Genomic DNA, 56995 nt, shown 5'->3' on the forward strand with positions numbered 1-56995 from the left:
CGATCAGGGCGGTTTTTCGTTGAATTTGCATGGGGTGGGGCGCCAGGGCAAAGGATTGGAAGTGTGAGAGGCCTTTATAGCCTGCCAACCCGGTCAGCAAGGTGACTGCTAACTGACAGCGCTGTCAGTAAAGGCCGACCATTCGTACCGGTGGTGGTTAAAGATCCGAGGCGGGCAGGTATACTGCGCGCCAGCGTGGCCCGCAAGCCGGCCCCGCGTCATTTTTTGCACGTTCCGGAGCTTCCATGACTTCCCCGACACAACCCCCTGTTGAAGCGGCCGACCTCGTCGATCCGGCCAGCGCCGAAGGCGTTGAAAAAGCCGAGATCCCGGCGTTCAAGTTTCCGTTCAAGCCGGGTGAACTGGCCGGGGCCAAGAATGCCGCCCAGCCCTGGTACAAAAACGGCGCCAAGAACGGCCACACCAAGACCCCAGGCATGGCGCCACCGGGCACTCGCCGTTCCATGGGTAAACGTTAAGATTGATCCGCTGTAATATTTGCGGGATGTTGCCTACAACTCCAGTCGCTATTTCTACTTGTAGGCCCGCGACCGTTTCTTGAAAGCTTGCGCAGCTTCCGCTGCCCCCCTGGTTTTTCCACAGGGAGCAGCGGAGGGCGCTCTTTCCGGAAAAGGACGTTTCCTGTGGCCCTGATACACCTTTGTGTAACGCTTGTACTGTTGCTTGCGGTGGATGCCGTTGCAGGCCTTGATCAACCTCGACGCGAAATCCGCTTCGCCGTTGCCGCGCAATTTCCCCCCTTCCAGAGCCGCAACCCGCAAGGACAGTTGGTCGGTTTGAATATCGAGTTGGGCAACGCGCTTTGCGAGCAGTTGAATGTGCGCTGTACCTGGGTCGACCAGGTGCTGGTCGAAAACTTCGAACGTCTTGAAGCGCGGCAATTCGATGCAATCATGGGCATCGCTCCGACACCACTACGCCGGCGCTGGGTCAGTTTCACCGAGAACCTCTACCCCTTCACCACGCGCCTGGTCGCACGTCGAAGCTCGGGCCTGATGCCGACGCCAGGCTCGCTCAAGGGCAAGCGAGTTGGCGTACTGCTGGGCAGTAATCGCGAAGCCTTTGTTCGTTCGCAATGGGCGCGCAAAGGCGTGATTATCAAGAGTTTCTGGCTCAACGACGAACTGGTCCGCAGCCTGGTGGCAGGCGATATCGATGCGACTCTGCAGGGCACTGTGGAAATTCGCGAGGCCCTGCTCGACACGGCTGCCGGCCAGGATTTCGACTTCCTGGGCCCCGCCGTTTGTGCTGAGCTGTTGGGCAATGGTGTTGCGATTGCGCTGCGCAATACCGACACGGCGCTGCGTGTCGAGCTTAACCGTGCGCTTGAGCAGCTCAAGCACAACGGCGAGTACCTGCGGATCGTCGAGCCTTATCGCCTGGACGCGCCGTGATGGCTAATTAATTGCGCGGAACATGAGCTGGATCAGTATTTACCCCATCGATGCGCTTAGAGTCGACGCCCTGCCGACCCCCCTAACAATCACGAGCGCGCTTCTCCATGAAGATCAATCTGCCGGTCACCGGTCGGAATGTGGACTTTGCCCCCGACGCCAACATCCTTTCGACCACCGACCTGACCAGCGCGATTACCTACGCCAACCAGGACTTCATCGACATCAGCGGCTACAGCCGTGACGAGCTGCTGGGTGCGTCGCACAACATCCTGCGGCATCCGGACATGCCGGCCGAGGCGTTCGCCCATATGTGGCAAACCCTCAAGAGCGGCCGGTCGTGGATGGGCATGGTGAAAAACCGCTGCAAAAACGGTGACCACTATTGGGTCAGCGCGTATGCCACACCGGTGACCCGAGAGGGCGCGACGGTCGAGTATCAATCGGTGCGTACCAAGCCGGATGCGCGCAGGATCGTCGTGGCGGAGCGGATGTATGCGCGCATGCGAGCGGGCAAGCGGCTGTCCTGGCCGATCGTCGGCATGGGGGTGAAATTATCGGCATGGGGTATCGCCACTTGCGCGGTGACCTGGGCCTTGGGCTTGGGCCTGACGGATTACGCGCTGGTCTGGCAGTTACTGGCGTTGGTGGCGGGGTGTGCGGTGGGGGCGGCTGGCGTGCGGCTGATGTTGCGGCCCTTGGTTGAACTGCAACAGCGGGCGCGCCGGGTGGCCGACAACCCGCTGAGCCAGGTGATCTACACCGGGCGCCGCGACGAGTGCGGGCAGATCGAGTTCGCCCTGCACATGCTCGAAGCCCAAGCCGGCGCGGTGGTCGGGCGTATCGGTGATGCCTCTCAGCGTCTTTCCGGCCACGCTGCACGGTTGGTGCAGCACCTCGACAGCAGTCACGCCAGCAGCCTGGGCCAGCAGACCCAGACCGACCAGGTGGCCGCAGCCATTCACCAGATGGCCGCCAGCGTGGCCGAAATGGCCAACCATGCCCAGCAGGCGTCCAAGGCGGCCGAGCAGGCCGGCAGCGAAACCCGTGAAGGCCACCTGCGTGTGGATGAAAGTCGTGATGCGGTGTTGCGCTTGTCCCAGGAGCTGGCGCGAGCCACGCAGGTGATCCACCAGTTGGAAAACCACAGCGGTGAAATCAGCGGCGTGCTGGAAGTGATCCGCACGATTGCCGAGCAGACCAACCTGCTGGCCCTGAACGCGGCTATCGAAGCGGCGCGGGCCGGTGAGCAAGGGCGCGGGTTTGCGGTGGTGGCCGATGAAGTGCGTGGTCTGGCCCAGCGCACCCAGCAATCGACCGACGAAATCCAGCGCATGATCAGCACCCTGCAAGGCGGCGCACGGGACGCGGTACAGGCCATGGCCCACAGTGGCGAGCATGTCGAAGCCAGCGTCAGACAGGCCCAGCAGGCCGCCGTCGCACTGGATGGCATCAGCCAGCGCGTCATGCAAATCACCGCCATGAGCCAGCAGATTGCAACCGCCGTGGAAGAGCAGAGCACGGTGAGCGAGGACATCAATCGCAACATCGTCGGCATCCGTGATGCCGGCGAGGCCACCGTCAGTGCCGGGCAACAGAGCCGGCTCAGTTCAAGCGATGTGGCCGCACTGGCGGAGGATCTACGGCAATTGGCGCGGGAGTTCTGGTCTAGGCCGCGCGCAACGAGATAAACGCATAGTTGGCCGGCACTTCGGTGGCAATCTGCGCCCCGGCATCCAGCACGTGCTCGGCGATGTCCATCCCCGACACATGGAACACCCATTCATTGGCCACGGACGGCTGACCCACCGCCAACTCGATCGCTTGGGCAAACGCGCCCATGTCCGGCAGGTAAGCGGTAAACCCATCCCCCTTGAGCGCTGTGGTGCGAATGCCGAGCAAGGCGCACACCGCTTCCTTGGTCTGCACATCATCACGGTCGGCCTGGCGTGAGCGCTGGATCAACTGCGCCAGTTCCGGGTCCATCAACTGGCCGCCCACGATCAGCTCCGGCCCCTGTTCCCAGGACTCCGGCGGGCAATCCTTGGCGGCGGGGTTCAGCGGGATATGCGGGTTGATCTCCATCGGATAGATGCGGCACACCAGCGGGCGGCGTTCATAGATGCGGCACAGGTTGTCTTCGTCAAGATTCCGGCAGCGTCCGGCGTTGTAGGCGGCAAAGGTGATTGCCACAAACGCCTCGGTATTGCCGCTGGGCACCACCACCGAACGACGCTCGGCATGTTCGCGTTGCTGCTGGGGCAGCCCCAGGCCATTGACTAGGAAACCTTCCGCCAGAACGATGACGTTACCGCCGTCCGCCGCCCACAGGCGGGCTTCTTCGAGGGTCAGGGGCACGTGGTGGTCGGAGCAGCATTTACCACAACCGACGCAGGAAAAATGAGTGTTCATGGCGGATCTGTCACCAGGCAAGGTCAGAGGGCACGCAGGAACAGTGACGGGTTTTTACCTCTGTTCACCGTTTTAGCTCTCTGGAAGCAAGTTACACGCCAGTGCCTGTCAGTCCTGTGGCACCACATCGCGCAGGACAAATCTCATGCCCGCGCTTTCGTACAGTTGGCGGGCACGCAGGTTGCTCTCCAGCACCTTGAGGTCCACATAGGGTTCACCGCGTTGCTTGAACGCATGGAAGCAGTGCAACAGCAATGCGCGGCCCAATCCCTGGCCCTGGGCGCAGGGGTGAACGGAGAGGTTCTTGATAAACGCGCTGGTCCAGCACTGCGCCACCGCGAGAATGCCGTCGTCGTTGCTGGCCACCAGGCACAGCGTGGGGTCGAACTCGGCATCGGTGGTGAACTGCTGCTGCCAGGTTTCCAGGTTGGGAACGCGACCGCCACCCTGGTCCTGGGTCAGGCGCAATACGGCGTGAATCGCCGGGGCCAGGTCGTTACGGTAATGATCCAACTGCGTGCCCGCCGGCCACTGCGGGGCGGGCAGGCTGCCGATAAGGTCGCGGCGCAGCAGTTGGAAGTATTCGCTCACAGGCCTTTTTGCGCCACGGTTTGAGCGGCCACCACCAGGCACTTGGTCAATTCGGGCGAGGAGAACTTGGTGAGCACCGCGTCGGCACCGGCCAGCCGGGCTTTTTCGCTGTTCATCGCGCTGTCCAGGGAGGTGTGCAGCAAGATATACAGATGCTGGAAATCCGGGGTTTCGCGCAGGGTGCGGGTGAGGGCGTAGCCGTCCATTTCCGACATCTCGATGTCCGACACCACCACATTGATCTGCTCCGCTGTGCCTTGCAGCTCCAGCAGCACATCGATGGCTTCCTTGGCGCTGCGCGCGGTGTGGCAAGTGAGGCCGAGGTTGCGCAGGGTGTGTACCGATTGCTGCAGCGCGACCTGGCTGTCGTCCACCACCAGGATGCGCGCATTGCCCAGCACTTCGGCCTCTTCCATGGTCAAGTCGGTGGGCGCCGCTTCGATTGGCGCCGGTGCGATGCCATGGATGACTTTTTCGATATCCAGCACCTGCACCAGGCCGCCTTCCACCTGGGTTACCCCGGTGATAAACGCACGGTTACCGCCGGAGCCGTAGGGTGGTGGGCGGATGTCGGTGGTCAGGCAATGCACGATCTTGCTCACCGCCTGCACATGCAGGCCCTGCTTGGAGCGGCTCACATCGGTAACGATCAGGCAGCCGCCGTCCGGGTCTGCCAGGGGCATTTCGCCGAGGGCGCGGCTCAGGTCGATCACCGCCAGCGAGTTGCCGCGCAGGGTGGCGATGCCTTTCACATGCGGGTGGGACTCCGGCAGCTTGGTCAGCGGCGGGCACGGGATGATTTCGCTGACTTTCAGCAGGTTGATCGCCATCAGCTTGCCGCTGCGCAAGGTAAAGAGCAGAAGCGAGAGTGAGTCTGCGCGGGCTTTGGTGGTGGACATAAAAACCTTCTGTGGATCAGGGATGATGATCTATAGAGAGTTATCGACTTCGGGGAGCCAGGCTTTAACCGGATTTTGTGTCGGGATGGATGCGTGTGGGAGCTGGCTTGCCTGCGATAGCATCACCCCGGGGCAAATGAAAGACCGAGGTGCTTGCATCGCAGGCAAGCCAGCTCCCACACAAGCCCCATTCCACATGGGCTATATGGGTCAGCCCTTCCACACCTGCGGGTTCACCAGGTCCTGCGGGCGCTGGCCCAGCAGGGCGCTGCGCAGGTTGTCGAGGGCGCGGTTGGCCATGGCCTCGCGGGTTTCATGGGTGGCCGAGCCGATATGCGGCAGGGTCACGGCATTGCTGAGTTGGAACAGCGGCGACTCGGCCAGTGGCTCCTGTTCATACACATCCAGCCCGGCGCCACGGATGCGCTGGCTTTGCAGGGCTTCGATCAGCGCCGGCTCGTCCACCACCGGGCCGCGGGAAATGTTGATCAGGATCGCGCTGGACTTCATCAGCCCCAGCTCACGCGTGCTGATCAGGTGACGGGTCTTGTCGCTCAACGGCACCACCAGGCAGACGAAATCCGCCTCGGCCAGCACCTCATCCAGGCTGCGAAATTGCGCGCCCAGTGCCTGCTCCAGCGCCGGCTTGCGGCTGTTGCCGCTGTACAGGATCGGCATGTTGAAACCCAGGCGTCCACGCCGAGCCACGGCCGCGCCGATATTGCCCATGCCCACGATGCCCAGGGTCTTGCCGTGCACATCGCAACCGAACAACGGCGCGCCGACGCTGGCTTTCCACTGGCCGGCCTTGGTCCAGGCGTCCAGCTCGGCCACGCGGCGGGCACTGCTCATCAGCAGGGCGAAGGCCAGGTCGGCGGTGCTTTCGGTGAGCACGTCGGGGGTGTTGGTGAGCATTATCCCGCGCTCGTTGAAGTACGCTACGTCATAGTTGTCGTAGCCCACCGACACGCTGGACACCACTTCCAGCTTGCTCGCGCCTTGCAACTGCTCGCGGCCCAGCTTGCGACCCACGCCGATCAGCCCGTGGGCGTGGGGCAGGGCTTCATTGAATTGAGCGTTGATATCCCCCTGCTTGGGGTTGGGCGCGATCACCTCGAAGTCCTGTTGCAGGCGTTCGATCATTTCCGGGGTGACACGGCTGAAAGCGAGGACAGTCTTTTTCATTGCAGGCGGGCTCATCGACTACGGAAGAATGCCAAGCACGCTAACATTCCTGGCCACAGTTGTCAGGAGACGGCACACCTAAAGTGGGCAGGGGCCAAATGTGGAAGCTGGTGTTGCCAGCTTGAAATCAGTTCGCCAGTCGCGCGCCGCTGAGGCTGCCACTCAACTCGTACGCCACCAGTTCCGCCTGGTGTGCCGCCAGAATCTCTGGCAGCGAGCCGCGCAGGTATTCCACCCAGGTCTTGATCTTCGCATCCAGGTATTGGCGTGACGGGTAGATGGCGTACAGGTTTAATTCCTGGGAGCGGTAGTTGGGCATCACCCTTACCAGGGTGCCGTTGCGCAGGCCTTCGATCGCCGCGTACACCGGCAGCAGGCCGATGCCCATGCCGCTGGTGATCGCGGTTTTCATCGCATCGGCCGAGTTCACCAGAAAGGGCGAGGTGTTGATTGCCACGCTTTCCTGGCCTTCGGGGCCGTTGAAGGTCCACTTGTCGAGCTGGATCACCGGGCTGACCAGGCGCAGGCAGGCGTGGTTGAGCAGGTCATTGGGGCGATGGGCGCAGCCCTTGGCCTTGACGTACTCCGGCGAGGCACAGGCGATGCTGTAGGTGATGCCCAGGCGCTGGGACACGAAGCCCGAGTCCGGCAGCTCGCTGGCCAGCACGATGGACACGTCATAGCCTTCGTCGAGCAGGTCCGGCACGCGATTGGCCAGGGTCAGGTCGAAGGTGACGTCCGGGTGGGTACGGCGATAGCGGGCAATGGCGTCGATGACGAAATGCTGGCCGATGCCGGTCATGGTGTGCACTTTCAACTGCCCGGCAGGGCGTGCATGGGCGTCGCTGGCTTCGGCCTCGGCTTCCTCGACGTAGGCCAGGATCTGTTCGCAGCGCAGTAAATAACGTTTGCCGGCCTCGGTCAGCGCAATGCGCCGGGTAGTGCGGTTGAGCAAGCGGGTTTGCAGATGGGCCTCAAGATTGGAGACCGCGCGCGACACATTGGCAGTGGTGGTATCCAGTTGCACGGCGGCGGCGGTGAAGCTGCCGGCTTCGGCCACGCAACTGAAGGCGCGCATGTTTTGCAAAGTGTCCATGGAGTGTTCTCAAGGGAGATGCCAAATTGTGACATGAAGTTGCGCGCAGGTGTGTATCCGCTGGGCGCTGTCCCCTCCCGACATGGGGGGCGAAGGGTCAGGACAAGGTCCAGGCCTCACTGACTTTCGCCCTGTAGTGCGGCATATATTCCTGGAGCAAGTGATTGAATGCCGCCTGTGCGCGGGCGCGGTTTTCACGGGTAGGCGCGTCGAGGCTTGCGTGGGCGTGCTGTATCAGGGTTTCGGCGGCCCGGGTGAGTGCCGGGCTGATGCGTTGGAGCGCGTCAATCTCTGCGGTCAGCGACGTGCCGTGGACCTGCCGGCCCAGGGTGTCGAGCAATGCATGAACGTCATCGGCGTGCCGTTCCACGTAATCGTCCCAGCCCGGCTGCTCATCGGGGTTTTCCAGGTAGCGGCGGGCGATTGGCAACAGGTGGTCCAGCGAGTCGCTGCCTAACCGTTCTTTGCGCAAGGTTTGCCGTGTGCGCAACGACTGCGCCTCGATGCCGCTGAACTGTTCAACCTGTTCCGGCAGCACCAGGTCGCGGTCTTTGTTCACGGTATGACGGGTATAGAGCACCACCGGTTGGCCGTGCTTTATCTTTACCAGCACTTGGGTGGAGGACGGTCTGGCGGGATCAAGCAGCGATTCGCTGATCGAGCGGACCAGGTGTTCCCAGTCGAATGTCTGCTCGCCAATGGTGCGAAGTGCTTGGTGCAGCATTTTCTTGACGACTTGCCGGGATTTAAAAGGGGCAATATCGATTGTCAGGTAATCACCGCTCAGGTGCGGGTCATCGAGCTTGCGGTGGCTGACTTCAATTGTCACGCCTTTGCCCGCCCCTGCCTGCGACGAGGCCGTTATCCCGGCAGAGAAACTCTGAATCTGGGCTATGGCGGTCAGCTTGTAGACTTTCAGCGCATCGGGGCGCAGCTGTGCACGGTTGCGCTGGATCAGCGTGTGCAGTTCATTATCCAGCGGCCTGTCGATACGCGATTGTGTCTTGAGCAGCACATAGCGCTCCAGCAATGATTGGGCCTGTTTGTTGCTGGCGTGGCGGGTGGCGTTCAGCTCGGACACGGGCACAGGTGTGCAGACCTGCTGGGTGAATTGTTTGCTGCTGGCGTCGATGTGGTTTTTCATGTCGGCCAACAGCGCCAAAGGGTCGTCGTTGTAGTACTTGTGCGAGGCCAGGCGGCGGTGTGCCAACTCCGGCGCTGTGTCATACAGGCTCAGGATGTCCAGGGTGATCTGGCGGTGAGTGCGTTGCAGGGTTGGCTTTATCGTGGTGTTCACCTGCAGAGCACTGAAGACGTTCACCGTCGCCTTGTTATGGGCCGTCAACGTGAAACCGTGTTCGATAATCACCGGTTGGGACGTGTTTCTCACGCTGGGCAGCTCAACATCGGTCAGGCCCGCGTCGGCCAGTGCAGCCCTGACATAGGGTTGGCTCAGCGCTGAGTAAGCCAGGTGTTTCTGTAGGTGGTGGCTATCACGCAACAAGCTGGGCAGGTTCTTCACGGTGCGGCGGATGCTCTCGCTAAGAGAGGTGCGAACGGAATGGCTGCGCGCATCGGCGTACTGTTCCAGGTTCGGGTATTCGCAAGACGAAACATAGCCGATACCGAGGTGGCTGCGGGTCTGGAACTGCTCCTCCATCGATGCCTTCAACTGTGCCTGCAGGCTGATGGCGCGCGTGCTTCTGATGCGTTGGTCGGCGGAGACCTCCAGGCGGGAGTCGGCTGCCAGCTGCGGCCCCGCGCGGGTCTGTAGCGTTGGCTCCAATGCAAAGCTGTAGCCGATATGACGGTGGTTGCTGCGTTCGCCGCCGTTGCGGACATAGGCGAGTGCCGGCAATAACTTTTGCGTCAGGCGCAGATGTTTGCCAGCGCTGACGGCTGCCCGAAACTGCCATTTGAGGGCGCGACACAGTGCATAGTCGGCTTCGATGTCCGGGTCCCTGGAGGTGCGGTGCCGGCGAAGCAGGTGTTCGGCCTTTTTGAAAAACGCGTAGAAGTCCGGTAACGCCTCTGCCGACACCTCAAGGCTCGGCTCTTGGCTGGACAGCTTGTGGTGAAGCGCCTCTATCGATGCTTGATCGCGATGATAGTCCGCAAGCGGAACCAGCTTTTCCAGGACCCGGTCCGCGATCCAGCACACATCACGTTTCAGGGGGCGCATGCCGGGTTGCAGTGGTTCGGGCGAGAGGTGTAGCTGCCTGCGCAGAACGTCAGCGGTCTCTTGTGCTGGGGCGGGTATGGACGCTCCGAAAGAGCATGCGTTGAGGACTGAAAACATTCGGGCACTCCAGAGGGTGGAATGCTCGTTATTCTGCTTGCTGGCAACGCACCGCGCTGTAGGGAGAATATCTCTGCACCGGGATTAATAGCCCGACATCCTTAGCGCCGGCCCGGATTATCGCCTGAACGGTAACAAAGATTCACAGGAATGCCAGCTTATCGTTCCCCATGCCACCCCCTAGAATTGCGCCACCTCTCCCCGCTACACCACCTCAGGAATACGCAGCAGTGCCGCGTCGCATCAGCAGAGAGCTGAAGACTCTCAGTGTTTGGGCTTTATCATTAGCAATCAGCGGCTGCATCGGAACCGGAGGAATCGCCCCCCAAGGCCAGTCCCTCAACGCCAATCACCTGGCCACCGACGAAGCGATCCAGAGCGCCGCCCAAGACGCCCACTGGCCCACCGCGCAATGGTGGCAAGCCTACGGCGACCCCCAGCTCAACCGCTGGGTCGACCTCGCCACCCAACACAGCCCAAGCATGGCCATGGCCGCCGCGCGGGTGCGTGAAGCACGGGCCATGGCCGGGATCGCCGAGTCGGCGCAGGCGTTGCAGATCAACAGCGACACTGCGCTCAAGCGCCACAACTGGCCGAAGGATCAGTTCTATGGTCCCGGCGAGCTGAGCGGTGCCAACACCTGGGACAACACTGCGTCCTTGGGCCTGAGCTATGCCCTCGACCTGTGGGGCCGCGAAAGCAACGCCACCGAACGTGCCGTAGACCTCGTCCACATGAACGTCGCCGAAGGCCGCCAGGCCCAGCTCGAATTGCAGAACAACGTGGTACGCGCCTATATCCAGCTGTCGTTGCATTACGCCAACCGCGATATCGTTGCGGCCACATTGGCCCAGCAACAGCAGATTCTCGACCTGGCCAATAAGCGCCTGGACGCCGGGATCGGCACCCACTTCGATGTAAGCCAGGCCGAAACCCCATTGCCCGAAACCCATCGCCAACTGGACGCCCTGGACGAAGAAATTGCCCTGACCCGTAACCAGTTGGCGGCATTGGCGGGCAAAGGGCCGGGGGAGGGCGCGACATTGCAGCGTCCCACCTTATCCCTCGCCGCGCCCTTGAAACTGCCGTCGAGGCTGCCCGCGCAATTGCTCGGGCAACGCCCTGACGTGGTCGCCAGTCGCTGGCAAGTCGCGGCCCAGGCCCGGGGCATCGATGTGGCCCACGCCGGGTTCTATCCCAACGTCGACTTGGTCGGCAGCCTCGGCTACATGGCCACCGGCGGCGGCATGCTGGCGTTCCTGGCGGGCAAGAAACTCAACTACACCGTGGGGCCTGCGATTACCTTGCCGATCTTCGACGGCGGCCGCTTGCGTGCAGAACTGGGCGAAGCCAGCGCCGGTTATGACATGGCTGTCGCCAGGTACAACCAGACCCTGGTCAATGCCCTCAAGGGCATCAGCGACCAGTTGATCCGCCGCGAATCCATGGATAAGCAATCCGCCTTCGCCGCGCAATCGGTGGCGTCGGCGCAGAAGACCTACGACATCGCGATGATCGCCTACCAGCGCGGCCTCACCGACTACCTCAATGTGCTGAATGCGCAGACGTTGCTGTTCCATCAGCAGCAGATCGAGCAACAGGTCCAGGCCGCGCGCCTGAGTGCCCATGCTGAATTGGTGACGGCCCTGGGCGGCGGCCTCGGCGCCGGCGACGATGTGCCGCAAGACGCCAAGACCCTCCCGAGCAAGACCCCGGCGGCGCTGGCCGTGTTCGATCACTGAGTAGAATTTGATGACTCCCTTGCCTGCACCGCTGCGCTGGCTGCATTCCCTTGAGTGGCGCCGTGGTTTTTTCGACTGGGCACGCAGCGATGGCGTGACCTGGGTGTACATCTTCAAGGTGCTGGTCGCTGCGTTCCTCACGCTGTGGTTGGCCATGCGCCTGGAACTGCCGCAACCACGCACCGCAATGATCACCGTGTTTATCGTGATGCAGCCCCAGAGCGGCCAGGTGTTTGCCAAGAGCTTCTATCGCTTCCTCGGCACCCTGGCGGGGTCGGCGGTGATGGTGCTGTTGATCGCCTTGTTCGCGCAGAACACCGAACTGTTTCTCGGCGCGCTGGCGATCTGGGTGGGCATCTGCACCGCTGGCGCGACGCGCAACCGTAACTTCCGCGCCTATGGGTTTGTGCTTGCCGGCTACACCGCGGCGATGGTCGGCCTGCCGGCCCTGGCGCATCCGGATGGGGCCTTTATGGCTGCGGTGTGGCGAGTGCTGGAAATCTCCCTGGGGATTCTGTGTTCCACCCTGGTCAGCGCCGCGATCCTGCCGCAAACCTCCAGCGCCGCCATGCGCAATGCGTTGTACCAGCGCTTTGGCGTGTTCGCGCTGTTCGTCACCGATGGCCTGCGCGGGCGCAGCCAGCGTGAAGGGTTCGAGGCCAGCAACGTGCGCTTTATCGCCGAAGCCGTGGGCCTGGAAGGGCTGCGCAGTGTCACGGTGTTTGAAGACCCGCATATGCGCCGGCGCAATGGCCGGCTCAGTCGCCTCAACAGCGAATTCATGAGCATCACCACGCGCTTCAACGCCTTGCACCAATTGCTCGAGCGGCTACGCACGGATGACGCGGATCATGTGGCGGCGGCGATCAAGCCCGGTCTGCAAGACCTTGCCGAAGTGCTCGATGGTTTTTCCGGTCGCGCGCTCACCAGCCCGGATGCGGCGCGCCTGGTGACTCAACTGAGTGCCTACAAGGACGACCTGCCCGCCAAGGTCCGCAGCCTGCGTGCGACGTTCCAGGAGGGAGACCCCAGCGAAGATGAACAGCTGGATTTCCACACCGCCTACGAGTTGCTGTACCGCTTCGTCGATGACCTGCACAACTACGCGCAAACCCATGCCTCCCTGGCCGACCACCGCCATGCGCGCGAGCAATGGGACGAAACCTTTATCCCGAAAACCAACTGGCTGGCCTGCGCCGCCTCGGGCATCCGCGCGTCATTCATCCTGATTGTGCTCGGCAGTTACTGGGTGGCCACCGCCTGGCCCAGCGGCGCCACCATGACCCTGATCGCCGCCGCGACTGTCGGCCTGTCCGCCGCCACGCCCAACCCCAAGCGCATGGCGTTCCAGATGGCCTGTGGCACGTTGATCGGCGCCGTGGTGGGCTTCGTCGAAATGTTCTTCGTGTTCCCCTGGATCGACGGCTTCCCGCTGCTGTGCGTGATGCTCGCCCCGGTGATCATCTTCGGTGCGTTCCTCGCCTCGCGCCCGCAGTACGCGGGTGTCGGCGTCGGCCTGCTGATCTTCTTCAGCACCGGCTCGGTGCCGGACAACCTCACCCTCTACAACCCCTACACCTTTATCAACGACTACATCGCCATGGTCATTGGCATGCTGGTGTGCGCGGCGGCGGGTGCGATCATCCTGCCGCCCAACAGCCGCTGGCTGTGGCGCCGGCTTGAGCAGGACCTGCGTGAGCAGGTGGTGTATGCGATCAGCGGCAAGCTCAAGGGCCTGGCATCGAGTTTCGAAAGCCGTACCCGCGACCTGCTGCACCAGGCCTACGGCCTTGCGGTCGGCCAGCCGCAGGTACAACGCGATTTGCTGCGCTGGATGTTCGTGGTGCTGGAAGTCGGTCACGCGATCATCGAACTGCGCAAGGAACAGGCGATCCTGCCGGTGCACCCGGCGTACGCCGAATCCCAGCCCTGGCGCCAGGCGATCCGCGTGATGGGCCGCTCGCTGGTGCGGCTGTTCCTGCAACCGAGCGCGAGCAACCTGGAGCGCGGCCTGATTGCCGTCGACCATGCGATCAGCCGTGTGCAGGCCACCGACGAACCGTTCGCTCCGCACTTCGACACCTCCGCGCTGCGCCGGGTGAAGAGCTACCTGCACTTTATCCGCACCTCGCTTTTGGACCCGCAATCACCGCTGGCAGCCCTCAAAGGCGCCACGCAAGGAGCCATGCATGCCCCGTGAAATCGCCTTCCACGGCGTCTACATGCCGACCATGACCCTGATGTTTTTGATCGCCGCCGTATTGGCCTGGGCGCTGGACCGCTTCCTGGCCGGCTTCGACCTGTACCGTTTTTTCTGGCACCCGGCGTTGCTGCGCCTGAGCCTGTTCGTTTGCTTGTTCGGCGCCCTGGCGCTGACCGTCTACCGTTGAGAATGCCCCGATGAAAAAATTTTTCAGCCTGCTCGCGACCTTGCTGGTATTGGCTTTGGCGATCTGGATTGGCCGTACGCTATGGGTGCATTACATGGAGACGCCCTGGACCCGCGACGGCCGTGTGCGCGCCGACATCATCAACGTGGCGGCTGATGTGACCGGCGAAGTGGTCGACGTCCCCGTGCGTGACAACCAACTGGTGAAAAAGGGCGACCTGCTGATGCAGATCGACCCCGAGCATTACCGCATTGCCGTCAAGCAGGCGCAGTCGCTGGTCGCATCGCGCAAAGCCACCTGGGAAATGCGCAAGGTCAACGCCCATCGCCGGGCTGACCTCGATGCGCTGGTGATCTCCAAGGAAAACCGCGACGACGCCAGCAACATCGCCGACTCGGCATTGGCGGATTACCAACATGCGCTGGCACAACTGGAGGCGGCCGAACTCAACCTGAAACGCACCCAGGTGGTGGCGGCGGTGGACGGCTACGTCACCAACCTCAACGTGCACCGTGGCGACTATGCACGCATCGGCGAAGCCAAGATGGCCGTGGTGGACATGAACTCGTTCTGGGTCTACGGCTTCTTCGAAGAAACCAAGCTGCCCCATGTGAAGGTCGGCGATAAAGCCGACATGCAACTGATGAGCGGCGAGACGCTGAAGGGCCACGTGGAAAGCATCTCGCGCGGCATCTACGACCGCGACAACCCCGAGAGCCGCGAACTGATTGCCGATGTGAACCCGACCTTCAACTGGGTGCGCCTGGCCCAGCGGGTGCCGGTGCGGATTCATATCGATGAGGTGCCGGAAGGCGTGTTGCTGGCGGCGGGCATTACTTGCACAGTGATTGTACGGGAGTTGCCGGGAAGTTGAGGTGGCTAGTGGGGGCGTGCTTTGGCCCTCACTTTGCGCCGCCGTCTGACCCGCAATATGCTGACGTATCGGCGGTGGTTTCGTGTATTGAGCATTAGCAGGCAGACCAGAGATTGGAACAAGGGAAACAGTGCAAACATAGAAACGGGGTGGCTCCCCAAGTAGTCTGCCGCAAGCCATGCATTCAGGGCCGCGGTGCACACAAGTAGTGGCGGTCCTGAGCATAATCCCTGTGCCACCAAGGCCAGTCCAATGCACATTGCCAGCACCAACATCAGGCTCGCTACTGTCGCGTATTCACTGGGGAGATAGTTGATTCGGGCGTAATACGACAGGCTATATGACAGGTTGCCTGAACTACTGACCAAATTCATGGACACCGCCGTTCCCACCGTGAACGCAAAACGCTTGGTGTCATTGCACCATGTTCGTGGTATGCGCTTGCGGCACACCGCTTTGCAGAAAACCCTAGGCATCCTTCACCTGTGAGTCGACAGAGGTGAAAGAGACTGGGGAATGTTTCCTTGTAATGATGTCAGGCCGTTCGCTGTTTTTTGTAGGACGCGACCTGAGTAGCTATGTCATTGCGCGATGAAGGTTTCATGTAGATGCCGCCACAACAGTGCGCCGCTGGCCTGCTTCTCGAACACCACGGTTGCGCGACGATCCGTCTGCGTGCCGCTGGCATCCACCTGATGCTCGCGGTAAGTCACCGTCGCCCCACGGGCATGCCGATCAATCCCGGCCATCTCGCTCAAGGTGATCTTCAATTCCGGGCGCATGCCGCCTAAACGCGTGAACAGTGCATTGACCCCGGCCGCATTCACCCGGGCGCCGGTAGCGGGGGCGATCATGCTGAACTCCGGCGAAAAGCGGGCGAGCAACGTCTGCAAGGTGCCCTCGGGTGCGACACCGGCAAACCATTGCTCGATCTCGACGTGGGTCTGGATCACTTCTTCAAAAAAATCGCTGTAGTCGATCATTTACAAGCTCCCATTCAAACCAAAGCGCTTCTTCAATACCTTCTCCAGCAACCCCTTGGGCAACAACGCCGCCATCAGCGGCAGCGCCCGGCTGCCGTTGCCCGAACGCAGCAGGCGCGGCGGTTGCGACTGCTGCACGGCCTTGAGCACATCCGCGGCAAATACGCTGGCGGGTGTCGGCTTGTCCTGGGAGGCCTGGCTGCGTGCACGGATACCGTCACGCAGCGGCCACCACGGCGACTTTTCGTTGATCAGCAGCTCGGCCTGGGCGCCAGCGTTTTTCGCAAAGCTCGTGTTGATCGCGCCGGGTTGCACTTCCATGACCCGCACGCCAAACGGTGCCAGTTCCATGCGCAGCGCATCGCTCAAGGCATGCACAGCGGCTTTGGACGCGCAGTAGGCTCCGGCGAACGGCGTCACCAGCACACCGGAAACGCTGCCGATATTCACCACCAGGCCTTTGCTGCGCCGCAGGGCCGGGAACAACGCCTGGGTCACGCCGACAATGGAGAACACATTGGTTTCGAATTGACGCTGCATCGCCTCGGTACCGCCGTCGAGCAGCGGGCCCATGGCGCCGTAGCCGGCGTTGTTGATCAGTACGTCCAGTTCGCCCCATTGCTCGGCCAGGTGCTGCAGGGCGGCGGCGTCGTTGACGTCCAGGTTCACGGCGTTGAAGCCGGCGGCGGCGAGGGTGGCGACATCTTCTTCGCGGCGGGCACTGGCCCACACGTCATAGCCTGCCGATTTGAACGCGTCCGCCAGGGCGCGGCCGATGCCACTGGAACAACCGGTGATGAGTACGTTGGGCATGGATCAATCCTTTGTCAGTCCGAGAAACTGCCTTGCAGGTGCTCGGCACGAAATTCCAGGGTTTGCGGTCGGTAGCCGGGGCGCAAGGGCGGCGTGGGCAGGCAATCGTCCCAGGTCGCGCCGGCCTGCAGCTCGCCGGGGCCGCGATAGCGGGGGGCTGCGTAGACGTTGTCGGCCAGGTTGACCGAGTCGCCCGGTGCATACGCGGCGACACGCCAACGCAATTCGGTGAGTGGCACGTCGTTACCATTATTGAGGGTCAATTTCAGTGGGCGATCCGCTGGGCATTCCTGTGGTGCATAGCTGATGCGCAGTTCCAGGCGTGCCAGTTGCGAGGCTTCGCGGTTATCCAGCCAGACCACCCAGATCGCCACAAAACCCAGGCCGACGGCGGCTGCCAGCGAAACCGGCAAGGCCTTGGCCGGGTAGCGCAGCAGCAGAATCAACCAGGTGATGATCAGGAGGACGCCGAAGAACATGATGACAGTCTCGTATGCGGATAAAACATCCTACTCGCGGGACGGCCTTGATGCCTATCGCTGGGATCAGTTTTGCTTTACGCGGGAACCTGAGCGCGCCTTTTCCCCACACAGCCAGCATAGGGAAATGCAGACTATCCAGGAGGGTACCCACCACGTTCTGATTATGTGAGACGAACTATGATTGCTTCAGCTCTTCTTGTGCCGGCCGCCACTTCCGCACTGGCGTCAGCGGTGACCTCTCTCGTCACTCCTCAGCCCGCGTCAACGCCGACCAACGCTGGAACTTCCGATCAAGCGAGCGCAGGGCGTGACGTTCACGCGCAGCCCCGTATGCAAAACCAGAAGCTGACCAGTCTGGCGCAAACGCTGCTGCAAGGGGCCGGTACGTTTTTCCCCACCGCGCGCTATAACAACGACACGAACAGTGAGAAAGCCAAGGGGTTCGTCTATACCGTTGGTGGTGCAGTCGCAGAGGGTATCGGGAAACGGCTCGGCGCTAGTGGCGGTATGGCCGCAAAACTGGTTGGCACGGTTTTGGTCGGTGGAGGCCGGGTTGCCCAGGAATATGGCAAGGACAAATGCGGCAGCGCGGCCAGCACCACGAACAATACCGGCGATTACAATGCTTATTCCCCATTGGCTTGGGGAGGCAAGTCAACGTCATAGCAGGTGCTGCTGTAATGAAAAAGCCCCCGCCCAACCGGCTGCGGATAGGGGACGCAGTCGGCTGGGCGAGGGCTTCTGGTACGACTGTTTTACTGCGCGATAGTTTTCACCGACACGCCGCGTTCAACCGGTGTCGAGCGCCCGTAGATATCTTCGAACCGCTCGATATCGTCTTCGCCCAGGTAGCTGCCCGATTGCACTTCGATGATCTCCAACGGGATCTTGCCCGGGTTGCGCAGACGGTGCACCGAGGCGATCGGGATGTAGGTGGACTGGTTCTCGGTGAGCAGGAACACGTTCTCGTCACAGGTGACTTCGGCGGTGCCGCTGACCACGATCCAGTGTTCGGCGCGGTGATGGTGCATCTGCAGCGACAGGCACGCGCCCGGCTTGACCGAGATGTGCTTGACCTGGAAACGCCCGCCCATGTCCACCGAGTCGTAGGAGCCCCACGGACGGTAGACTTCGCAGTGGTTCTGGGTTTCGCTGCGGCCCTGGTCGTTCAGGGTCGAGACCATCTGCTTGACGCCCTGGACCTTGTCCTTGTGGGCGATCATCATCGCGTCCTTGGTTTCCACCACCACGATGTTGTCCAGGCCGATCACCGACACCAGCTTGCCATTGCCGTGGATCATGCAGTTGCGGCTGTCCTGGATCACCACGTCGCCTTTGCTGACGTTACCGTGGATGTCTTTGTCGTTGACGGCCCACAGCGACGCCCAGCAACCCACGTCGCTCCAACCGGCACTCAGCGGCACCACACAGGCGCGCTGGGTTTTTTCCATCACGGCGTAGTCGATGGAGTTGTCCGGGCAGCAGGCGAACGTGGCTTCGTCGAAGGTCACGGTGTCGGCGGTCTGTTCGCTGCGTTCCAGGGTCAGCAGGCAGGTGTCGTAGATGTCCGGATCGTGCTTTTTCAGCTCTTCGAGGAAGCGGCTGGCGCGGAACAGGAACATGCCGCTGTTCCAGAAATAACCGCCGCTCTTGACGAACTCGACGGCGCGTTTTTCATTGGGTTTTTCCACGAACTGCTCGACGCGGCTCACGCCTTCCGGCAGCAGCGAATCGTTGGTGGACTTGATGTAGCCATAACCGGTTTCCGGGCGGGTGGCCGGCACACCGAACAACACCATCTCGCCACGTTCGGCGGCCACGGTGGCCAGGGCCAGGGCGCGTTGCAGGGCTTTCTGGTCATCGATCACGTGGTCGGCTGGCAGCACCAGCATCAGCTCGTCACGGCCTTCATTGACCAGCATCATCGCGGTAAGGGCCACGGCCGGCGCAGTGTTGCGGCCGAACGGTTCCATCAGGATGCGCTGGCTCTCCAACTTGCGAGCGGCCAGTTGCTCGTTGACGATAAAGCGGTGGTCCTTGTTGCAGACCACGATCGGGGAGTCCATGCCTTCGAACACCAGGCGCTCCAGGGTTTGCTGGAACAACGTGTGTTCACCGGTCAGGGCCAGGAATTGTTTAGGGAACTGTTTACGGGAAAGCGGCCAAAGACGTGAGCCGCTACCACCGGAAAGGATTACTGGGATCATGCTGTTTCTCCTTGAATCGATATGGGTCAGAGCTACGAAGGTTTGTCGTTTCACTCTTGTTTTTGTCTCGGTCCGACCGGACTCCTCGGTCCCTGTGGGAGCCGGGCTTGCCCGCGATGCAGACGACTCGGTTTGTCAGGTACACCGAGGTGATGCCATCGCAGGCAAGCCAGCTCCCACAGGGGAGCGGAGCCAGGTCGAAAATCTAATTAGCGGGTCGACACGGGGCGTTTCACCCACACTGGCGACAGGCTCGAACCGGAACCGGTGACGTACAGCACCGCTGCTTCACCGCGCTCCAGGGCAACCGGCTTCACGTCGCTGACTTTCTTGTCGCCGTCATACAGCGCCAGGCTGACTTTCACCGGGTTGATTTCGCGCTCGCCACGGCCTTTGGCCGCGACCGACTGGACCACATCAGTCTTGCCGTCAGCGGTTTTCAGGGTCAGGGCCTTGTCGCTGAGGTTCTGTACGCGCACCAGGGACTTCTGCTTGTTCTTGAACGGCGGTTCTTCGATCAGTTGTGGCTGGCCGCTGCCGCTGTTGACCAGGGTGTAGTAGTGGTCCGGTGCGAGTTTGACCGGTACGGTCTGGCTGCCGACCTTGGCGCTGTAGTCACCGCCGGGCATGAAGCTGAAGTCGCTGCTGGCCAGGGGGGCAACGTCGCTCAGGTTGGTCGCGCCGACGGTGGCGCTGACTTCCTGGTTGCTGGCGTTGTAGATGCGCACGAAGCTCGAGCCTTTTGGCGCGGTAGGGCCGTAGAGGGCGGCGTCGCCACCGGCGAAGGCGGACATCGACACGAAGCTCAGGCCGGCCGCGATAGCCAGGGTTTTAGCGAGACGACGAGGAGTTGTAGTGAAAGTCATGTGAGTTACCTCTCTTTCAGTTTTGCGCCCGGTCGGGCGTCTCGGATTTTTGAGTTTTAACTGGGGTGTTCAATGCCATGTTCTGTTGGCGCGAACCGGCTTGTTTAAGCTGCGCAACCCACGCGGGGTCGGCATCACCGATTTCGTTGTTCACGGGCAGATAACGTTCGGGAAACTCCCAGATCAGCACCTGTGGCGGGCTGTTCTTGAAGTCATCGCTTTTCAGGTAGCTGAGCATCGGCAGGATCGGGCCATGGCCGTCTTCGGCGTAGCTGACCACGTCGCTGCCCAGGGCTTGCTTGAGGGCGCCGACGAAGTTCCAGTTGGGGTTGGCGCTGTAGCTGGTGCCCACCAGTGCCACCGGCGTTTCGCTGTCGCTGAACAGTGCGTCGTCGCCTTTGGTTTCGGCCAGGTGCGTCACGCGCTTTTCCAGCGGCTCTTTCGGCGGCATCAGGTTTTCGAACAGCGGGTCCAGCGGCAGGAACAGACGCAGGTCGCCTTTGTGCGGCTCGGTCTTCTCGGCCTCGGTGACGAAGCGTTGTGGCTCACCGCTCAGCGGGGTCTTGTCGGCAATGGTCTTGGCCAACTGCTTGGCGGCGATTTCAGCACCGTCCGGAGTCCAGTGGGTGTCGGTGCGCAAGAACACTTGCTTGCCGCCGAGCTTGGCCTGTTGCAGCGGGCCGAGCAGGTCCGGGGCGATGATCTTGTCCGCAGCGACACGGGCATGGAAATCCTGATACAGGTTGGCGTGGATGCTGGCCGGTTTCACCTCACCCAGGTGTTCCGGGTACAGGCGCACCTTGGCCGGCACGATCGCCATCACCAGTTGAATGCCTTGCGCCTTGAGTTTCTGGCGCACGCCTTCGACCAGCGCGTAGTTGCCTTCAAGGTTCTGGTCTTCGTTGACGGCGGGGTTGAACTCCTCGTCGCTGTACAACCAGTGGTCGCGGCCCAGCACCACGCCGGGACGGCCTTCATTGAACAGCTTGTAGTCCAGCGCCGCCCACAGGTTGGTACCGATGCGCTTGATCGGGAACTGGTCGTCGTAGTGCGTCTCGACGGCCTTGGTCCAGCGGCCGTTGAGCACGGTGGCGTCGGCATTGGTGCTGAAGCCCAGGAAACTGCGCAGCGACCAGGCGCCGAGCGCCAGCAGCACCACCAGGAACAGGCCGATATAGAGGACGCGCAATGATCGGGTCATGGTCGGCTCCCTCAGAATTGGAAGTAAAGGAACGGCGAGAAACTCTGCGCCGACAGTTTGAGAATCGACGCCACGAACAGCAGCAGCACCGCAGCGCGCATGGCGTAGCGTGGCCAGTCAGCGGTCCAGTAGGCCGGTTGCACCGCGGCATCCTGGCCAACGGTGAAGCCTGGCTCGTGGATGCTGCCGGGGTTGTCGCCCGGTACGGCCTTGATCAGGCTCGGGTCGGCCGGCTTGGCTTTTTCCGCCGGGCGATTGGTGTAGAAATCGCGCAGGCCGAAGAACGCCAGCGTTGCATACGCCACCACCAGGGTTGCCACTTGCAGGCCGGTGAGGTTGGCGCGGTTGAGTTCCGACAGCGACCACTCGCCAAAGCTGAACATCGCACCGTACATACGGCCGGCGACGTGCAGGTTTTCGGCGCGGAAGATCACCCAGCCCATTACCACCAGCAGGAAGGTGAAGGCCCAACGCACCGGGTTGAAGCTGCGCGGCGAGGTGTTGAGGCCGATGGCTTTTTCAATCGCCAGCCACATGCCGTGCCACGCACCCCACACGATGTAAGTGATGTTCGCACCGTGCCACAGGCCACCGAGCAGCATGGTCAGGAACAGGTTGCGGTAGGTGGTCAGCGTGCCTTTGCGGTTGCCGCCCAGGGTGATGTACAGGTAGTCACGCAGCCAAGTGGAGAGGCTGATGTGCCAGCGACGCCAGAACTCGGTGATCGACTGGCTGATGTAGGGCTGCTTGAAGTTTTCCATGAAGCGGAAACCCATCATCAGGCCCAGGCCGATGGCCATGTCGCTGTAGCCGGAGAAGTCGAAGTACAGCTGCGCGGTGTACGCCAGCGCGCCGAGCCAGGCGTCGCCGGTGGTGGGGTTTTGCAGGGCGAAGCAGTGGTCGGCCACCACCGCCAGGGTGTCGGCGATGAAGACCTTCTTGATGAAACCCTGCATGAACCGCGTGCAGCCCTCGGAGAATTTATCGAGGGTGTGGGTGCGGTTGTTGAACTGGTCGGCCAGGTCGCGGAAACGCAACACCGGGCCGGCAATCAGGTGCGGGAAGATCGCCACGAACGCCGCAAAGTCGATCAGGTTGCGGGTCGCCGGGGTATCACCGCGGTACACGTCGATGATGTAGCTGATGGACTCGAAGATGTAGAACGAGATCCCGATCGGCAACAGCACGTGGGTGAGGATGAACGGCTCCAGGCCGGCCGACTTCATCATCACGTTGATGCTGTCGACGCCGAAGTTGGCGTACTTGAAGTAGCCGAGGATGCACAGGTCGACCGCCACGCCGAGCAACAGCCAGCGTTGGGCCGGCTTGGTGCGCACGCCGGCTGCCCCGACCTTGAGGCCGATCCAGTAATTCCATAGCGTCACAGCGGCGAACAGCGCCAGGAAGTCCACTCGCCACCAGGCGTAGAACACATAGCTGGCAATCAGCAGCAGCAGATTGCGATAGCGTTGCCCGCTCAAGTAGTACAAGCCGAGAAAGATCGGCAAGAACAGAAACAGGAACACATTGGACGAGAAAACCATCCCGATCTCTCCATGTTTAACCAACAGTCAAGGGCCAGAGCCCCCCCAAACCCCCCATGGTTTCCATGGACGGCGATGCAGCTTTTTGTGGTGAGCGGGCTTGCCCCGCGCTGGGCTGCGCAGCAGCCCCAATAGCCTCACCACATCTCTCCAGATAGAGCCCTGTGGCAGTGTTGGGGCCGCTTCGCGCCCCAGCGCGGGGCAAGCCCGCTCACCACAGAGTTTTACCCATTGGAGGGTTGTCCTTTCAGCTCAGGAACCTTTGTTGCCCTTTTCATGCGTCGGGTCGTAGACCTTGGTCAGGTCGCCCCCGAGCCGGAAAGTCTTGAACGGCTGCATCCCATGCTTGCGCTCGATCACATCCGGGGCGCAGGTGTAGAGGGTGCAGAAGGGTTCGAGCCAGGCAAACTTCATGTCTTCCTTCAGGTCTTTCATGTCCTGCTCTTTGCCGTTCTTCTGCTCGAAGATCTCCGGGTCTTTCACCCCGGCGAGCACTTTGTCGCCCAGGCGTTTGAGCGCGCCGTTGTTTTCCTGGCGCAGGTCCACACCGTTGACCAGGGCAAAACTGGCGATCATCGACAGTGGCGGCAGGGCGTAGTTGTGATACGACAAGGCGCGTTGCTGACGCTTCAGTTCGTTCGGCAGGAAGCCTTGGTCATCGACCTGGTTTGCGCCGACCTTGTATTCCTTCACCGCCCAATCAAACAGGTCGCGGCGGTTGGTGGCGACGGACGTTGCCATCACCGACCAGGCGGCCCAGTAGGAGTGGTTGTTGGTTTTTTCCAGCGGCAGGTTGTCCCAGTCGCTCACCACCTGATCGGCCAGTTTGTTGAACCAGGCTTCGATCAGTTGCGCTTCCTGCTGGTGGTTGGCCAGCGGGTGCGAGTCGGAGAACTTCAGGCGCACATAGGCCGAAGCCATGCTGCCCAGCGCCCATTTGCGCATCGACTTGCCGGTGTGGTTGAAGTCCTTGGACATCAATGCATCCGCCTTGGCCCAGCTGGTCAGCCAGTTGAGCGTGCATTCCAATTGCTCCGGACGACCGTCGCGCATGAACTGCATCACGCGCTTGCTGGTGTCTTTTTCCAGCTTGGTGATGTCGGCGGTGCTGTCGCGAAAGGCTTTTTCCGATTGCACATTCAGCGTGGAACGGGCCTTGTCCGAACCTTCGTACTTGCTGCGAAATTGCAGCGAGCCGGTGTACGGCGCCGGCATGGCGTCGCAGTCATTCTTGAAGTCGCCGGTCTTGAACGCTTCCACCGGGGCGAAGTAGCCCTGGGGTGGACGCAGTGGCGCGGCGGCGTTGACTGAGCCGGCGAACATCGCCAGGCCCAGCAGCGTTGGAATCAATAACTTCTGCATAGGTAACCTCATTGCCCAGTTGACGCGGTCTGTTGACCACTGGCTGGGAATACGTTGCGTGTGCAAATTTTCGCTTCGACTTTCTGCGCGGCAGCGCCCGCTTCCGGACCCTGCACTTCCACGGCCAGCAAGTTCTGCGAGGCCCAGTCTTCATCGGTGCGCAGTTCAAAGGCGAAACGCCCGTCTGTATCGGATGTTTCGGGTTTCTCGATCTTGATGTCCTCGTGGCGCCCGTTCATGTACCAGAGGGTGGCTTGCAGGGTTTTCACCGACGGGTCGGCGAAGCGGATATCAACCTGATGGTTGGCGTTGCGCAGGTCTTTGTTCGAACTGTTAACCAGCAATTCGTTCTTGCCGGGTTTCAATGTCGTGCTGGCCGTCATCTGCGCGGTCTTGCCTTCGCAGCCGTTGTCGAGCAGGGCCATCATCTGGCGGTAGATGGTTTCCTGGTCGAGGCGATACAGTGGCGAGAACTCCCAGATCAGGATCTTCGGCGGGGTCTTCTGGAATTCGTCGCTGCCCAGGTATTGGATCATCGAGCCTTCCAGGCCACCGCCGGGGAAGGCGACGTTGAGGATGTCGGCACCGATTTCCTGTTCCAGGAAACCGGCGAAGTTGTAGTTCTTGCCGCTGTGGCTGGTACCCACCAGGGTGATCTGCGGGTTGCCCGAGTCGCCGAACAGATCGCCGTCGCCCGCTTCGCCCTTGGGCTCGGTGGTGAACTGGTCCATGTACTGGATCGCGTAGCTGGTGCCGCACAGTTGCCCGGCCATGTTGTGCAGGGTGCCGGTCTTGCCCATGCGTCCGGAGCGCTTGGTCTCGAACTCGCGCTGCGGGATGCCGGCAAACTCCGGCATGGCACGCACTTTGGCACCGACGATTTTCGCCGTGCGCTGGGCGCCATACGGGGTCCAGTGCTGGTCGCCGCGGAAGTAGAAATCGTGGGCCGGCAGTTCATCCGGCAATTGCTCGTCTGTCAACGGCGACAGGTCCGGCACCACGTAGCCCATCTTGGCGAAACGGCCGAGCATGGTCTTGTAGTTACCCAGGGCCTTGTCGAAATCGAACTTGGCTTTCTCTTCCGGGTTGAGTTTGTTGCGGTTCACCAGGCCACGGGTCGGCTGGTAGACCACCACCAGTTCCACGCCCTTGGCCTTGAACGCGTCGTGCAGTTGTTGCATGCGTTTGTAGCCGGCGGGCGATGTGTCGAACTCGGTGCGCAGGTCTTCCTGGGTACGGAACAGCCAGTCGCCCTGGGCTTGTACCAGGGTGGTGAAGTTCTGCTGGTAGCGCGTGGTGTAGTTCTTCGCGTCGTGGGCGGCCGGGCACAGGCTGCAGCACGGCTCGGCGGTGAAGGTCGGCGCCTGCACTTCGTCGGCGCGTACGCCCTGGCTGGCCGCCAGCAGGCCGAGGGTCAGACCCGAGAGGCTCAGCAGTTTGATCATGTGTGGGTGCATAAGGGTCATCCTCAGTCCTGCAATTCGGTCTGGCGTTCGACAGGGTCGATCAGCACGGCTTTCTGCTGGCGCACCAGCAGGTCGAGAATCTCTTCCTGGCGATCGCCCAGCACGCCGTTGAAGCTGATGCCGCTGGACTTGGTCGGCGCCAGCATCGACACGCGGTACAGCTCGACGCTCAACGGCGAGTCGATGGACAGCGGCCCGCTGCCGTTACCCGCCAGTTCACCGCCGACCACGATCAGCGAGACCTTGGCGTCGAACGGGTCGAGGGCGATGTCACGGTCGGTGTCGGTCAGGTCCTTGATGTGGCCGTAGAGGCCGGTCAGGCCGTTGGCCATCGAGGTGTTTTCGTACAACTTGATGTTCACGCTGTTACGCACACGAATACCGTGGCGACGGTTGGCAATCACCTTGTTGCCCCACAACAGGTTGTCACCGCTCTCATAGAGGGTGATGCCGTCGGTGTGGTTGCGGTAGAACTCGTTGTCGGCCACGAAGTTGTTGACGCTGTTGCGGTCGAGCACCAGGCCCGAGAGCTTGTTGTCGTAGCTGCGGTTGTTGAAGATGAAGCTGTCGTTCACTTCCCGGGAAATGATGATGCCGTGCTTCTTCTTGGTGCCGTAGACGGTGTTGTCCGCGATGATCAGGCCGTGGGAACGGTCGTGGGGGTCAATGCCGTAGACGATGTTGTCCTTGTAGGTATTGCCCTTGATCACGAAGTTCGTGGTCTCGTAGCAGTAGAAGCCGTACCACATGTCCGAGAACTCCGAGTCGATGATCCAGCCTGTCGGCTCGGGACGCTTGAGCACCTTGGCCATGTTCGGCGTGTACTGGGAAATACTCACCCCGTACGACTTACTGTTGGCGTAGCCGAAGCTGGCCATCTTGGTCTTGGAGATATAAGTCTCGGTGCCGCCCCAGGCCAGCAGGAACGGGCGGAATTCCTTGGGCGACTTGAACAGCGCCGGGCCGTTGGCCTTTTCGCTCCAGCCGGTGACTTTGGTGTCACGCACAAACAGCTGGCCGTCGTTGATCAGGAACGAACCGGCTTCCTGGGACAGGCGCAGCTCCTGGGTTTTCTTGTCGATTTCCAGGATGCCCTTGCGCCCGACCACGATCGGCAACTTCGCCAGGAACACGCCCGGCGAGGTCTCGCTCAGGTACTGCTTGGGCACCTTGCCCAGCAGGTCCTTGAGGTTCATGTAGCCGTCGTCGACAAAGATCGCCTGGGGAATGCCGTGTTGGCGCACCACCCATTCGGCCATCTTGTTGTCACCGCCAATGAAGTCCTTGAGGGCGTCTTCCTGCATCATGCGGCGGATGCTGATCTTGCCCGGCTTGGCGCGCACGATCTTCTTTTCCATCGCAGCGTCGGTGTAGCCCGACAGGTCCGGCAGGGCCGGCTTGGCCATTTCCAGCGGCGCGGTCGGCGGGCTGGAGATGGTGTAGGTCTTGGCCTGCTGCAGCTCTTTGGCGATGGTCGGCGCTTTAGCCTGCGGCGCGACCTCGGCCAGGGCAGCGCCGCTTGCCAGCAGCACCGCTGCCGCCAGCAGGGCCGAGCCTTTGAGGGCTTGAGGGTTCATTGCGCAGGCTCCCATCAGAACTTCCAAATCACGTCGACAAACGCGCGATGCATGTACGAGTCAACCTGGCTGCCATAGGCGTCGCCCGGCTTGAACACGCCTGCACGGAAACGCACCAGGGCCGATGGTTCGTCGATCGACTGGCTGAGTGCGGCCGGAAGCAAACCGGTCTTGAAGTACTTGGTGACCACCAGGTCCATCTCCTGGCCCAGGTCTTTCTTGCCGTCTTCAAGCGGCAGGGAAGTGCTGGACAGGATCGCGCCGGTCACGTCATCGGTGTTGTTCTGCACAGCGTCGATGCCGTTGCTGCCCACCGGCTTGTTGCCGTCGACACGCCAGAACTTGTGGTACACCAGGCTGGCGTCGTAGTCCTCGCGCAGCTGCCAGGAACCGAACAGGCTCATCGACTGCATGTTGTTCATCTCGCCACGGAAGGCTTCGCCGAAGCGGTGCACGCGGGACTGGGTGCCGGTCCAGTTCGAACGGTTGCTTTGCAGGCCGTTCTGTTCGTACTCGGCGCTGGCGCGGGAGTAGGCCGCACCTACTTGCCACTGTGGGTCCAGACGCAGGCGGATACCCAGGTCGGTGGCCCAGCCATTCACGTCATCGCTGCGCTTGGCCGTGGTCGGGCGGGTGCCGTCGGCGTTCAAGGCGTTGACCGTGTCGCGGTCGCCCTGCATGCCGGTGATGCTCGCCCAGTAGTTGACGGTGTTGGTGTTGCGCCAGTTGTAGGCATCGCTGTTGGCTTCGATGCCGAGCCAGGTCAGGTCGCCGTTTTCGCGCTTGTCCAACGAGTCGGTCGGTACGCCGGGTTCCGGGTAGTCGAGCTTGCCGTTGTCATGGGTGTGGTGACCGCGCAGGCCGATCCACTGGCCTGGCGTCCATTGGTAGGCGGCGTCGGCGTAGAGGTGCTGACGGTCCTTGTCCTTGGGCGACAGTTCCTTGAGGTCGGTGCGGTATTCGCTGAAGCGTTCAGCAACGCCGACGTTGGCCTTGAGCAGGGTGGTGTCGAAGGTCCAGTTCAGCGCTTCGATGTTGGTGTCGCGCCATTGGCCGTCGTCATTGCGCAGGCGTTGGCGACCCAGCTTGAGGAGTTCGCCTGGGTAAGGCGTGAAGCCGCTGTAGCCGATCCAGAACTCGCGCATGCCCAAGTAGTTTTTCTTGGCCTTGCGGTCGTTGTTGGTGGTCTGCTGGTTTTCGTCATCCGCCGACTGTTGCAGGGGGTCGGTCTCGATGATGTCGCTCGACACCACCGCCTGGCCCATGGCGTAGGCGCTCCAGTTGCCGCTTTCACCATAGATCCACGGGCGCAGGTCGAGGGCGATACCGTTGACGTCGCCGCCTTTCTGCGTGCCGAGGTCGCGGTCATCTTCGGACTGGGCGGTGGCTTTCACTTCCAGGCCGAAGTTCTTGGCTTCGGTCAGCGCGGCCAGGGTCGGGCACGACCACAGCAGGGCGAAGGTCAGGCCGATACCGGCCTTGACGAATGGGTTGAGCTTCATAGGGATTCCTCGCCGTCTTCTTCTTCCAGGGCGTGCAGTTGCAGCGTGCTCTGGGCCAGGGTGCCGCGGACGGCCAGTTCCTGTTGCACCAGGCGTTGGCCTTGGGCGCGTTGCTCCGGAGTGAGCGGGGTTTCGAGCTGCGCGGCCAAGTCATTGGCCTCTGGCGTGTCCTGGGCTTTAGCCAGTTGGCTGAAGACATAGGCATTCAACGGGTCGGGCTTGGTGCCCTTGCCTTGGGAAAACAATTGGGCGATGGCGAAGTCGGCGCTGTTCTGGCCGTTGCGCGCAGCGGTCAGCAAATGGTCCAGGGCTTTTTGCGGGTAGACCTTGCCCAAGTAGCCACGGCGGTAGATCTGGCCGAGGTAGTAATCGGCGGCCACTTCCTTGCCCACGGCTTTTTCGAAGTGCGCTTCGGCGGCCTTGGCGTCGGCTGGCACCCACTTGCCTTCGTAGTAGAGCTTGCCCAGCAACAGCTCGGCGCGTGGCTGGTCGGCGGCGCGGCCGTTGTCCAGGTACTTCATCATCTGGTCGACGTCGCCCAGTTCGGGGAAGTCGTAGAGCAGTTGCGCCAGGCTGACCCACGATGCCGGGTAGCCGGGGGCGATTTTTTCCAGCAGCGTCTGGGCGGTTTTTTCGTCGGTCTTGCCAAGCGATGCATCACCCAATACACGGGCTACGCTGTCGACGCGTTGTGCGGTGACGGTGCCACGGCTGTAGCCGGCTTCCATCTGCTTGAGCAGCTCGGCCTGTTTTTCCGGCTCGGCTTTTTTCTGGTAGACCGTGGCCAGTTCGACGTAGCAGATATCGGTGGTGTTCAGCGCGGCTTTACAGGTGCGCTCCACGTCATCCAGATGCTGGTCGTAGGTGTCCTGGGTACGATACAGCAGCACCTGGGCGAGGCCGGCTTCCGGGTAACCGGCGGCCTGCCACTTGCTGATCTGCTGCTGGGCATTCACGTTCGGGAAGCTGTGTGGGTATTGCAGGTACAGCATCGCCAGTGGGATCAGGGTGTTGCCTTCGCCATTGGCAAAGGCTTTTTTCAGCAGGCCTTCGGCTTCATGGTGTTCGGCTTCGGTGCTGCCAGGCTTGGCCACCAGCAGGCGACCGAGACGGGCCTGGGCGCGTGGCGAGGTGTCCGCCGCCGCACGGTAGGTGGCTTCGGCCTGTTTGATTTGCGCCGGATCGCGGGTGCCTACCTGGATGTCGGCCAGGCCCACCTGGGCCTCGCTGTAACCCAGGTCTGCCAGTTGCTGGTAATTCTGCTGGGCGGTGACGGTGTCGCCACGCTTGAGCGCTTCATTGGCCAGGCGCTGGTCGGGCAGGCCGGCGCAACCGGCGAGGCTGACCGCAACAGCCAGCAACGCCGCAGTTCCCATGTGGGAGCGGGCTTGCTCGCGAAGGGGCCCTGTCAGTTGATGCATGTGTTGGCTGACACACTGCTTTCGCGAGCAAGCCCGCTCCCACAGGGATTGCGGTGTTTTTGAGAGAGTCATCACAGGCATGTCCTCTGCTTACAGACCGTTGGCCATGGCTTTGTCGATCAGCCAGTTCAGGGACGGGCCACGGTCGCTGGTCACTTCCACCGGGCGACCGGCGTAGGTGGTGTCCAGCGGCGCATCAGGCTTGATCTGCACGCGAATGTCGGAAGACAGGTCGGCGCTGTTCAGGCTGGTGCTGCTGACGATGGTGCCGGTGCGGACTTGTTCTTCGTCGGCCACCTGGAAGTTCACCGGTGTCCCCTGGCGAACATCACCGAACTGGCGATAGGTGAAGCGCGCTTCAACATTGGCCAGGCTGCCGCGCGGTACCAGTTGGAAGATCACATCGCCTTTATTGGCGTACTGGCCGTCGGCGACCATTTGCTGGGCAACCACGCAATCGCAGGGCGACGTCAGGGTGCCGGTCATTTGCTTGCCGAACAGCTCTTCGACCTTGGCCGGTTGCAGTTGGTCTTCGTCCAGGTGGCCCTTGAGTACATCGAGCATGCTGGTGCTGAAGGTCGCCAACGGCGCGCCTTTGGCGGCAATCGCGTCTCCTTTGAGCAGGCTCTGCACGGTGCCGTCACGCGGCATGGTCACGTTCATGCCCGGTACGCTGACGATGCCCGCCTGGGCGTGGCTGACGAAGTACATGCCGTAGATCGACTTGAAGACAAAACCGAACGCGGCGAGGCCGACCAGGAAGATCGCCAGGCTGAACGTCACGGCGCGCAGGCGGCCGAATGCGCTCATGTTGCTGCCGCCGTCCTTGACCTTGCGCGCCTTGGTGAAGTTGTCGCGCTGCAGGGTCGCCAGTACGTCGCCCATGGTCACGATGTCACCGGACAGGTGCGAGGTGATCAGGTGGCGCAGGGTCGAGATGTCCTGAGCGTCGAGGTTCTGGAACTGGCAACCGGTGCGACCCGTCTGGCGGTCGTAGGAGCGAATTTGCAGCTCTACATCCATGGCCAGGCCAAGGTTGTCGATGACGAACTGCAGGCGGCCCTTGTGCACTTCACCCACGGTCAGTGGCTGGGTGGCGGTGAACGCCAGGCCGCCGGCGGAGAGGTCGATCACCCGTGCTTCGGTCTGGGTGCGGTCGGTGTTGAAGAAGCGCAGCTTGGCCGGGATTTTGACCCGGGCATGTTGGCGCTGGGCTTCGGACTCGTGGACAACGTTGGCGTTTACTTGGCTATTCATGGTGTTCTGACTCATAGGTGTAGTTCCTAGTTAATTCAGGCTTGGCTGTCAGACCATCATCAGCAACACGGCGACGAAAATGCTGCCGGCGGAGAAGGTCATGGTCCGAGACGACCAGGTGTTGAACCAACGTTGAAAGCTGGCCAAATCGCGGGTCAGTTTGGTGTCCTGGCGGGTCCAGGACTGTTGATCAAGGCGGAAGAACACGTAGATCTTCACCAACGCGCCCATGATCTGGTTGTAATAGAGAATCGCCGGGTACGCCGGGCCGATCTTGTGGCCGGAGCACGACAGCAGCAGGGTCAGAATCAGGCGGGTGATGCCGATCCACAGCAGGTACGCGAGGATGAACGCACCGCCGTACTTGAAGGTGGCGATGATCGCCACCGTCAGGCCGAGCAGGGAGGTCCACATCGACACGCGCTGGTCGAACAACACGATGCTGGTGAACAGGCCCAGCCGGCGTACACCCAGGCCCAGGGCGCGGGAGTTCTGGCGCAGGTTGTTGCCGTACCAGCGGAACATCAGCTTGCGGCTGGCCTTGATGAAGCTCTTTTCCGGCGGGTGTTCCACGGTGTGGATCGCCGCGTCCGGCACGTAGAAGGTGTCGTAGCCCAGGCGCATCAGGCTGAACCAGCTGGACTTGTCATCACCGGTAAGGAACTTGAAGCGGCCCAGGCGCCAGTGTTGCAGCGAGTCGCTTTCCACGTCGGCGATAAAGCCCGGGTCGGTCACGACATTGGCGCGGAACACCGACATACGACCGGTCATGGTCAGTACGCGTTTGGACAGGGCCATGGAGCACATGTTGATGTGGCGTTGGGCGAAGCGCAGTTTGTGCCACTCGCTCATGATGTAGCCGCCGCGCACTTCGCAGAACTCGTTGGTGGTCAGGCCGCCGACATTGCCGAACAGCTGGAACCACGGCACGGTCTTGCGGACCACGCCTTCGGCGAGCACGGTGTCGCCATCGATCACCGCGACCACCGCGCGTTCATCCGGCAGGTGGCGGGAGATGGCGCGGAAACCGAAGGCCAGGCCGTCGCGCTTGCCGGTACCGGCGATGCGCACGAAGTCGAGCTTGACGTGGTCCGGCGGGTTCATGCGTTCCCACAGGCTTTTCACCAGCAGCTCATCGGACATTTCCACCAGCGAACAGACCACGGTGGTGGGGAAGCCGCATTCGATGGCTTCGCGGATTACCGAGCTGTAGACCTGCGCGGTGGTCAGCGCATCGATACGGAAACTGGTGACCATCAGGAACACATGGGACGGGTCGGCAGCCTTGCCCAGCTTGCGCACTTTGCGGCGCAGATGCGGGTAGACCACGTACAGGAACAGCATGCCGCGAAAGAAATGCGTCGCACCCATCGAGTAGCGCCAGATGCCGACGGCGCCAATCAGGAAAATAAAATTCTTCGACTCGGAGTCGAACGTACTCGCCGGCAAGAGCAGGGCGAGTCCCATCAGCAGGCTCAGAAAGAACAGCCAGCCGGCGGATTGGAGCAGTACGTGTTTTAACTTGGACATAAGCGTCATCCGAAGGTGAAGAAGGCTCCAGGCTGCAAGCGCTGGGGATGGGTACGCTTGCAACCCGGAACTTGCCGTTGCTGTTACCAGCAAATGCCTTCGGTGCGGCCGCTGACGCTGGTGGCCTTGGACATGAAGCCCACCAGGTCGACGACTTGCTTGCCGTGCGGAGCGTTATGCGCCAGGGCACGGAACTTCTCATCGCGGTTGCCCAGGATGATCACGTCGGAGTTGTTGATCACGTCGTCGAAGTTCGAGTTGAGCAGGGACGACACGTGCGGGATCTTGCCTTCGATGTAGTCTTTGTTCGCGCCGTGGACACGGGCGTACTCGACGTTGCTGTCGTAGATGCTCAGGTCGTAGCCTTTGCCGATCAGCATTTCGGCCAGTTCGACCAATGGGCTTTCGCGCAGGTCATCGGTACCGGCCTTGAAGCTCAGGCCCAGCAGCGCGACTTTGCGTTTGTCGTGGCTGGACACGATGTCGAAGGCGTTCTGTACCTGGGATTCGTTGCTGCGCATCAGCGAGTTGAGCAACGGCGCTTCCACGTCCAGGGAGCTGGCGCGGTAGGTGAGGGCGCGCACGTCTTTGGGCAGGCACGAACCACCGAAGGCGAAGCCAGGGCGCATGTAGTACTGGGACAGGTTGAGCGTCTTGTCCTGGCAGACCACTTCCATCACTTCGCGACCGTCGACGCCGACAGCCTTGGCAATGTTGCCGATCTCGTTGGCGAAGGTCACTTTGGTGGCGTGCCACACGTTGCAGGTGTACTTGATCATCTCGGCAACGGCGATGTCCTTGCGGATGATCGGGGCGTCGAGTTCTTCGTACAGCGACTGCAGGACATCGCCGGAGGCTTTGTCGAATTCGCCGATGACGGTCATCGGTGGCAGGTCGTAGTCGGCGATGGCGGTGGATTCACGCAGGAATTCCGGGTTGACCGCAACGCCGAAGTCGACGCCGGCTTTCTTGCCGGAGCAGTCTTCGAGGATCGGGATCACTACGTTGGCCACGGTGCCTGGCAGCACGGTGCTGCGCACGACCACGGTGTGGCGAGTGGCCTTGTCACGCAGGACCAGGCCGATCTCGCGGCATACCGCTTCGATGTAGTCCAGTTCCAGGTCGCCGTTTTTCTTGCTCGGCGTACCGACGCAAATCATCGACAGGTCGGTGTCGCGGATGGCTTCGGCGAAGTTGGTGGTGCCACGCAGTCGGCCGGTTTCGATACCCTGGCTCAACAGCTCGCCCAGACCCGGTTCAACGATTGGCGATTTGCCCGCATTGATCAGGTCAATCTTGTCCTTGGAGATGTCTACGCCAACCACTTCGTGGCCACGGGCAGACAGGCAACCGGCACATACTGCGCCAACGTAACCGAGACCAAATATGCTGATGCGCATCGCATTTACCTCTTTGTCATTCAAGACTGTGTTAATCATGCCAATTAATGGCCGGAGTTCATGTTTGCAAGCGTCACTGATGCCGCGAAAGTTAGGCGAATAGACGCCGACTTACCGCGTACAGACATGTTAAATAGTGAGTGACTAACTATTGCACTCAAGTTGTGCGCAACTTGGCCTTGTTATTGGGGCTTGCCCTGAAATGCAGCCGGCCTTCCTGGGAGAAGGGCTCGGCGCCAGTGCCGCAGGGCTTTGATAGGGGCTTTAAGCCTTAAATATCAATGCCTTGGGTTGTCTCACTGACCCATTAGGGTAAGCACAGCCTTGGCCTTATAGTTCGTGGCAATTGATCCTTATCGCCGCTCTCAACTAATCGGTTGGTAATCTGACCACTGAGTCGAAGTTGATTGTGACAACTTCGCTACTTCCGTTGGTCTGCCGTGTAAGTCATCTCCTACAGAAACAGAGAATTTCGTTACCGGTGGTATGAGCGGTGCTTTAGGACGAAGTTCCAGCCCGCTCATCCTGTTTCCTGAAATTTCTTGAAATATTAGCAAAGATGGCACTGGTACTATATTGATAGCACTTGCTATTTGGACCAGTACTTATAGGGAGTTGGCGCGAGAGGATAGTTTTGTGCCACTAGTGTTTTAAAAAAGTGGTGCCACTACGAAAAAAAACGACGAATGTCGAGTGAAAGAATTGTTAGAGAGGTGTCAGAATATTTTTTGACGCCAAAATAATGACAGTTTCATGATTGAAATGCGTAAAAAAATGTGGGAGCTGGCTTGCCTGCGATGGCGGTGTATCAGTCAGAAATGAATCGACTGATGCAACGCCATCGCAGGCAAGCCAGCTCCCACAGTTGAGATTCAGTGCAGCGAAAGGAGCGGCCGCTTTATTCCGGTGCGTGATCGCGCAAGAACACCAAATTGTCCGGCTTCGACTGCTCGGCATTGAAGCGATAGCCCTGCACGTCAAACTGCTTGAGCTTCGCCGGGTCATTGATGCGCTCTTCGATCACGAAGCGGCTCATCATGCCCCGGGCCTTCTTGGCGTAGAAACTGATGATCTTGTACTGGCCGTTCTTCAGGTCCTTGAACTCGGTATTGATGATCCGCGCCTTGAGGGCGGTGCGCTTGACCGCCGAGAAGTACTCGTTGGAGGCCAGGTTGAGCAGCACGTCATCCCCTTGTTCGGCCAGCGCTTCGTTGAGCCATTCGCTGATACGCGTGCCCCAGAAGGCGTACAGGTCCTTGCCACGGGCGTTGGGCAGCTTGGTGCCCATCTCCAGTCGGTACGGCATCATCAGGTCCAGGGGGCGCAGCAGGCCGTACAGGCCCGAGAGCATGCGCAGGTGGTCCTGGGCGTAGCTGAAGTCGGCATCGCTGAAGGTTTCGGCATTCAGGCCGGTGTAGACGTCACCTTTGAACGCCAGCAGCGCCTGCTTGGCATTGGCTTGGGTGAACGCCGGGGTCCAACTGCCGAAGCGGGCGGCATTGAGGCCGCCGATCTTGTCGGATACGTGCATCAATTCGCTGATTTGCGCCGGGCTGAGGGTGCGCAGTTGCTCGATCAGCTCCTGGGAGTGGTCCAGGTACTGCGGCTGGGTAAAGCGCTGGGTCGCCGGCGCGGTCTCGAAATCGAGGGTCTTGGCGGGGGAAATCACCATCAGCATGAAGTCGTCTCCTGTAAACGTGGAGGGATTCTAGGGGGTTGGACGGTTTGACTCCACCTATGATGGCGATAGGTGCGATCCGCTATGATGGCCGGTGACTCTGGAGAGGGAGACCCCGTGTGCGAATAGCGCTTTTGTTATCGGCTTGCTTGTTGTGCCTGAATGCCCACGCGGCACCGGTGGATGTGGCCAGCCTGGACCGTGGTACCTGGCCGGAAAAACTCGGCAGCCCGGCGCTGTTCGATGTGGCCTCGCGCGCGGAAATCCTGATGTTCGCCCACAGCCTGCTGGCCAGCGAGAACCAGGATGAGGCCGCGCTCAAGCAACGCCTGGGCTTGAAGATCATCAACCTGGCCGCCATCGATGACCTGCGCCGCCAGCTCTGGCAGCGTCTGCTGGAGAACTACACCTTTGCCCAGCAGAGCTGCGAGGAGGACGCCTCGTTCTGTTACCTGGTGGAAAGCATGGACGACCTGCGCGAGCAAGCCGGCAAGTTCGAAGTCAGCGAAAATTCCTTCTATATAGGCTGGGCGGGTCCGAGCCATGCATTCCATGAGCGCTACCTGGACGAGTTGCTGCGCAAGGCCGCGCTGTTTCCGCAGATCAGCAGCGAAATCGCGCGTTTCGGTGACCACGAGCGTAATGGTGACGAGTTCAACGACCGGCTGTTCCTGCTGACGTTCGATGGCGGCCCGGCGCCGGTCAGCGGTAATACCGACTGGCTCACCGACTACCTGCGCAAGCAGAAGATGAACGCGACCTTCTTCGCCCTCGGCAGCAGCTTGCAAACCCGTGTGGAGCGCAGCTCTGTTGTCGATGTGCAGGCGCTTTATCAAGACCAGTGCGTCGGCACCCAGGGCTGGCAGTATCGCTCCCACAGCCATTGGGTGGACTGGCAGAGTTCCATCACCCGCAGTGCCTCGCTGGCGCAGAACCTGATGCCGGAAAATTACGTGCCGCTGTTCCGTCCGCCCTATGGCCAGCGCCGCGCGGACAGCCAGGGTTTCTTTCAAGCCCAGGGCTTGCAGGTGGCGTTGTGGGATATCGACTCCCAGGACGAACCGGGCAAGCTCAAGGCCGATGAGTCGGCGCAACGGGTGTTGACGTTGATGCTGCTGTGGCGCAAAGGCGTGATTGTGTTTCACGACACCCAGGACAAGGCGCGGGTCGCCCTGCCGATCTTGTTGCAGGCAACGGCACAGAGTGGTCTGGGGTGGCAGGACTGCCGAGAGGCGTTTCGCTGAAGTGCCCGGCCCTGTTGGGTATGGGGCAGTTTTGGGGCGATTTTTTACGACATTTCGATGCAGGCGGACTTCCGACTTTAACGGGGTACCCGGCACTCGGCTAGTGCTATTCGTCATCCTGAAAAATAAACTTCAAAAAAGCGTCAAAGTGCTTTTTCCTGTCATGGGTTTTGCGGTATTACGAAGTCAGATCGCCGAAACCTGCAGCACAGGTGGCGTCTTCCAAGACTCCTCATGTGGGCACTGCGCTTGACGTCACTCAGGTGCAGTCGGTGGTCGAATCGAGGCGCAGCACTGTTGTGGTATTGCGTCGACTGGCTCCCACAAAGGTGACCGAGTATGGATGATCATGGACGTAACCCTTCTTCCGACCAGCCAATCCTTTATGTGCTTGATACCAACGTACTGATTCACGATCCAAACGCACTGCTCAACTTCGAAGAACACCACGTCGCCATCCCGATGATCGTGCTTGAGGAGCTCGACAAACTCAAAAGCGGGCACCACAGCGTTGCCGCCGAATGTCGCCAGGCGATCCGCCTGATCGACAAGACATTGGGCGAAGCGTCGCCGGAGGACGTCGAAGTCGGCGTACCGATCCAGCGGGGCAAGAGCGGGCCCAAGGGCTTGCTGTCGATTCTGATGAGCAAGCGCAGCGAGCCCAACAGCCTGCTGCCGGAAAATCTGAACGACAACAAAATCATCAACCAATTGATCGACCTGCACGCTCGCGACAAGGACCTGCGCGTGGTGCTGGTGACCAAAGACATCAATATGCGCCTCAAGGCACGAGCGTGTGGGATCGCTGCCGAGGACTACAGTACCGACCAACTGGTCGACGACGTGTCGATGCTTTCCCGGGGTTATCACATGATGACCGGCTCGTTCTGGGACCGTGTCAGCAAGGTCGAAACCCGTCAGGACCACGGCCGCACTTGGCACCAGGTACAGCTGATCGACAACCTGCCGGCGGTGCATATCAATGAGTTCATTGTCGACGAACAGGGCTTTGTGGGCTGGATCAAAGAGATCCAGGTCGACAAGCTGCTGATTCTCGACCTGCATCAGGAACCCCTGTTGCACCAGGAAGCCTGGGGCCTGAAACCGCGTGATATCTACCAGAGCCTGGCGCTGTATGCGCTGCTCGATCCGGACATCCACCTGGTCAACCTGACCGGCGCCGCGGGCTCGGGGAAAACCATCCTCGCCCTGGCGGCCGCCATCGAGCAGACCATGGTGACCAAGCGCTATCGCCGCATCATCGCCACCCGCAGCGTGCAGGGCCTGGACCAGGAAATCGGCTTCCTGCCCGGCACCGAGGCGGAAAAAATGGAGCCGTGGCTGGGGGCGATCACCGACAACCTCGAAGCCTTGCACATGGATGACGAAAACACCCATGGCAGCGTCGACTACATCCTCAGCAAAGTGCCGTTGCAGTTCAAATCCCTCAACTACATCCGAGGTCGCAGCTTCCAGCAGAGCCTGATTCTGATCGACGAATGCCAGAACCTGACCCCGCACCAGATGAAAACCATCATCACCCGTGCCGGCGCCGGTTCCAAAGTGGTGTGCCTGGGCAACCTGGCACAGATCGACACCCCTTACCTGTCCGCGACCAGCTCCGGGCTGACGTACCTGACTGAACGCTTCAAGGATTTCCCGAACGGCGTGCATATCGCGCTGCAAGGGGTGCCTCGTTCGATTCTGGCCGAATACGCCGAATCTCACTTGTAAAACACAGCCAGTGCAGGAGCTGGCTTTTGTGGGAGCTGGCTTGCCTGCGATAGCATCACCGCGATGTGACTGACACACCGAGGTGCCTGCATCGCAGGCAAGCCAGCTCCCACATTTGATCGGCGTTGGGTTTACAATCGAGGCTCCTGATCAGGAGTATCCCTGTGCTGACTCATCTCGATTCCCAAGGTCGCGCCCACATGGTCGACGTCACCGACAAGTCCGTGACGTTCCGTGAGGCGGTGGCTGAAGCGCGTGTGCGCATGCTGCCAGAGACCTTGAAAATGATTGTCGACGGTGCCCACCCCAAGGGCGACGTATTTGCCGTGGCCCGCATTGCCGGGATCCAGGCAGCGAAAAAAACCAGCGACCTGATCCCCCTGTGCCACCCGCTGATGCTCACGGGCGTCAAGGTCGACCTCAGCGCTGACGGCGAAGATGCAGTGCATATCGTCGCCCGTTGCAAACTCTCCGGCCAGACCGGCGTGGAGATGGAAGCCCTCACCGCGGCGAGCGTCGCGGCCTTGACGATCTACGACATGTGCAAGGCCGTGGACCGTGGCATGACCATCGAAAGTATTCGCCTGCTGGAAAAGCTCGGCGGCAAAAGCGGGCACTTCAAGGCGGACCAGGCATGAGCATCAACGTATTGTTTTTCGCGCGTTACGCCGAAGCGGTGGGCTTTGACTCGCTGGAGATGGAAGGCGATTTCGCCACTGTCGAGGCTGTGCGCCTGGCGCTGGCCAGTGACCCGGAGTTTGCGGTACTCAACGAGACCAGCCTGATGTGCGCCCGTAACGAAGAACTGTGCGGGCTCGACGAGCCGCTACTACCCGGCGACGAAGTCGCATTTTTCCCCCCCGTGACCGGAGGCTGAACATGGCCATTCGTGTGCAGCCCCAGGCATTCGATCCAGGCGCAGAGGTGAACGCCATGCATGCGGCCAATGTCGGCGTGGGCGCGGTGGTGAGTTTTGTCGGCTATGTACGCGACTTCAATGACGGCCGCGACGTGTCGGGAATGTTCCTGGAGCACTACCCGGGCATGACCGAGAAGGCCCTGGCCAAGATCGCCGTGGAAGCGGAGCAGCGCTGGCCGTTGCTCAAGCTGGAAGTGCTGCACCGCATTGGCGCGCTGGAGCCCGGTGAGCCGATTGTGTTCGTGGCGGCTGCCAGCGCCCATCGCCAGGCTGCATTTGATGCCTGTGCATTTGTGATGGATTACTTGAAGACGCGGGCGCCGTTTTGGAAGAAGGAAAATACCAGTGAGGGGCCGCGTTGGGTGGAGGGGCGGCACAGCGATCAGGCAGCAGCAGATCGCTGGAAATAAACATAGCTCTGTAGGAGCCGGCTTGCCGGCGATGACGACCGTGAGAACAGTGCAAGGCTTGAGGCCACATCGCCGGCAAGCCGGCTCCTACAGGGTTTGCGCATTCAGCTTGGGCGTTTGCGTTCTACCGGGCGCAACAGATGCGTCGGCGGCGTCTCACAGCTGATCTTGCGACCCAGCAGCGCCTCGATCGACGGCAGCTGGTACGAGTCATCTTCCCCGGCAAAGCTGATCGACACACCCGCCGCCCCGGCACGGCCGGTACGGCCGATGCGGTGCACGTAGTCGTCCGGCACTTCCGGCAGGGTGAAGTTGATCACGTGGCTGATGCCGTCGATGTGAATCCCGCGACCCGCCACGTCAGTGGCCACCAGCACACGAATCTTGCCTTCGCGGAAACCTTCCAGCGTCTTGATGCGCTTGTGTTGCGGCACATCGCCGGACAGTTGCGCGGCGTTCACGCCGTCACGCACCAGGCGCTCTTCGATGCGGCGCACTTCGTCCTTGCGGTTGGCGAACACCATCACGCGCTCCCAGCCGTTGTCGTTGACCAGGTTGTAGAGCAATTTGTATTTGTCGGCACCGGCCACGGCGTAGATGTGTTGCTCGACGTTTTCGCTGGCGACGTTTTCCGCTTCGATCTCGACGATGGACGGGTCGGTGGTCCATTGCTTGGCGAGGTTCATCACGTCTTCGGTGAAGGTCGCGGAGAACAGCAGGGTCTGGCGTTCGGATTTCGGCGGGGTCTGGCGGATGATCTGACGCACCTGCGGGATGAAACCCATGTCGAGCATGCGGTCGGCTTCGTCCAGCACCATCACTTCGACCATGTCCAGGTGCACGTCGCCGCGCTGGTTGAAGTCCAGCAGACGGCCAGGCGTAGCCACGAGGATGTCGCAGTGACGGGCTTCGAGGTGCTTGAGCTGCTTGTCGAAGTCCATGCCGCCCACGAACGTCATGACGTTGAGGCCGGTGTACTTGGTCAGGTCGGCGGCGTCCTTGGCGATCTGTACCACCAGCTCCCGGGTGGGGGCGATGATCAGTGCGCGCGGTTCACCCATGTAGCGTTCTTTGGGCGGCGGCGTCTGCAGCAGCTGGGTGATGATCGAGATCAGGAACGCGGCGGTCTTGCCGGTGCCGGTCTGGGCGCGGCCGATGGCATCTTTGCCCGCGAGGGTAAAGCCAAGCACCTGCGCCTGGATCGGCGTGCAGTACGGGAACCCCAGGTCCTGGATGGCATGCATCAGTTCCGGGGCCAGTTTGAAATCGTGGAAGCGGGTCTTGCCTTCCTGGGGCTCGACGACGAAGTCTTCGAGTTTCCATGGGATCACGGGCGGTTTTGGTGCACGTTCGCGGCGCGGCTTGGGTGCGACTGGCGCGGGAGCGGCCTCGGCCGGTTTTGCCTGTTCAGGCGGCGTTACGGTCGGCTTCTTCGGCTGGGCGACAGGTGCGGTCCGGCCGGGCTGTTTACCGTCGTTGCGGCTGCCGGGTGTCGGGACAGGAGCACTGGGAACAGGCGCGAGCGGCTCAGCCTCGCTTTTGCCGAACATCTTCTTGAGTGCTTTGAGCACGGTGATCTCATTAATTGGTTAAGGAATGTACGCCGGCCAGTGTAATGCAAGAATCGGGCGCGGCGTAGTGCGTCTGTCATACGGCTACATAAACGGTGGTTTTCAGCCCAGGCGAGCGGTCAACCAGGCACCGATGTCGCGTATCTCCTCGGGTAACACTTCGTGGCCCATTGGGTATTCCTGCCATGTCACGGTGACACCACGGGTCTTCAAATGCTCGTAGGCGCTGCGGCCCATGGCGTTCTGCACCACGTCGTCGTACTGGCCATGCAGGCACAGGGCGGGAATGCGCTGTTGGCTGGCGGATAATTCCAGTTCATCACTGAAAGTGGGGGCGTAGGTGGAGAGGGCGATCACGCCACCCAGAGGGCCTTCCCAATTCAGGAAGGCTGTGTGGAATACCACGGCGCCGCCTTGGGAAAAGCCCGCGAGGAAAATCCGCGAGGCGTCTATTCCGGTCCTCTTCTGCGCTTCGATCAAGTCCGTGACCATGTTGGCCGAGACCTCCAGCTCTTCCAGGCTGATCGATCGGGCCGGGCTCATGGCCTTGATGTCGTACCAACTGGGCATCTCGTAGCCGCCATTGATGGTCACCGGGCGGGTAGGGGCCTGGGGCAAAACGAAGCGCGTGGTCAGCAGGCTTTCCTGCAGCGCTTCGGCCACCGGCAGAAAGTCGTAGCGATCGGCACCCAGGCCATGCAACCAGATTACGCAGGCGTCTGCGGGCTTGGCGGGCTGAAGAATCAAGGGTTCGGTCATGTCTGCTCCATTAATGTGCGTGCGCTCCGATTGGGTGCGTCGGAACGGTGCGCGACGGGTTGATCTGTTAATAAGATGTCGCACCGTTGAATGTTTTTCTATTGACCGGGGCCTGAATCGACTCGGCCATCACTCTGGTACGGGCCTTGCTATGTGTTGAACGATGTCAGCGCTATCTCAGGACGGTAACACTATCAGTGACTGCCGCTTGTGGGATAGCAACTGGAATTACCGCGACAACTTCATGCCGCTTGACCCTAAAAAAAGCCAACACGGGTCGATATCGCCTCATAAGGGTGCGCTGAAGTTCGAGCTCCGACACAACAAGAGCAAACTGGAGGTTTGAATGAAGGTATTGAAATCCACCCTGGCCATCGTTTCCGCGGCGGCTGTACTGGGTGTCAGTGGTTTCGCCCAAGCTGGCGCCACGCTGGACGCCGTGCAGAAGAAAGGCTTTGTGCAATGTGGGGTGAGTGACGGCCTGCCGGGTTTCTCGGTACCGGATGCCAGCGGCAAGATCCTGGGGATCGATGCTGACGTTTGCCGCGCTGTGGCCGCTGCCGTTTTCGGCGACGCTACCAAGGTCAAGTTCAGCCAGTTGAATGCCAAGGAGCGTTTCACCGCGCTTCAATCGGGCGAAGTCGACATTCTGTCCCGTAACACCACCATGACCAGCTCCCGCGACGCCGGCATGGGCCTGAAATTCCCAGGCTTCATCACTTACTACGACGGCATCGGCTTCCTGGTAAACAACAAGCTGGGCGTGAAAAGTGCCAAGGAACTGGACGGTGCAACCATCTGCATCCAGGCCGGTACCACCACTGAGCTGAACGTTTCCGACTACTTCCGTGGCAACGGCCTCAAATACACCCCGATCACCTTCGACACTTCCGACGAAAGCGCCAAGTCGCTGGAATCCGGTCGTTGCGACGTGCTGACCTCCGACAAGTCCCAACTGTTCGCCCAGCGCAGCAAGCTGGCCGCACCGAAGGACTACGTAGTTCTGCCGGAAACCATTTCCAAGGAACCACTGGGCCCGGTCGTACGTAACGGCGACGACGAGTGGCTGGCCATCGTGCGCTGGGTTGGCTACGCCATGCTCAACGCTGAAGAAGCCGGTATCACCTCCAAAAACGTTGAAGCCGAAGCCAAGTCCACCAAGAACCCGGACGTTGCACGTCTGCTCGGTGCTGACGGCGAATACGGCAAAGACCTGAAAGTGAAGAAAGACTGGGTCGTACAGATCGTCAAGCAAGTCGGTAACTACGGTGAAGTGTTCGAGCGCAACCTGGGCAAGAGCACCCCGCTGGAAATCGACCGTGGCCTGAACGCACTGTGGAACGCTGGCGGCATTCAATACGCACCACCTGTGCGCTGATCGCTGATGGTTCTGTCACCCGGTGGGCCAACCGCCGGGTGATGTTCTGTTCCATTATTTCCGGGGCACTTCATGCAAAATCAAATCGGCGCACCAAAGCAGAAGCTCAGCTTCAGCGATCCCAAAGTGCGTGCGTGGCTCTTCCAGATCATCACGATTGTGGCGGTGGTCTCGCTGGGCTGGTACCTCTTCAACAATACCCAGACCAACCTTCAGCACCGGGGCATTACCTCGGGTTTCGACTTTCTTGAACGCAGTGCCGGCTTCGGCATCGCGCAGCACCTGATCGACTACACCGAATCGGACAGCTATGCCCGAGTGTTTGTGATCGGTTTGCTCAATACCCTGCTGGTGACCTTTATCGGGGTGATCCTGGCGACGCTGCTCGGGTTCATCATCGGCGTGGCCCGGCTGTCGCCGAACTGGATGATCAACAAGCTGGCGACCGTGTACGTGGAAGTGTTCCGCAACATTCCGCCGCTGCTGCAAATCCTGTTCTGGTACTTCGCCGTGTTCCTGACCATGCCGGGGCCGCGTAACAGCCATAACTTCGGTGATACCTTCTTTGTCAGCAGCCGTGGCCTGAACATGCCGGCAGCGATTGCCGCTGACGGTTTCTGGCCGTTTGTGGCCAGCATCGTGGTCGCCATCGTGGCAATCGTGCTGATGGCGCGTTGGGCCAACAAGCGTTTCGAAGCGACCGGCGTACCGTTCCACAAGTTCTGGGCCGGCCTGGCGCTGTTCATCGTGATCCCGGCCCTGTGTGCCTTGATCTTCGGTGCACCGCTGCACTGGGAAATGCCCAAGCTGCAGGGCTTCAACTTCGTCGGCGGCTGGGTCCTCATCCCTGAACTGCTGGCACTGACCCTGGCGCTTACCGTGTACACGGCAGCGTTCATCGCCGAGATCGTGCGTTCGGGCATCAAGTCCGTCAGCCACGGCCAGACCGAAGCCGCACGCTCCCTGGGCCTGCGCCCTGGGCCGACGCTGCGCAAGGTCATCATCCCGCAGGCGCTGCGAGTGATCATCCCGCCGCTGACCAGCCAATACCTGAACCTGGCGAAGAACTCGTCGCTGGCCGCCGGTATCGGTTACCCGGAAATGGTTTCGCTGTTTGCCGGCACGGTGCTCAACCAGACCGGGCAGGCCATCGAAGTCATTGCTATCACCATGAGCGTGTACCTGGCGATCAGCATCAGCATTTCCCTGCTGATGAACTGGTACAACAAGCGCATTGCGCTGATCGAGCGGTGAGGAAACACGCATGAGTACGCATACTTTCAAACCTGATATGCCGCCGCCGAACAAAGTGTTCGGGCCGATGGCATGGATGCGCGCCAACCTGTTTTCCAGCTGGCTCAATACCCTGCTGACGCTGTTGGCGTTTTACCTGATCTACCTGGTGGTGCCGCCGATCCTGCATTGGGCGATCCTGGATGCCAACTGGGTCGGCACCACGCGCGCCGACTGCACCAAGGAAGGCGCCTGCTGGGTGTTTATCCAACAGCGCTTCGGGCAGTTCATGTACGGCTACTACCCCGGCGACCTGCGCTGGCGTGTAGACCTGACCGTGTGGCTGGCCATCGTTGGCGTGGCGCCGTTGTTCATCTCGCGTTTCCAACGCAAGGCGATCTACGGCCTGAGCTTCCTGGTGCTGTACCCAGTCATTGCCTTCTTCCTGCTGCACGGCGGGATCTTCGGCCTGACCAACGTGGCGACCAGCCAATGGGGCGGCCTGATGCTGACCCTGGTGATCGCCACCGTCGGCATCGCCGGCGCCTTGCCGCTGGGCATCATGCTGGCGTTGGGGCGGCGGTCGAACATGCCGGCGATTCGAGTGGTCTGCGTGACCTTCATCGAATTCTGGCGCGGCGTGCCGTTGATCACCGTGCTGTTCATGTCTTCGGTGATGCTGCCGTTGTTCCTGCCCGAGGGCATGGGCATCGACAAATTGCTGCGGGCGTTGATCGGCGTGATCCTGTTCCAGTCGGCCTACGTGGCCGAAGTGGTGCGCGGTGGCCTGCAGGCGATTCCCAAGGGGCAGTACGAAGCCGCCGCGGCGATGGGCCTGGGTTACTGGCGCAGCATGGGCCTGGTGATTCTGCCGCAAGCCCTGAAGCTGGTGATCCCGGGCATCGTCAACACGTTTATCGCGCTGTTCAAGGACACCAGCCTGGTGATCATCATCGGCCTGTTCGACCTGCTCAACAGCGTCAAGCAAGCCGCCGCCGACCCTAAATGGTTGGGCATGGCCACCGAAGGCTACGTGTTCGCGGCCCTGGTGTTCTGGATTTTCTGTTTTGGTATGTCGCGCTATTCCATTCATTTGGAACACAAGCTCGACACAGGCCACAAGCGTTAGGAGTTGTTGTTATGAGCGAAGCGATCAAACAGCCTGTGAGCCCTGAAGGCATTATCCAGATGCAGGGCGTCAACAAGTGGTACGGCCAGTTCCACGTGTTGAAAGACATCAACCTCAACGTCAAGCAGGGCGAGCGTATCGTGCTGTGCGGCCCGTCGGGTTCGGGCAAGTCCACCACCATCCGTTGCCTCAACCGCCTGGAAGAACACCAGCAGGGCCGCATCGTGGTCGATGGCGTGGAACTGACCAACGACCTCAAGCAGATCGAAGCGATCCGCCGTGAAGTCGGCATGGTGTTCCAGCACTTCAACCTGTTCCCGCACCTGACCATCCTGCAGAACTGCACGCTGGCGCCGATGTGGGTACGCAAGATGCCCAAGCGCAAGGCCGAGGAAATCGCCATGCACTACCTGGAACGCGTGCGTATCCCGGAGCAGGCCCACAAGTTTCCGGGGCAACTGTCCGGCGGCCAGCAACAGCGCGTGGCGATTGCCCGTGCCCTGTGCATGAAACCGAAAATCATGCTGTTCGACGAGCCGACTTCGGCACTCGACCCGGAAATGGTCAAAGAGGTACTGGACACCATGATCGGCCTGGCCGAAGACGGCATGACCATGTTGTGCGTAACCCACGAAATGGGCTTTGCGCGCACCGTGGCCAACCGCGTGATCTTCATGGACAAGGGCGAGATCGTGGAACAGGCGGCGCCGAATGACTTCTTCGACAACCCGCAGAATGATCGGACCAAGTTGTTCTTGAGCCAGATCTTGCATTGATCGATGCTTGAAACGATAAACCCGGCCTGGTGCCGGGTTTATTTTTTGGGGGGCTAGGAGGCCTTGAGTGTTTCAGTGTCGTTGTGCACGGTGTAGGTAAAGGCGCCGCGCATATCCGCGCCTTCTGCCAGGACTTTTGCGTCAGCAAGCAGGTGCGGGTGACGATCCAGTAGCCGCATCAGCACCACCAAGGGTTTGGGAGCAAGCAACTCGCCACGTTCGTAGCGAGAGAATGCGTTGTGGCCGCCACCGGACAGCAATTCCACCGCTTCTTTTTGCGTAAGATGGAGTTTGCGACGGGTACGTTTTATTTCGGCGCCGATCATTTGCCGGGCGGCGAGGGCAAGTTCATTCTTTGCTGCGTCATAGCGGTCGGTACTGTCGTCTGGGTCCCAGAAACCATCTGCGCATACTTTGCACTCCCAGCCTGAAAGTTCGTCGACCCGGCGCTCCATACCTTTAATACTGATGGTTTCACTGCGGCCCTCGAAATAGGTCAATCCGCTGGGAGCGCCACAGATGTAGCAATCTTTCACCTTCATACATTTTTCTCCTTGAGGGAGATCACCGGAGGGGCACCGTCTGGGGAATCAATGACCTTGATGTAAATCTCCCGATCTTTCGCTTGCGTGTGGTAAGAACCCTAGTGCGTTGCCTTTGTAGTCAGGTCCGAATAGGCTGTAGAAAAATTCATCCTATGATTGGACGAAAGCGCTGAGCCCATGACAGACATCGCCCCCTTGATCAAACGCTCCCTGGTCGACCAAGCCTTGGAGCAGTTACGGCTACGAATCACCGAAGGCCGATGGGCCATCGGTGAGCGCCTGCCCACCGAGCCTGAGCTGTCCGCCGAGCTGGGTATCAGCCGCAATACCGTGCGCGAGGCCATGCGCGTATTGGCGTTTTCCGGGTTGATCGAGATCCGTCAGGGCGATGGCAGTTACCTGCGCTCGATGACCGATCCGCTTGGAGCGATGCGGGCGCTGTCCCATTGCACCCTGGAGCAGGCGCAGGAGACGCGGCAGATACTGGAGGTGGAGGCCATCGGGCTGGCTGCAGTGCGCCGCACCCAGCAAGACCTCAAAGCGTTGCGCAGCGCACTGGACGCCAGCGCCGAGCTGTATCACGGTGACCTGGAGGCCTATATCAGCGCTGACCTGGTGTTTCACAAACACTTGGTCGACGCCGCGCACAACCCTGCCTTGAGCGAGCTGTACCAGTATTTCTCCGCCATCGTTGGCGCACAGTTGCGCCAGACCCTGAATATCTCACCGCGCCGCCAGGCCGTGTTTGACTTGCACGTCGCCCTGCTCGACGCGGTGGAACACCAAGACCCCGAGCGCGCCAAATCCGTCTGCCGGCAGTTGATCAATGAACCATGAAGCCAAACGCACGACCGAACTCGAAGAACTCTTGATCGACGCCGAAGCCGACGACGAGGTGGTGCAGCACAGTCACCCGGTGGTCAGCCGCCCCTGGCTGTTGTTGCTGGGCCTGATCCTGGTGGCGTTGAACTTGCGCCCGGCACTGTCGAGCATGTCGCCGCTGCTGGCTGAGGTTTCACACAGCCTTGGGTTGTCAGCGGCAAAAGCCGGCTTGCTGACCACCTTGCCGGTGCTGTGCCTGGGCCTGTTCGCGCCGATGGCACCGATCCTGGCCCGGCGCTTCGGCGCCGAGCGCGTAGTGTTGGGGATTTTGCTGACGCTGGCTGCCGGGATCATCCTGCGCAGCTCGTTCGGTGAGGTTGGATTGTTTGCCGGCAGCCTGATCGCGGGTGCGAGCATTGGCATCATCGGCGTGCTGCTGCCGGGTATCGTCAAGCGTGATTTCGCCAGGCAGGCCGGCGCCATGACCGGCGTCTACACCATGGCGTTGTGCCTGGGGGCAGCGCTGGCGGCGGGCTCTACGGTGCCGTTGAGTGATTACTTTGGCGACAGCTGGAACATCGGCCTGGGGTTCTGGCTGGTGCCGGCGTTGGTGGCGGCGTTGTTCTGGTTGCCGCAAGTGGGGCACAAACACGGCGCGCATCAAGCCGCCTATCGGGTGAAGGGTTTGCTGCGTGACCCCTTGGCGTGGCAGGTCACGGTGTACATGGGCCTGCAATCGTCCCTGGCCTACATCGTCTTTGGCTGGCTGCCGTCGATCCTCATCGGTCGTGGCTTGAGTGCCACTGAAGCCGGGCTGGCGCTGTCCGGCTCGATCATCGTGCAATTGGCCAGTTCGCTTGCGGCACCGTGGCTGGCCACCCGCGGCAAGGACCAGCGCCTGGCCATCGTCGTGGTGATGCTGCTGACCCTGGGGGGGGTGTTCGGTTGCCTGTACGCACCGCTCGATGGGCTGTGGGGGTGGGCAATCCTGCTGGGCCTGGGCCAGGGCGGTACGTTCAGCCTGGCGCTGACCTTGATCGTGTTGCGTTCGCGTGACGCCCACGTTGCCGCCAACCTGTCGAGCATGGCCCAGGGGTTTGGCTATACGCTGGCTTCCCTTGGCCCGTTTGCGGTGGGCCTGATTCACGACTGGACCGGCAGTTGGTCGGCTGTGGGCTGGGTCTTCGCGGTGATTGGCCTGGGCGCGATCGTCGCCGGGCTGGGCGCAGGCCGTGCGTTGTACGTCGGGGTGTGCAGCGAGAAGGTCTAGAGGTAGACCACCTCCAGAGTGCCCGAGCCGTCCAAGGGGATATCGGTGCTCAGGTCCAGGTTCTGCTTGGCAGTGATCACCGCTTCGAGGGTCAGCGTGCTGGTCAGTGTCTGGATCGCAGAGGGGCCGGCCGTGCTGCCTTCAAGGTCGGTAAACCCCAGTAGGCTTCTGGCGCCGATGTCGATCGGGTTGCGGTTGGACGTGCGCCACGCTACGCCGCCGGTGGTGGACTCGGTGCCATAAAGGCCTGGCAGCGTGTCTGCCACGGTTTGCTTCGGATCGAAACTGACCGAGTACACACCGATCTTGTTGCCGCTGTTGTCCAGGCCCATCCCGTAATAGATCTCGCTGTTGACGTGGGCGGTGCCGTCACGGTTATCGCGCATGCGCAGGGCGTAGCGCACCGGGCCATTGCAATCGACGCTCAGGTTCAGGGATTTGGCCGGCAGCCGCGTACCTGTCGTGAGGTTGAGGTCTTGTTGGGAAATCTTGCCGAAGTCGACCAAGCCCCCGGCGGACAAGGTTGGGGTGCAGGCCACCGGGGTGATCAGGCCTTTGACGTTCAGCTCGACCGTGGAGTCGGCCATCGCCAGCGGGCTCAGGGCAAGGGTCAGGAACATCAGTGACGGTTTCATTGTGGGGCTCCGGTACGCGGGTTAGAGGTAAATGATTTCCAGGGTGGCGGAGCCGTCGAGTCTGATCTCGCTGCTCAGGTCCAACTGCTGGAGCGGGGCGATGACTGTCTTCAGCGTCAGCAGGGCGGATACCTTCTGCAACGCTGTGGGGCCAAGGATGCTGCCGGCACTGTCGGTAAAGCCCAGGTAGCTGCGGCCAGCCAGGGGCAGTGGGTTGGCATTGGCGCTGCTCCAGGCAGCGCCCGCCGTGGTGGACTCGGTGCGATACAGCTGTTGCAGGTTATCGGCGCTGGCCTGCGCCGGGTCGACGTTTACCGAGTAGCGGCCGATCTTTTGCGCGCGTGCGTCCAGGCCCAGCCCGTAGGCTGTCTCATCGGTGCCGCCGGTTGCCGAGCCCAGGCGATTGTCTTGCATGAGCAAGGCAAAATGAGTCGGTCCGTCGCAGTTCACTGTCAGGGCCAATTGCTTGTCCGGCAGATGCGTCTCCTTGTCGGGGTTCAGTGCCTTGGCCGACACCTTGCCAAAGTCCACCGTGCCGCCATTGGACAGGCTGGGCGTGCACGCCGCTGGAGCGAAACGCGCGAGCAATTGCAGCTCCCGGGAGCGACCGGAGGCGGGCGCATCGACCCACCCAGAGGCCTGCCAGGTCACGGCATCGCGAACGCGGGCGGCGCCGTCCTCGGCCCAGGCATTGGCCACCATCTGTACGGAAAAGCGGCGACCGAGCGCGGGCTGGCCGTTGTGCAACGGCACGATGCCATGGTCGGCTCGCCAGGTCAGGCTTGAACCGTGGGTACTCGGTGCTAGCCCGTGACCGGCAATCAAGCCCAGGTTCACGGCATGGCCATCCAGCACCGCGTCCTGGACCTGTAACTGGTAGCTGCCCTGGTCGGTGAAACGAAACCGTTCGGCACCGGCGGCCAGGCCTCGGTAAAACAGGCTCATCGCCACAGGTTGCGAGCAGGTGAGGGTCAGGCCAACACGTCGCTCGCCGAGTAAACGCTCGGGCGCAGGCGTCACCAGTACGGCGCGGTTCATCAGGCCGAAATCCAGGCGTGGCTCGCTGAGGTCCAGGCGGCATTCTTCCTGCGCCTGTGCAGGGCCGATGCCGATGCCGACCAGCACGAGCGCTATCGCGGGCAGCAGGTAATCAAGGTTCATGGCAGGTTTCCTCAAGGCAGTGGGCATCGGGCCGGGGCGGTTTCGAAATACACCTGCGGGTCGGCCTTCTTTGGCAATTCAAAGTGCAAGCGGCAGCGTGGCTGCCCTGGCGCCTTGATCCACAAGGGGGGCAGGTCAAGCACCGTGGGCAGGAACACGTGGTTGCTTTCTTGCACCAGCGTGACGAACTCGCCGTCGGCGGTGGTCACCGTGGCCCCACGCGGAACGGGCCTGTCCAGGGTCAGCAAGGCCCGACGCGTCAGCGCCACGCCAAACTCAAGCCGGTCTACCGCCCCACGGCCCGCCGAGACCACGGCCAGGCCATTGCTGATGTCGGCATTGCGCGGCAACGAGCCGGTTTGCACTTCCACCGGGCTACGGCCATAGGCGCTGACCTGCGGCACCACCGCCTGGCCTTGCCAGTCGGTCCACACAGGGCCGCTCGGCGTGCTGACCTTGACGCCGGCCATGTCCCCCACCGACAGCAACGCAAAGGTGTCGCGCACCGGGTACGGCGAGAAGGTCACGCCGTCGCCGTGCAATACCACCGCGCCACGCGCGCCCCCCTGATAGCTGGAACGCTCGTCGTCCGAGCGCGTGTAGTTGACGTCCAGCTGGGTGTAGAACGGCAGCGCCGTGAGCCCCAGCGACGATTCCACCTGGCGGTCACGGCTGTCATGTTCAACCCCGACCCGATAGGCCAGTTGATCGTTGATCTGTTCGTTGACGCCCGTCCCGATACGGTGCTCGCCGCCGGAATTACGCACCCACGCCCGGCCACGGCGGCGCTCGCCAAGGGGCACGCTGATATTCAGGTAAACGGCGTCGTCGTTGTATCGGCGGCCGCCCATGTGCCATTCGGCGGTGGCCGACAGGGACACGCCACCCACCTGTGTTCCCCACGAGGCCAGCGCGCGGCTGCTGCTGTCGCCGGCAAACGAGGAGGTGCGGGAAACCCCGGCGCTGAACGCGCCCAGCCGGGGATGGGACCATGAGGCCGTGGCACTCTGCTGGTCGCGGTAGCGTGAGCGCTGTTGTTCACGCGTGTCCGTGAGGTAGGTTGATTCGCTAAGGTCGCGGTAGTCCTCGGTTCGCCAGGAGTTGGCGGCGCTGATGGCCCAGCGTTCACCCAGTCGTTGGCTCCATGAGAGGTCGGTCTGCAGGCCGCGTTGCTGATCACGGCGCGTTGACTCGGCGGCGATGACTGCCAGTTGCCATTGGCTGTCCTGCGCGGGCAAGAAGCCCAGGTTCAGGCCAACCGACCGGTAATCCATCGCCGCCAGTACGCCGCTGCCCAGTGACACCAGAGGGTGAGGTGCACTCGTCCACCCCGCGCTGACCACCCAGGGTTGCGCGCCGTCGCCTCCGTCTGCATCGCGCACCCGGCCGGCGGCCACCGAATAGCCCGGCGCCGGCAAGCCCAGCCCGAGCATCGCAGCCGGGACGGTGAAGCGCCGTTCTTCGCCGGAGGTTTCCTTGACGGTCACCTCCACATCGGAGCGCCCGCTCAGGCGCGGCACATTGCTCAGGGAAAAGGGGCCGGCCGGCACCACGGTGGAGTGGATCAGCGCACCGTTCTGGCGTACTTCCACCTGGGCCGGCCCATTGGCGATGCCATCGATGGTCGCACCTTGATTCTGGTCTTGCAGGCCCTGCTCGGTCAGCACTTGTACGCCGGTGATCTGGGCCCCGGCCAGCACTGGGTTATAGAGATTGATCTGCCCCGCCTGCAACACCGCTTGTTGGCGGGCGAAGGTGCGTTGGGCGTAGGCGTCCAGGTGAGTGCTGCGCGAGACGCCGTCTTGCCAGGTCTGGACTTGGCGACTGCGCACGATCCAGTCGCCGGCATTGAAGCCGACTTCTGTATTGGCCGAGCCGAATCGGCTGGTGTCATCGCCGTACTGGTTATGCAGCCCCGTCACGTCGTAATTGAGCAGGCCGGCAAACCCGCCGGTGCTGTAGCCGGAAATATCCCGAGTCGCCGGACGCAGCGCCTGGGTGGGCACCACGAGGGACAGGCTCAGGCTGGCCGGGTCTGGCTCAATCATGGTTTGCGGGTACTGCTCGATAAACCCGTGACAGGCGCCCGTGCTGCGAGGCGGTGTTTCCAATTGCGCCGCGTCCAGCAATGCAGCGTCGAAGCACAGCGTGCCGTGGTCGTCGAAGGTGGCGTCGACACGCCCTCTGCGCAGGCCGTTGACCGACAGGTTGACGGCGTGGCGACCGCTGGCAAAGCGCGGTGCTTGCAGCAGCAAACTGGCCAGCTCCGGGTCGATGCCGCGTTGGTGCAGGGTCTGGTTGTCGAAGGTGCCCGTTGCCGGATCGGCCCAGGCGGGGCCAGCCAATAGGGCAGGGCCAAGGGCGGCCCAGGCAATGACGTGCAGCTGAGCGCGTGACAGGCGTGGTAAAGCGCCGGGCACGGCGTTGCCGTCACGGTAATTCATGACTGTGTTCACACAAATGCACTCTTGTGATGGAGGCCCGTGGCTAGACTTTCGTTGGCGCCAGGCTGTCTTCCCGGTGGCCTTCAGGGAGTGGCCACTTCGTTTTATAGAGGCGTCGCAGTGTCCATGGACGCCGTTGGATCAACGTGTGATCGGCGCATCATGAGGCGCGACGGCAAAGCCATACACCGTGGCCGGCTGCAGGCGTACCGCGGTTGCGGCAGGCCCTTTCGCCGGGACCGTCAAGGTCTCTCCCGGCAGCACATAGGTGCGTGGCAGCATGGCCGCGCCTTTGCCGGGTAGCAGTCGCAGTTCCTGGGCCAGGCGTACCACGTAAGGCGTGGGGTTGTGCACGCTGAGCCGGCCGTTTTTCAGCTTCCAGCTCAACCCCAGCCACGGCGTGCGGTTGGGCGGCAGGCCCTTGGGATTCAGGATCACCGGCAGGTTCTGCCGCACCGTGACGCCCACTTGGGCGCGCCCGGCCTCGGCGCCGGATCGTTTCTGGGGCATGCCCTCGAAAATCACCCGCTTGAGGCGTTGGGTCTTCAGCGGCTCCTTCGATTGCAGGATGAACCGCACCAACTGACTCTTGCCGGGCTCCACCCGTGCGAGAGGGGGCGTGACGAACAGCAGCGTGTCCTTGTCTTCGGGGATGTCTTCAAGGGTCACATGCAGCAGGGCCAGCTTGCCGTCGGTGTTGGTCACCGACACGGCAGCTTCGCCCTCCGCTTCGTGGACGATGACTACCGAGGTGTCGGGCACCATACCGTCGGCCAGCGCGCTGGTGGCGCAGCACCACAGGGCGAAGCCGGCACAACCGGCGCGTATCCAGGAAACTTGCATCATCTGAGCACTCATTCAATAAGGGTTACAGGTACTTGAGGTCCAGGGTGATCGAACCTTGCAAAGGCACTTCTTCCTTCAGCGTCAGGCCACTGGCCGGGCTGATGGCGGTTTCCACTCGCAGGCTGGCTACCAACTGCCTGATGGGCTCGGGCTGGAGGGCGTCCGAGCGCGCGAACCCAATGTATTGCGCCGGGTAGGCGTTGGCCTCGGGGTGCCAGGTGCCGCCGTTGTCGGGCGACGTCAGGACACGCAGCGCCGCGCCGTCGCCTACCGGCCCACGCAACGCCAAGCCCACTGACCCCAGGCGTTCCGACGGCGCGTGAATGTTCATGCCCAACCCGTAGAACACCAGCGGTGCCGGCGATGAGCCCGGGTGATTATCGATACCCACCAGGGCAAACAGGGTCGGGCCTTCGCAGCTGATACTCAGGCCCAGTTGCTGGCTGGGCAGTTGGGTGTATTCAGTTGGCTTCAAGGTCCGTACCGGGATCTTGCCGAAATCGACCAGGCCGCTGTCGGACAGCGACACGCTGCAGGCCTGGGGCGTGATTCGGCCGGTCACGCTCAAGTCCACGGTGGACCCTGCGAGGGCGGGCGTCAGGTTCACGGCGAGCAGCATGAGCGCGCAGGAGAGGATCGTTGTGTTCATCACGTAGGATCACTGTGGAAGAGTTCGGTATCAAAGACGTGCGCCAAGCAGCGCCAGGGTGTTACAGGTAGCGGGCTTCAAGGGTTACGTTGCCTTCGAGGGGGACTTCGCTCGTCAGCGTCAGGCTGTCGGTAGCCTCGATGGCGGCGATGACGCCTAACCTTGCCGAGAATCGAGTGCTGGGAATCGGCTGGCTGGCATCCGCCAGGGCGCTGGGCGCGTATAGCCCCGGTAGAGTATAGGTGTAGGCTTTTTTCCAGGTCGCTCCATGGTCTTGCGACTCACTCATTTGGACGGCGGTGTTATCCACCCTCGGATCTTGCAGGTACGGGGTAAGAAAGCCGATTTTCTCCCCGGCGGGGGTCAACCCCAACCCTGGGTAACTCGGGTTGGAGCTGGTCCCCGATCGGTTATCAACGAACTGCAAGGCCATCGCGGTGGGCGCCTCGCAATGGATGTCGAGTGACAAGTCCATGTGTTCGAGAAACGTGATATCGGTCTGTTTCAAGTCTTTTGCCGCTATCTTTCCGTAATCGATAACCCCTCCATCGGACAGTGTGGGAGCACAAGCACTCGGCGTGATCAACCCCCGTACAGTCAGGTCGGTAGTCGAGGCCGCAATGGCGCTGGTACTCGCGCCCAACAGCAGGGCGCAACTAAGGGTGCGGTGCAGGGTGTTCATGGCTCGGATCAATCCTGGGTTGTTGGGGGTAAAGCGCACGGTCGGGCTTACCAGTACTTCAATTGCAGGGTGGCATGACCGTCGATGGGCACCTCATCCACCAGGGTCAGGTCGGTGGCCTTGACCAGGGTGGTAAACGCGCTCAAGCGGGCGGTCAACACCTTCAGGGCGATCGGGGCGTTGAGGTCGTCAGCGCTGGCAAAGGCAGTCAGGCCTGCGTGCCCCAGGTAAGTGGAAGGGCGCCAGGAGGTCCCGCCGTTGCTGGACATGATGGTGCGCACCGGCACCGTGTCGGCCACTGCGTCCAGGACGCTGAACGCGACGCTGCCCAACATCTGGTCGTCATTGACCCTGCCCAGGCCCTGGCTGGCAGGGTGGATGGCCGAGGTGCCGGCGCGGTTGTCGATGGCAGTCAGCGTGAACAGCGTTTCTGCCTCGCAAGTCACCTCCAGTTGCAGGTTGGCGGTCTCCAGGCGAGTCGGCTGGTCGGGGGCCAGGTCCTTCACGGTCAGTTTGCCGTGGTCGACGATGCCGCCGCTGGACAGGCTGGGAACGCAGGAACTGGGTGTAATCACGCCGGTGACGCTCAAGTCGAT

Annotated in this window: 52 protein-coding genes (2 of these 52 cut by a window edge); 19 read left to right on the plus strand and 33 right to left on the minus strand. The window is 61.5% G+C overall.

Translation table 11 applies throughout. The annotated features are described in order from the left end of the window. Positions 1 to 31: the 5' end (the start) of an efflux RND transporter periplasmic adaptor subunit gene (locus tag BM70_RS0108420; RefSeq protein WP_025855590.1), read on the minus strand. 1136 nt of this gene lie to the left of the window's left edge; only the first 31 of its 1167 coding nucleotides appear in the window; its start codon is at positions 29 to 31; its stop codon lies off the left edge, out of view. A 214-nt stretch (positions 32 to 245) separates the two neighbouring features. Between BM70_RS0108420 and BM70_RS0108425 the strand changes: the two genes are divergently transcribed. The 3 genes from BM70_RS0108425 to BM70_RS0108435 all read left to right on the plus strand — a co-directional run bounded on the left by BM70_RS0108425 (position 246) and on the right by BM70_RS0108435 (position 3106). Beyond that, complete coding sequence (locus BM70_RS0108425) at positions 246 to 479, plus strand: hypothetical protein (RefSeq protein ID WP_010213018.1); 234 nt, start codon at positions 246 to 248, stop codon at positions 477 to 479. Positions 480 to 644: 165 nt separating this feature from the next. Further along, positions 645 to 1415 carry a transporter substrate-binding domain-containing protein gene (locus BM70_RS0108430; protein ID WP_025855591.1) on the plus strand — a complete coding sequence of 257 codons (771 nt, stop codon included), beginning with the start codon at positions 645 to 647 and terminating at the stop codon, positions 1413 to 1415. A gap of 107 nt (positions 1416 to 1522) precedes the next feature. Then, positions 1523 to 3106: a PAS domain-containing methyl-accepting chemotaxis protein gene (locus BM70_RS0108435; protein WP_025855592.1), complete on the plus strand. Its 1584-nt coding sequence runs from the start codon at positions 1523 to 1525 to the stop codon at positions 3104 to 3106. Here the strand turns inward: BM70_RS0108435 and BM70_RS0108440 are convergent. From BM70_RS0108440 to BM70_RS0108465, 6 genes are all read right to left on the minus strand, one after another. After that, entirely contained in the window at positions 3084 to 3827 is a 744-nt protein-coding gene (locus tag BM70_RS0108440; RefSeq protein ID WP_025855593.1) for a YkgJ family cysteine cluster protein, read from the minus strand. The genes BM70_RS0108435 and BM70_RS0108440 overlap by 23 nt on opposite strands. A 108-nt stretch (positions 3828 to 3935) precedes the next feature. Next, complete coding sequence (locus BM70_RS0108445; protein WP_025855594.1) at positions 3936 to 4418, minus strand: N-acetyltransferase; 483 nt, start codon at positions 4416 to 4418, stop codon at positions 3936 to 3938. After that, the gene (locus tag BM70_RS0108450) at positions 4415 to 5317 is read right to left on the minus strand and encodes a chemotaxis protein CheV (protein WP_025855595.1); all 903 of its coding nucleotides are present in this window, start codon (positions 5315 to 5317) and stop codon (positions 4415 to 4417) included. Before BM70_RS0108450 ends, BM70_RS0108445 begins: the two co-directional genes overlap by 4 nt. Before the next feature lie 210 nt (positions 5318 to 5527). Then, on the minus strand, positions 5528 to 6502 hold the full coding sequence (locus tag BM70_RS0108455; protein WP_025855596.1) for a D-glycerate dehydrogenase: 975 nt from the start codon (positions 6500 to 6502) through the stop codon (positions 5528 to 5530). Positions 6503 to 6629: 127 nt separating this feature from the next. Next, a complete protein-coding gene (locus tag BM70_RS0108460) occupies positions 6630 to 7598 on the minus strand; it encodes a LysR family transcriptional regulator (protein WP_025855597.1) in 969 nt (322 codons plus the stop codon). Between the two features lie 97 nt (positions 7599 to 7695). Beyond that, positions 7696 to 9780, minus strand: a complete 2085-nt coding sequence (locus tag BM70_RS0108465; RefSeq protein WP_025855598.1) for a hypothetical protein — start codon at positions 9778 to 9780, stop codon at positions 7696 to 7698. 347 nt (positions 9781 to 10127) lie between these two features. On the opposite strand from BM70_RS0108465, the gene BM70_RS0108470 reads away from it, so the two are divergent. The 4 genes from BM70_RS0108470 to BM70_RS0108485 are packed head-to-tail and all read left to right on the plus strand — an operon-like array spanning position 10128 to position 14903. Continuing rightward, a complete protein-coding gene (locus BM70_RS0108470; protein ID WP_025855599.1) occupies positions 10128 to 11639 on the plus strand; it encodes an efflux transporter outer membrane subunit in 1512 nt (503 codons plus the stop codon). A 10-nt stretch (positions 11640 to 11649) separates the two neighbouring features. Next, complete coding sequence (locus BM70_RS0108475; protein ID WP_025855600.1) at positions 11650 to 13839, plus strand: FUSC family protein; 2190 nt, start codon at positions 11650 to 11652, stop codon at positions 13837 to 13839. After that, positions 13829 to 14029, plus strand: coding sequence for a DUF1656 domain-containing protein (locus BM70_RS0108480; protein ID WP_012722318.1), 201 nt, complete (start codon positions 13829 to 13831; stop codon positions 14027 to 14029). The genes BM70_RS0108475 and BM70_RS0108480 overlap by 11 nt, the downstream gene beginning before the upstream one ends. Before the next feature lie 10 nt (positions 14030 to 14039). Next, complete coding sequence (locus BM70_RS0108485) at positions 14040 to 14903, plus strand: HlyD family secretion protein (protein WP_025855601.1); 864 nt, start codon at positions 14040 to 14042, stop codon at positions 14901 to 14903. Positions 14904 to 15484: 581 nt separating this feature from the next. Here the strand turns inward: BM70_RS0108485 and BM70_RS0108490 are convergent. The 3 genes from BM70_RS0108490 to BM70_RS0108500 are packed head-to-tail and all read right to left on the minus strand — an operon-like array spanning position 15485 to position 17178. Next, positions 15485 to 15886 (minus strand): hypothetical protein, encoded by a 402-nt coding sequence (locus tag BM70_RS0108490; RefSeq protein WP_025855602.1) that lies wholly within the window; start codon positions 15884 to 15886, stop codon positions 15485 to 15487. Beyond that, positions 15887 to 16699 (minus strand): SDR family oxidoreductase, encoded by an 813-nt coding sequence (locus tag BM70_RS0108495; RefSeq protein ID WP_025855603.1) that lies wholly within the window; start codon positions 16697 to 16699, stop codon positions 15887 to 15889. A gap of 14 nt (positions 16700 to 16713) precedes the next feature. Then, positions 16714 to 17178: a hypothetical protein gene (locus tag BM70_RS0108500; RefSeq protein ID WP_025855604.1), complete on the minus strand. Its 465-nt coding sequence runs from the start codon at positions 17176 to 17178 to the stop codon at positions 16714 to 16716. A 333-nt stretch (positions 17179 to 17511) separates the two neighbouring features. Here BM70_RS0108500 and BM70_RS0108510 point away from each other — a divergent pair, with 333 nt between their 5' ends. Beyond that, entirely contained in the window at positions 17512 to 17847 is a 336-nt protein-coding gene (locus tag BM70_RS0108510) for a hypothetical protein (RefSeq protein ID WP_025855605.1), read from the plus strand. Between the two features lie 89 nt (positions 17848 to 17936). Here BM70_RS0108510 and BM70_RS0108515 read toward each other — a convergent pair whose 3' ends face one another. The 13 genes from BM70_RS0108515 to yaaA all read right to left on the minus strand — a co-directional run bounded on the left by BM70_RS0108515 (position 17937) and on the right by yaaA (position 36192). Next, complete coding sequence (locus tag BM70_RS0108515) at positions 17937 to 19388, minus strand: mannose-1-phosphate guanylyltransferase/mannose-6-phosphate isomerase (RefSeq protein WP_025855606.1); 1452 nt, start codon at positions 19386 to 19388, stop codon at positions 17937 to 17939. 209 nt (positions 19389 to 19597) lie between these two features. Next, a complete protein-coding gene (locus tag BM70_RS0108520; RefSeq protein ID WP_025855607.1) occupies positions 19598 to 20254 on the minus strand; it encodes an alginate O-acetyltransferase AlgF in 657 nt (218 codons plus the stop codon). Positions 20255 to 20270: 16 nt separating this feature from the next. Beyond that, a complete protein-coding gene (locus tag BM70_RS0108525) occupies positions 20271 to 21455 on the minus strand; it encodes an alginate O-acetyltransferase (protein WP_025855608.1) in 1185 nt (394 codons plus the stop codon). 11 nt (positions 21456 to 21466) lie between these two features. Beyond that, positions 21467 to 22999 carry an MBOAT family protein gene (locus BM70_RS0108530; RefSeq protein WP_025855609.1) on the minus strand — a complete coding sequence of 511 codons (1533 nt, stop codon included), beginning with the start codon at positions 22997 to 22999 and terminating at the stop codon, positions 21467 to 21469. Positions 23000 to 23251: 252 nt separating this feature from the next. Next, entirely contained in the window at positions 23252 to 24361 is a 1110-nt protein-coding gene (locus BM70_RS0108535; protein WP_025855610.1) for a mannuronate-specific alginate lyase, read from the minus strand. 8 nt (positions 24362 to 24369) lie between these two features. Next, positions 24370 to 25818: an alginate O-acetyltransferase gene (locus tag BM70_RS0108540; protein WP_025855611.1), complete on the minus strand. Its 1449-nt coding sequence runs from the start codon at positions 25816 to 25818 to the stop codon at positions 24370 to 24372. An 11-nt stretch (positions 25819 to 25829) separates the two neighbouring features. Beyond that, on the minus strand, positions 25830 to 27419 hold the full coding sequence (gene algG, locus BM70_RS0108545) for a mannuronan 5-epimerase AlgG (RefSeq protein ID WP_025855612.1): 1590 nt from the start codon (positions 27417 to 27419) through the stop codon (positions 25830 to 25832). After that, positions 27419 to 28906, minus strand: a complete 1488-nt coding sequence (locus BM70_RS0108550; protein ID WP_025855613.1) for an alginate export family protein — start codon at positions 28904 to 28906, stop codon at positions 27419 to 27421. Before BM70_RS0108550 ends, algG begins: the two co-directional genes overlap by 1 nt. After that, positions 28903 to 30327, minus strand: coding sequence for an alginate biosynthesis TPR repeat lipoprotein AlgK (gene algK, locus BM70_RS0108555; protein ID WP_371262119.1), 1425 nt, complete (start codon positions 30325 to 30327; stop codon positions 28903 to 28905). The genes BM70_RS0108550 and algK overlap by 4 nt, the downstream gene beginning before the upstream one ends. Before the next feature lie 90 nt (positions 30328 to 30417). Then, a complete protein-coding gene (locus BM70_RS0108560; RefSeq protein WP_025855615.1) occupies positions 30418 to 31584 on the minus strand; it encodes an alginate biosynthesis protein Alg44 in 1167 nt (388 codons plus the stop codon). Between the two features lie 48 nt (positions 31585 to 31632). After that, positions 31633 to 33114, minus strand: a complete 1482-nt coding sequence (gene alg8, locus BM70_RS0108565; RefSeq protein ID WP_177326543.1) for a mannuronan synthase — start codon at positions 33112 to 33114, stop codon at positions 31633 to 31635. 83 nt (positions 33115 to 33197) lie between these two features. Beyond that, complete coding sequence (locus BM70_RS0108570) at positions 33198 to 34514, minus strand: nucleotide sugar dehydrogenase (RefSeq protein ID WP_025855617.1); 1317 nt, start codon at positions 34512 to 34514, stop codon at positions 33198 to 33200. An 898-nt stretch (positions 34515 to 35412) separates the two neighbouring features. Further along, complete coding sequence (yaaA, locus tag BM70_RS0108575; RefSeq protein ID WP_025855618.1) at positions 35413 to 36192, minus strand: peroxide stress protein YaaA; 780 nt, start codon at positions 36190 to 36192, stop codon at positions 35413 to 35415. 119 nt (positions 36193 to 36311) lie between these two features. On the opposite strand from yaaA, the gene BM70_RS0108580 reads away from it, so the two are divergent. From BM70_RS0108580 to moaE, 5 genes are all read left to right on the plus strand, one after another. Next, entirely contained in the window at positions 36312 to 37436 is a 1125-nt protein-coding gene (locus tag BM70_RS0108580) for a polysaccharide deacetylase family protein (protein ID WP_025855619.1), read from the plus strand. Between the two features lie 339 nt (positions 37437 to 37775). Further along, positions 37776 to 39170, plus strand: coding sequence for a PhoH family protein (locus tag BM70_RS0108585; RefSeq protein ID WP_005785025.1), 1395 nt, complete (start codon positions 37776 to 37778; stop codon positions 39168 to 39170). 164 nt (positions 39171 to 39334) lie between these two features. Beyond that, positions 39335 to 39808 carry a cyclic pyranopterin monophosphate synthase MoaC gene (moaC, locus tag BM70_RS0108590; RefSeq protein WP_025855620.1) on the plus strand — a complete coding sequence of 158 codons (474 nt, stop codon included), beginning with the start codon at positions 39335 to 39337 and terminating at the stop codon, positions 39806 to 39808. Then, positions 39805 to 40047 carry a MoaD/ThiS family protein gene (locus BM70_RS0108595; RefSeq protein WP_025855621.1) on the plus strand — a complete coding sequence of 81 codons (243 nt, stop codon included), beginning with the start codon at positions 39805 to 39807 and terminating at the stop codon, positions 40045 to 40047. Before moaC ends, BM70_RS0108595 begins: the two co-directional genes overlap by 4 nt. Positions 40048 to 40049: 2 nt before the next feature. Then, entirely contained in the window at positions 40050 to 40499 is a 450-nt protein-coding gene (gene moaE, locus BM70_RS0108600; protein ID WP_025855622.1) for a molybdopterin synthase catalytic subunit MoaE, read from the plus strand. Between the two features lie 104 nt (positions 40500 to 40603). Here the strand turns inward: moaE and rhlB are convergent, their stop codons facing one another. Next, positions 40604 to 42076 carry an ATP-dependent RNA helicase RhlB gene (gene rhlB, locus BM70_RS0108605; RefSeq protein WP_081782048.1) on the minus strand — a complete coding sequence of 491 codons (1473 nt, stop codon included), beginning with the start codon at positions 42074 to 42076 and terminating at the stop codon, positions 40604 to 40606. Positions 42077 to 42172: 96 nt separating this feature from the next. Further along, positions 42173 to 42829, minus strand: coding sequence for an alpha/beta hydrolase (locus tag BM70_RS0108610; RefSeq protein WP_025855624.1), 657 nt, complete (start codon positions 42827 to 42829; stop codon positions 42173 to 42175). Positions 42830 to 43175: 346 nt separating this feature from the next. On the opposite strand from BM70_RS0108610, the gene BM70_RS0108620 reads away from it, so the two are divergent. The 4 genes from BM70_RS0108620 to BM70_RS0108635 all read left to right on the plus strand — a co-directional run bounded on the left by BM70_RS0108620 (position 43176) and on the right by BM70_RS0108635 (position 47345). Beyond that, positions 43176 to 44207, plus strand: coding sequence for an amino acid ABC transporter substrate-binding protein (locus tag BM70_RS0108620; protein WP_025855626.1), 1032 nt, complete (start codon positions 43176 to 43178; stop codon positions 44205 to 44207). Between the two features lie 72 nt (positions 44208 to 44279). After that, entirely contained in the window at positions 44280 to 45461 is a 1182-nt protein-coding gene (locus BM70_RS0108625; RefSeq protein ID WP_025855627.1) for an amino acid ABC transporter permease, read from the plus strand. Between the two features lie 10 nt (positions 45462 to 45471). Then, the gene (locus BM70_RS0108630; RefSeq protein WP_025855628.1) at positions 45472 to 46569 is read left to right on the plus strand and encodes an amino acid ABC transporter permease; all 1098 of its coding nucleotides are present in this window, start codon (positions 45472 to 45474) and stop codon (positions 46567 to 46569) included. 11 nt (positions 46570 to 46580) lie between these two features. Beyond that, positions 46581 to 47345: an amino acid ABC transporter ATP-binding protein gene (locus tag BM70_RS0108635; RefSeq protein WP_003171943.1), complete on the plus strand. Its 765-nt coding sequence runs from the start codon at positions 46581 to 46583 to the stop codon at positions 47343 to 47345. A gap of 53 nt (positions 47346 to 47398) precedes the next feature. Here BM70_RS0108635 and BM70_RS0108640 read toward each other — a convergent pair whose 3' ends face one another. After that, on the minus strand, positions 47399 to 47887 hold the full coding sequence (locus tag BM70_RS0108640) for a type II toxin-antitoxin system MqsA family antitoxin (RefSeq protein WP_025855629.1): 489 nt from the start codon (positions 47885 to 47887) through the stop codon (positions 47399 to 47401). 180 nt (positions 47888 to 48067) lie between these two features. Here BM70_RS0108640 and BM70_RS0108645 point away from each other — a divergent pair, with 180 nt between their 5' ends. Beyond that, entirely contained in the window at positions 48068 to 48727 is a 660-nt protein-coding gene (locus BM70_RS0108645; RefSeq protein WP_025855630.1) for a FadR/GntR family transcriptional regulator, read from the plus strand. Next, positions 48717 to 49982, plus strand: a complete 1266-nt coding sequence (locus BM70_RS0108650) for a CynX/NimT family MFS transporter (protein ID WP_025855631.1) — start codon at positions 48717 to 48719, stop codon at positions 49980 to 49982. The genes BM70_RS0108645 and BM70_RS0108650 overlap by 11 nt, the downstream gene beginning before the upstream one ends. Here the strand turns inward: BM70_RS0108650 and BM70_RS0108655 are convergent. The 7 genes from BM70_RS0108655 to BM70_RS0108685 form a co-directional block, all read right to left on the minus strand. Continuing rightward, on the minus strand, positions 49979 to 50617 hold the full coding sequence (locus tag BM70_RS0108655; RefSeq protein ID WP_025855632.1) for a DUF1120 domain-containing protein: 639 nt from the start codon (positions 50615 to 50617) through the stop codon (positions 49979 to 49981). The genes BM70_RS0108650 and BM70_RS0108655 overlap by 4 nt on opposite strands. Before the next feature lie 21 nt (positions 50618 to 50638). Next, a complete protein-coding gene (locus BM70_RS0108660; protein WP_025855633.1) occupies positions 50639 to 51778 on the minus strand; it encodes a DUF1120 domain-containing protein in 1140 nt (379 codons plus the stop codon). Between the two features lie 11 nt (positions 51779 to 51789). Next, positions 51790 to 54222 (minus strand): fimbria/pilus outer membrane usher protein, encoded by a 2433-nt coding sequence (locus BM70_RS0108665; RefSeq protein ID WP_043274190.1) that lies wholly within the window; start codon positions 54220 to 54222, stop codon positions 51790 to 51792. Between the two features lie 141 nt (positions 54223 to 54363). Next, entirely contained in the window at positions 54364 to 55065 is a 702-nt protein-coding gene (locus BM70_RS0108670) for a fimbria/pilus chaperone family protein (RefSeq protein WP_238354196.1), read from the minus strand. Positions 55066 to 55090: 25 nt separating this feature from the next. Beyond that, positions 55091 to 55717, minus strand: a complete 627-nt coding sequence (locus tag BM70_RS0108675; protein ID WP_025855636.1) for a DUF1120 domain-containing protein — start codon at positions 55715 to 55717, stop codon at positions 55091 to 55093. Positions 55718 to 55778: 61 nt separating this feature from the next. Further along, a complete protein-coding gene (locus BM70_RS0108680) occupies positions 55779 to 56399 on the minus strand; it encodes a DUF1120 domain-containing protein (RefSeq protein WP_025855637.1) in 621 nt (206 codons plus the stop codon). Between the two features lie 47 nt (positions 56400 to 56446). Then, positions 56447 to 56995: the 3' portion of a DUF1120 domain-containing protein gene (locus tag BM70_RS0108685; protein ID WP_025855638.1), read on the minus strand. The gene runs 75 nt beyond the window's last position; the window shows 549 of its 624 coding nt (coding positions 76-624); the start codon falls outside the window, past its right edge; the stop codon is at positions 56447 to 56449.

The sequence above is a fragment of the Pseudomonas sp. CHM02 genome (assembly GCF_000612585.1).
GTDB lineage: Bacteria > Pseudomonadota > Gammaproteobacteria > Pseudomonadales > Pseudomonadaceae > Aquipseudomonas.

Excerpts from the sequence above, each read along its gene's own strand:
- BM70_RS0108425 (WP_010213018.1), top strand. The coding sequence starts at position 246 with ATGACTTCCCCGACACAACCCCCTGTTGAAGCGGCCGACCTCGTCGAT.
- BM70_RS0108435 (WP_025855592.1), top strand. The coding sequence starts at position 1,523 with ATGAAGATCAATCTGCCGGTCACCGGTCGGAATGTGGACTTTGCCCCC.
- BM70_RS0108440 (WP_025855593.1), bottom strand. The coding sequence starts at position 3,827 with ATGAACACTCATTTTTCCTGCGTCGGTTGTGGTAAATGCTGCTCCGAC.
- BM70_RS0108450 (WP_025855595.1), bottom strand. The coding sequence starts at position 5,317 with ATGTCCACCACCAAAGCCCGCGCAGACTCACTCTCGCTTCTGCTCTTT.
- BM70_RS0108455 (WP_025855596.1), bottom strand. The coding sequence starts at position 6,502 with ATGAAAAAGACTGTCCTCGCTTTCAGCCGTGTCACCCCGGAAATGATC.
- BM70_RS0108460 (WP_025855597.1), bottom strand. The coding sequence starts at position 7,598 with ATGGACACTTTGCAAAACATGCGCGCCTTCAGTTGCGTGGCCGAAGCC.
- BM70_RS0108465 (WP_025855598.1), bottom strand. The coding sequence starts at position 9,780 with ATGCGCCCCCTGAAACGTGATGTGTGCTGGATCGCGGACCGGGTCCTG.
- BM70_RS0108475 (WP_025855600.1), top strand. The coding sequence starts at position 11,650 with ATGACTCCCTTGCCTGCACCGCTGCGCTGGCTGCATTCCCTTGAGTGG.
- BM70_RS0108480 (WP_012722318.1), top strand. The coding sequence starts at position 13,829 with ATGCCCCGTGAAATCGCCTTCCACGGCGTCTACATGCCGACCATGACC.
- BM70_RS0108485 (WP_025855601.1), top strand. The coding sequence starts at position 14,040 with ATGAAAAAATTTTTCAGCCTGCTCGCGACCTTGCTGGTATTGGCTTTG.
- BM70_RS0108490 (WP_025855602.1), bottom strand. The coding sequence starts at position 15,886 with ATGATCGACTACAGCGATTTTTTTGAAGAAGTGATCCAGACCCACGTC.
- BM70_RS0108495 (WP_025855603.1), bottom strand. The coding sequence starts at position 16,699 with ATGCCCAACGTACTCATCACCGGTTGTTCCAGTGGCATCGGCCGCGCC.
- BM70_RS0108500 (WP_025855604.1), bottom strand. The coding sequence starts at position 17,178 with ATGTTCTTCGGCGTCCTCCTGATCATCACCTGGTTGATTCTGCTGCTG.
- BM70_RS0108510 (WP_025855605.1), top strand. The coding sequence starts at position 17,512 with ATGCAAAACCAGAAGCTGACCAGTCTGGCGCAAACGCTGCTGCAAGGG.
- BM70_RS0108515 (WP_025855606.1), bottom strand. The coding sequence starts at position 19,388 with ATGATCCCAGTAATCCTTTCCGGTGGTAGCGGCTCACGTCTTTGGCCG.
- BM70_RS0108520 (WP_025855607.1), bottom strand. The coding sequence starts at position 20,254 with ATGACTTTCACTACAACTCCTCGTCGTCTCGCTAAAACCCTGGCTATC.
- BM70_RS0108525 (WP_025855608.1), bottom strand. The coding sequence starts at position 21,455 with ATGACCCGATCATTGCGCGTCCTCTATATCGGCCTGTTCCTGGTGGTG.
- BM70_RS0108530 (WP_025855609.1), bottom strand. The coding sequence starts at position 22,999 with ATGGTTTTCTCGTCCAATGTGTTCCTGTTTCTGTTCTTGCCGATCTTT.
- BM70_RS0108535 (WP_025855610.1), bottom strand. The coding sequence starts at position 24,361 with ATGCAGAAGTTATTGATTCCAACGCTGCTGGGCCTGGCGATGTTCGCC.
- BM70_RS0108540 (WP_025855611.1), bottom strand. The coding sequence starts at position 25,818 with ATGCACCCACACATGATCAAACTGCTGAGCCTCTCGGGTCTGACCCTC.
- algG (WP_025855612.1), bottom strand. The coding sequence starts at position 27,419 with ATGGGAGCCTGCGCAATGAACCCTCAAGCCCTCAAAGGCTCGGCCCTG.
- BM70_RS0108550 (WP_025855613.1), bottom strand. The coding sequence starts at position 28,906 with ATGAAGCTCAACCCATTCGTCAAGGCCGGTATCGGCCTGACCTTCGCC.
- algK (WP_371262119.1), bottom strand. The coding sequence starts at position 30,327 with ATGCATCAACTGACAGGGCCCCTTCGCGAGCAAGCCCGCTCCCACATG.
- BM70_RS0108560 (WP_025855615.1), bottom strand. The coding sequence starts at position 31,584 with ATGAATAGCCAAGTAAACGCCAACGTTGTCCACGAGTCCGAAGCCCAG.
- alg8 (WP_177326543.1), bottom strand. The coding sequence starts at position 33,114 with ATGTCCAAGTTAAAACACGTACTGCTCCAATCCGCCGGCTGGCTGTTC.
- BM70_RS0108570 (WP_025855617.1), bottom strand. The coding sequence starts at position 34,514 with ATGCGCATCAGCATATTTGGTCTCGGTTACGTTGGCGCAGTATGTGCC.
- yaaA (WP_025855618.1), bottom strand. The coding sequence starts at position 36,192 with ATGCTGATGGTGATTTCCCCCGCCAAGACCCTCGATTTCGAGACCGCG.
- BM70_RS0108585 (WP_005785025.1), top strand. The coding sequence starts at position 37,776 with ATGGATGATCATGGACGTAACCCTTCTTCCGACCAGCCAATCCTTTAT.
- BM70_RS0108595 (WP_025855621.1), top strand. The coding sequence starts at position 39,805 with ATGAGCATCAACGTATTGTTTTTCGCGCGTTACGCCGAAGCGGTGGGC.
- moaE (WP_025855622.1), top strand. The coding sequence starts at position 40,050 with ATGGCCATTCGTGTGCAGCCCCAGGCATTCGATCCAGGCGCAGAGGTG.
- BM70_RS0108610 (WP_025855624.1), bottom strand. The coding sequence starts at position 42,829 with ATGACCGAACCCTTGATTCTTCAGCCCGCCAAGCCCGCAGACGCCTGC.
- BM70_RS0108620 (WP_025855626.1), top strand. The coding sequence starts at position 43,176 with ATGAAGGTATTGAAATCCACCCTGGCCATCGTTTCCGCGGCGGCTGTA.
- BM70_RS0108625 (WP_025855627.1), top strand. The coding sequence starts at position 44,280 with ATGCAAAATCAAATCGGCGCACCAAAGCAGAAGCTCAGCTTCAGCGAT.
- BM70_RS0108630 (WP_025855628.1), top strand. The coding sequence starts at position 45,472 with ATGAGTACGCATACTTTCAAACCTGATATGCCGCCGCCGAACAAAGTG.
- BM70_RS0108635 (WP_003171943.1), top strand. The coding sequence starts at position 46,581 with ATGAGCGAAGCGATCAAACAGCCTGTGAGCCCTGAAGGCATTATCCAG.
- BM70_RS0108640 (WP_025855629.1), bottom strand. The coding sequence starts at position 47,887 with ATGAAGGTGAAAGATTGCTACATCTGTGGCGCTCCCAGCGGATTGACC.
- BM70_RS0108645 (WP_025855630.1), top strand. The coding sequence starts at position 48,068 with ATGACAGACATCGCCCCCTTGATCAAACGCTCCCTGGTCGACCAAGCC.
- BM70_RS0108650 (WP_025855631.1), top strand. The coding sequence starts at position 48,717 with ATGAACCATGAAGCCAAACGCACGACCGAACTCGAAGAACTCTTGATC.
- BM70_RS0108655 (WP_025855632.1), bottom strand. The coding sequence starts at position 50,617 with ATGAAACCGTCACTGATGTTCCTGACCCTTGCCCTGAGCCCGCTGGCG.
- BM70_RS0108660 (WP_025855633.1), bottom strand. The coding sequence starts at position 51,778 with ATGAACCTTGATTACCTGCTGCCCGCGATAGCGCTCGTGCTGGTCGGC.
- BM70_RS0108665 (WP_043274190.1), bottom strand. The coding sequence starts at position 54,222 with ATGAATTACCGTGACGGCAACGCCGTGCCCGGCGCTTTACCACGCCTG.
- BM70_RS0108670 (WP_238354196.1), bottom strand. The coding sequence starts at position 55,065 with ATGCAAGTTTCCTGGATACGCGCCGGTTGTGCCGGCTTCGCCCTGTGG.
- BM70_RS0108675 (WP_025855636.1), bottom strand. The coding sequence starts at position 55,717 with ATGAACACAACGATCCTCTCCTGCGCGCTCATGCTGCTCGCCGTGAAC.
- BM70_RS0108680 (WP_025855637.1), bottom strand. The coding sequence starts at position 56,399 with ATGAACACCCTGCACCGCACCCTTAGTTGCGCCCTGCTGTTGGGCGCG.